The organism is Paraburkholderia caffeinilytica (assembly GCF_051027425.1).
Lineage (GTDB): Bacteria > Pseudomonadota > Gammaproteobacteria > Burkholderiales > Burkholderiaceae > Paraburkholderia > Paraburkholderia caffeinilytica_A.
On the sequence record NZ_CP186552.1, the window covers coordinates 57,672 to 113,737 of the forward strand.

Genomic DNA, 56,066 nt, shown 5'->3' on the forward strand with positions numbered 1-56,066 from the left:
TAGTCTCGGCATCTATCTGACTTACGCGCCGAAAGTGGGCTGCAGCGATGCGCAACGTAACTGCATTTCCAACGTGCGCCCTGAAGGTCTTAACTACGAGTCAGCCGCGCACAAGTTGCACTATCTGCTGACGCACGCAAAGCGCTTGGGTCTCACGGGTGTTGGTTTGAAAGACGATAGCGACGCGTTGTTGGCTAGTACGCCCACAACACCCGCAGTCGGCGACGATTCGAATTAGACACGCGCGGCTGACAAAAGCGCGCGCCGGGTCAGCAACTGGCAGCGATTCAAATCAGCGGCGCGCTGTTGTTAACGAGCACGCCCGCAGTCAGCAACAATCCGATCCCAGGCGCCACGTAGAAGCACTACTTAAGCATCCGCCCGCTCAACCGGATGCGTTTCCAGCCACGCGTTTTCATCGTCCTCGAACAGCCGCGAGCGCGTGAGAAAACGCAGGCCGCTCGGCCGTTCCAAAGAAAACATCCCGCCATTGCCCGGCACCACGTCAATGATCAACTGCGTGTGCTGCCAGTATTCAAACTGCGATTCGCTCATGTAGAACGGCACGCCGGCAATCGTGCCGAGTTTCACATCGGACGACCCGACCATGAACTCAGCCTGAGGAAACATCATCGGCGCGCTGCCGTCGCAGCATCCACCGGATTGGTGAAACAGCACCGCCCCATGTTCCGCGCGTAACTTGTCGATCAAATCGACCGCAGCCGGCGTGGCGATCACGCGGGCCACTTCCTTCTCATCAGCCATCACATGCCCTCGATGAAAAAGAGCGAGCCGCACAATGCGGCCCGCTCGTACAGGGTCGTTCCGCTTAGAAGAAACCGAGCGGCTTGTCGCTATAGCTGACGAGCAGGTTCTTGGTCTGCTGATAGTGATCGAGCATCATCTTGTGATTTTCTCGGCCGATGCCCGATTGCTTGTAGCCGCCGAACGCAGCATGTGCCGGATACGCGTGATAGCAATTGGTCCACACGCGGCCTGCCTGGATTTGCCGGCCGAAGCGATAGGCGCGCGTACCGTCGCGCGTCCATACGCCGGCGCCCAGACCGTAAAGCGTATCGTTGGCGATTTCGAGCGCTTCGTCTTCGTCCTTGAAGGTCGTCACGGAAACAACCGGTCCGAAGATTTCTTCCTGGAAGATGCGCATCTTGTTGTTGCCGCGGAATACGGTCGGCTTCACATAGTAGCCCTTGCTCAGTTCGCCGCCGAGCGCATTGCGTTCACCGCCGATCAGACATTCGGCGCCCTCCTGTTTGCCGAGATCGACGTACGAGAGGATTTTTTCCAGCTGTTCCTGCGAGGCTTGCGCGCCGATCATCGTCTTCGTATCGAGCGGATGGCCTTGCGTGATGGCAGCCACGCGTTTCAATGCGCGCTCCATGAAGCGGTCGTAAATCTTTTCGTCGATCAGCACACGCGACGGACACGTGCACACTTCGCCCTGATTCAACGCGAACATCGTGAAGCCTTCGAGCGCCTTGTCGAAATAGCTGTCGTCCGCGTTCATCACGTCGGCGAAGAAAATGTTCGGGCTCTTGCCGCCGAGTTCGAGCGTCACCGGAATGATGTTCTGGCTCGCGTACTGCATGATCAGACGGCCGGTTGTTGTCTCACCGGTGAAAGCAATTTTCGCGATGCGCTTGCTCGACGCTAGCGGTTTGCCGGCTTCGAGGCCGAAACCGTTCACCACGTTCAGCACGCCCGGCGGCAGCAGATCGTGAATCAGTTCGACGAGTACGAGAATCGAAGCGGGCGTTTGCTCGGCCGGCTTGAGCACGACGCAATTGCCTGCCGCCAATGCAGGCGCGAGCTTCCATACCGCCATCAGGATCGGGAAATTCCACGGAATGATCTGGCCGACCACGCCGAGCGGCTCGTGAAAGTGATACGCGACGGTGTCGTGGTCGATCTCGGAGATTCCGCCTTCCTGCGCACGCACAGCGCCGGCGAAATAGCGGAAATGGTCGATGGCCAGCGGGATATCCGCTGCCATTGTTTCGCGCAGCGGCTTGCCGTTGTCGATCGTTTCAGCCACGGCAATGCGCTGCAGATTCGCTTCCATCCGGTCGGCGATACGGTTCAGGACGTTGGCGCGCTCGGCGGCGGACGTCTTGCCCCATGCTGCCTTGGCTCGATGTGCGGCGTCGAGCGCGAGTTCGATATCGGCTTCGCGTGAACGCGGGATCGACGTGAACGGCTCGCCGGTGATCGGCGACACGTTGTCGAAGTACTCACCGCCCACCGGCTTGACCCATTCGCCGCCGATGAAATTCGCATACTGCTTTTTGTACGGGAATTCAGTGGTCAGAAACTGCATCTCTGCGTGATTCATCTGTGTGCTCCTCACATGTTTGAATGGGCTATATTCGGCGCGATATTTCGCTTGGCCGCGAAACGCTAGAGCCAGAATCGTGCCAATGCACCGTGCTGGGGAACTGCGCGCGTGCAGTAGGCACTCCTGCGAAGCATGGAGCGTGGTGTTGTTCACCCTGCCGGGGGTGACCGTGTCGTTTCTGACCAAGGCGCGTAGCGCTGTTCAGGAATTGAACAGCGCTATGCACCTGCCGGTGAGATCAAGGCAAAGTAAGCGAAGAATCCGTTCGGCATGGGAATTGCCTTCTTTTCCCGCTTCGATATTCCGTTTTCACAGATCCGGTATGACGACTGAATTCCGAAACGACAGCCCGACAGCACCGACACACACGCAACAGCCGAGCTTTTGCGTGCAGACCTGCGTCGCCTACGACGCCGACGAGCAGGCGCGCAATCTCCACGGCTGGCACCAGACCTACGACCAACTAACCGCAGGCCGTTTTGTCGGTGGCCTGACGGAGTTGTGCCTCGATCACATGCAGGTGTTCGTCGAAACGACCAGCCACATGCTGCGGCAAACCTGTGAAGTGCAGAAGGACGCGTACTGGTTCGGCATTCCGACTTGCCGTGAGGGTTCGGGGCGTATCGATGCGCAAGTCATCGCGGGCGATGCGCTCGCATTTCGTCCGGGCGGGATCGAATTCGAATTGCTGACTGCGGCGGACTACGAGATTTTCGGCGTGGTGGTGAAGGGTGAAGTACTGCGCCGTTACGCAGCGGAGGTGGAACGCGTCGGTCTGGCCGATCATCTGCCGAACACGGAAGTCGTGTCGATCGGCACGGCGCGCAAGGAGCGCTTGTGCGCATCGCTGCGTCAACTTCTCAACGACGGCGCGGCGAGCAGTACCCCGCTGTCCTCGTTCGCACGCAACAATTTGCAGGCGTCGGTGCTGGCGTCGCTATTCGATGTGGGCGCGTTGCCCGCTGCGGAGCAGGTGACGATGCCGGCGCGTGGGCGCCGTCAGTCGATCGTGTCGGAAGCGCGCGAGTATGTGCTGGCCAATCGGGATCGCGCGATCAACGTGCCGGAGTTGTGCGAGCGCCTGCATGTGAGCCGGCGCACATTGCAATACTGCTTTCAGGATGTGATGGGGATGGCGCCTGCCACCTATCTGCGCACGATCCGCTTGAATGGCGCACGACGCGATCTGTGTAATGCATCGCACGAAACACGCTCGGTGCAGGATGTCGCGGCGGCGTGGGGCTTCTGGCACTTGAGCCAATTTGCGACCGATTACCGGAAACTGTTTGGCGTGCGCCCGTCGGAGACCTTGAAGGCCGTCAACGGACGCGTCGGCGAACGCACGTATTCGTTCGCGCATTGAGCGCGTCCGCCAGGACGTTATTTGCGCAACAGCCGCAAGCCATTCGCCACCACCAGCAGGCTCGCGCCCACATCGGCGAAGACGGCCATCCACATCGTGCCCAGGCCCATCAGCGCCAGCACGAGGAAAACGCTCTTGATGCCCAGCGCCAGCGTGATGTTCTGTACGAGCACCGAATGCGTTGCCTTCGACAAACGGATGAACTGCGGAATCTTGCGCAGATCGTCGTCCATCAAGGCGACGTCAGCGGTTTCGATTGCGGTGTCGGTGCCCATCGCGCCCATCGCAAAGCCGATGTCGGCGCGAGCCAGTGCGGGGGCGTCGTTGATGCCGTCGCCAACCATGCCCACCGTCGCTCCGTCCTGCGACCATTGCGCCACAGCGTTCAGCTTGTCTTCGGGCAACTGATTGCCGCGTGCTTCGTCGATGCCGACCTGTTGCGCGATCGCCGCAGCGGTGTGCGGATTGTCGCCGGTGAGCATGGCGGCACGCACGCCGAGGCGCTGCAAATCGGCGATGGCGGCGCGGCTCGTGTCCTTCACCGTATCGGCGACCGCAAACAGCGCGAGCACGCGTTCCGCATCCACCAGCATCACGACGGTTTTGCCTTGCCCCTCTAGCGTATCCAGTCGCGCTTCGAGTGAGCTTGAGCAGCGGCCGAGCTCTTCGACCAGCCGATGATTGCCGAGCCAATACGGCGAGCCGTCGATTTCTCCGCGCACGCCGCGGCCCGGCAAGGCCTCGAATGCATCGACGGTGGCGTTCGACATGCCTTCGGTCTGAGCCGCCGCCGCAATCGCCATCGAAACGGGATGATCCGAGCGGCCCGCAAGACTTGCCGCAAGCGTCCTGCACCGAATGACGTCAACGTCGGCCAGTATTTCGAACTCGGTTTGCACCGGCTTGCCGTGCGTGATCGTGCCGGTCTTGTCGAGCGCGAGCCAACTTAATTTGCGACCCTGTTCGAGATAGGCTCCGCCTTTGATCAGGATGCCCTTGCGGGCGGCAGCAGCGAGGCCGCTGACGATCGTCACCGGCGTCGAAATCACCAGCGCGCAAGGACAGGCGATCACCAGCATCACCAGCGCCTTGTAGACCCATTCGTGCCACTGTCCGCCAAAGAACAGCGGCGGCAACACGGCCACGGCGAGTGCGGCTGCGAACACGATCGGCGTATAGACGCGGGCGAACTGATCGACGAAGCGCTGTGTCGGCGCTTTGGTGCCTTGCGCTTCTTCGACTGCGTGAATGATGCGTGCGAGCGTCGTATTGCTGGCCGCGGCGGTGACGCGATAGTCGAACGATCCGGCCTGGTTGATCGTGCCGGCGAACACAGCATCGCCTACGGTCTTGTCGACCGGCAGACTTTCGCCGGTGATCGGCGCTTGATCGACGCTCGAGCGGCCCGCGACGATTTCGCCGTCGAGCGCAATCCGCTCACCCGGCTTCACGCGTACCACGGCGCCGGGCGCGATCGACTTGAGGTCCATGGAACGCCAACTGCCGTCGGCTTGCTGCACGCTTGCCTGTTCGGGCGTGAGTTGCATCAGTCCCTGGATGGCATTGCGGGCGCGGTCGAGCGACTTCGCTTCGATCAGTTCGGCGATCGTGAAGAGCACCATCACCATCGCGGCTTCCGGCCACTGCTGCAGGATCAGCGCGCCGGTCACCGCAATGCTCATCAGGGCGTTGATGTTCAGGTTGCCGTTGCGGATCGCAAGCCAGCCCTTTCTGTACGTCGTGAGGCCGCAGGAGGCAATCGCGAGGATCGCCAGACCCGCAGCCAGCCAGGCGGGGGCGCCAAGCCAGCCGGCGGCCTCTGAGCCCACTGCAGCGACGCCGGCGAGCGCCAGCGGCCACCACGGCTTGGGCGGCGCTTGAGGAGCGGCGACTGCCGCGTCCGGGTTCGCGTCGGCCAGCTCAGGCGTGAAGTCGAGTGAACGGATCGCGGCGAGGATCGTTTCCAGCGCGTCCGGTGCATGGACGACGGTCAGCACGCGCTGCATCAGATTGAAGTCCATGCTGTGCACGGACGGCAGGCGGCTGAATTTCTTGCGGATCAGCGCTTCTTCGGTCGGACAATCCATCTGCATGATGCGGATCGCGGTGCGCACGTCGCTGCCGACGGCTTCCGGTTGCGGGAGCGTGACCGGCGCGGCTGCAGCGTGCGCTGTTCCGCAGCAGGCTGCCTCGGCGTGGCTGTGGGCGTGTGCATGGCCGTGGTCGTTCGCTGCGTCGCCATGGCTGCAGCTTTCACTGTTAGCGTGTGCTTCATGGCCATGGCCGTGACCGCGCGTTTTGTCGTGGTCATGTCCGTCAGCGTGTTCGTGCTCGTGGTCGGGGCCATGCGCCTGGTGGTCGTGACCGCAGCTTTCGCCGTGCTCGTGAGCGTCTCCGCGAGCACGCGCTTCGCGGCCGTGACCGCAAGATTCGCTATGACCGTGACCCTCAGCGTTTTCGTCGACATGCTTGTGGGCATGCCCTTCGTGCCCGTGGGCACAGGCTTTGGCCTGTTCCGGACGGTCCGCTTCGGCGAGGTTTGCGTGAGGCATGGGTGGCTTCCTGGTTCGATTTGTGGTCTAGTAAACACCTTGAAGCCACTACAAGGTCAAGGCCGCAATCCGGAGGGACCATGAAAATCGGCGAACTGGCGAAAATCGCCCATTGCACGACCGAAACCATCCGTTTCTACGAAAAAGAGGGCCTGTTGCCCGAAGCGGAGCGCACCGAGGCCAATTACCGCAGCTATTCGGCAAGGCACGTCGAGCGTCTGCGCTTCATCCGCAATTGCCGTGCGCTCGATATGACCCACGACGAAATCCGTGCGTTGCTGCGTCTGACAGACGCACCGGCGGACGGTTGCGGCGGTATCAATGACCTGATCGACGAGCACATTGCGCATGTCGACACGCGTATCGACGAATTGAAGCAACTGAAAATGCAGCTCACCACGCTGCGCGAGCAATGCCACGGCGAACAGGCCGTTGAAGACTGCGGCATCGTCCAGGGCCTTACCGAAATGGACGTCGGCGCAGCGCGTGCGCGGCATACGCATCTGGGTTGAAGCGCTCTGCCCATGCGGCCGGCGCTACCGGCCGCGGCGGTGACAGCATTCCCGGCTGGGCCATTTATCCGGCCCGCCAATAAACCATCGAATCCAGTTGGAGAATCAACGTGTTTACCTGTAGAAACCAGCCCTGCGGCGAGCAGTGGGAGATGTCGGACGTCGTCATCAAGAATGAAGGGCAGGGGCTCCTGTTCCGTTGCCCGATGTGCGGCGCGCGCAATTACGTCGAACGTTTCGACGGGGAAGACGGCTCGGTGCTGTACGAGCAGATCGAAGGCCGTCCCGCCACCGGCCCCATGGCCGAATAGTCACTGGCCTTCAGTCTCTTCCGCCCCTCAGTCGATAGCGAGCCATCACCTCTATGAACAGTCCCACACCAGCCGGCGCGCCGTTTAGCCAGCTACCGCTCCCTCCCGCGACGCTCGCCAATCTGACGCAGCTCGGCTATGTCGAGATGACGCCGATTCAGGCCGCGAGTCTGCCGATCGCGCTGGCCGGCAACGATCTGATCGCCCAGGCGAAAACCGGCAGCGGCAAGACCGCGGCGTTTTCGCTGGCGCTGCTCAATCGCCTCGACGTGCGCAACTTCGCCGTGCAGGCGATGGTGCTGTGCCCGACGCGCGAGCTCGCCGACCAGGTCACGCAGGAAATCCGCCGTCTGGCGCGTGCCGAAGAAAACATCAAGGTGCTGACGCTGTGCGGCGGCACGCCGATGCGTCCGCAAACGGCCAGCCTCGAACACGGTGCGCATATCGTGGTTGGCACGCCGGGCCGGATCATGGATCACCTCGAGCGCGGCAGCCTGCCGCTGCAGTCGCTCAATACGCTGGTACTCGACGAAGCCGACCGCATGCTCGACATGGGTTTCTTCGACGATATCGCGACCGTCGTGAAGCAATGCCCGAAAGAGCGGCAAACGCTGCTGTTCTCGGCGACGTACCCCGAAGGCATCGTCAAACTCAGCCAGCAATTCCTGCGTAATCCGAAGGAAGTGAAGCTCGCCGAGCGCCACGACAACACCAAGATTCGTCAGCGCTTCTATGAAGTGACCGAAGATCAGCGTCTGCATGCTGTCGGTCTGTTGCTGAACCACTATCGTCCGGTGAGCACGCTGGCGTTCTGCAACACCAAGCAGCAATGCCGCGATCTGCTCGACGTGCTGCGCGCGCAGGGTTTTCATGCGCTCGCGTTGCACGGCGAACTCGATCAGCGTGAACGCGATCAGGTGCTGATCCAGTTCGCGAACCGCAGTTGCTCGGTGCTGGTTGCCACCGATGTCGCCTCGCGCGGTCTGGACATCGCGGAGCTGGAAGCGGTGATCAACGTCGACGTGACGCCGGACCCGGAAGTGCACGTGCACCGTATCGGCCGCACGGGTCGCGCCGATCAGGAAGGCTGGGCGCTGAGTCTGGCCAGCATGAACGAGATGGGCCGCGTGGGCAGTCTCGAACAGGCGCAGAAGCGTGAAGTCGAGTGGCACAAGCTGGCCGATCTCAAGCCGGCGAGCAACGAGCGTCTGCTGCCGCCGATGGAAACGCTGCAGATTCTCGGCGGCCGCAAGGAAAAGATCCGTCCGGGCGACGTGCTCGGCGCGCTGACTGGTGAGGCGGGTTTCGCCGGTTCGCAGATCGGCAAGATCAACGTGACCGAAATGTCGACCTATGTGGCCGTGGAGCGCAGCGTCGCGCGTGAGGCATTGCGCAAGCTCAGCGCCGGCAAGGTGAAGGGTAAGAAGGTCAAAGTCCGCATGATGGACGACGCCTGATCACTGACTGGTTTGCTTTGATGGCTGCGACCGCCTGGTCGCAGCCTGGTTGTTTTGCAGCACTGCTGCACGCCATCACCGAAAATTGCAGCGCTACCCCGCCACCCGCCACCCGCCACCCGCCACCGCATCACATTCCGTCATACCTCGGCTGTCTTACGCGCTCCTCACGCGCCCGCTTTTCTCCCGCTAACCCCCCGATTTCATTGCCTTAGCCTGCCCCAGTACGGCATTGCGCGAGCCATGACGTAAACGCATGCCGCGCATGACAAAGTTTCGATTGTGACGGTTCTTTGGCTGATGCCTAATCATCGAACCGGATGGGACCGCCGCGCAGTGGGCAGTCCGCGAATCCGCTGCCGGATGGAGAAAGGGAGAAAGCCTTATGCAGAGCGCCATGCAAGCCCGCTCGAAACTGCCTGACGTAGGCACGACGATTTTTACCGTGATCGGTCAACTGGCCGCGCAACACGATGCGCTGAACCTCTCGCAAGGTGCGCCGAATTTTGCGCCCGACGCGAAACTGATCGACGGTGTCGCGCAAGCCATGCGCGCCGGTCATAACCAGTACGCGCCGATGGCCGGCATCGCCGCCCTGCGCGAAGCGCTCGCCGACAAGGTTGAGACGCTGTACGGCGTGCGCTACGATCCGTCGAGCGAAGTCACGGTGATCGCCAGCGCCAGCGAAGGCCTGTATTCGACGATCAGCGCATTGGTACACCCGGGCGACGAGGTCATCTACTTCGAGCCGTCATTCGACAGCTACGGCCCGATCGTTCGCCTGCAAGGCGCAACGCCGATCGCGATCAAACTGTCGCTGACCGATTTCCGCGTGGACTGGGATGAGGTCGCCGCCGCGATCACGCCGAAGACGCGCATGATCATCATCAACACGCCGCACAACCCGACCGCGACCGTGTTCAGCGAGGCCGATGTCGCGCGTCTGAAGGCCGTGACGCGTAACACCGACATCGTGATTCTCGCCGACGAAGTCTACGAACACGTGGTATTCGACGGCGCCAAACATCAGAGCATGGCCTGCGATTCCGAACTCGCGGAGCGCAGCGTGATCGTGTCGTCGTTCGGCAAGTCGTATCACGTGACCGGTTGGCGCGTCGGCTATTGCCTCGCGCCTGCCGCGCTGATGGACGAGATTCGCAAAGTCCATCAGTTCATGGTGTTTTCCGCCGATACGCCGATGCAGTATGCGTTTGTCGATGCACTCGCCAATCGCGAGAGCTATCTCGGGCTGTCCGCGTTCTATCAGAAGAAGCGCGATCTGCTCACGCATGCGCTGCGCGAGTCGCGCTTCGAGTTGTTGCCGAGCGAAGGCAGTTTCTTCATGCTCGCGCGTTTCCGCGGCTTCTCCGAGGAAAGCGATAGCGATTTCGTGCTGCGTTTGATTCGCGATGCGCGCGTCGCGACGATTCCGTTGTCGGCGTTTTATACCGACGGCACGGATTCCGGTTTGATCCGTCTGAGCTTCTCGAAGGACGACGCAACCTTGATCGAAGGTGCGCGGCGTTTGTGCGAAATCTGATTCGCCGCGTGCGCGAGTTTTTGCTGGTGAGCGCATGAAAACCGGCCTGATCGCGGAGAGACGTGATCAGATCGACGGCAGCGCGAACCGGCAGCCAATTTTGATCGCAGTATGATCGTCGCGTCGTTATGCATCGGTGTACGGCATGCGGCGTTACAACAATATCGAAGGAAAAGGGACCTGTTATGAAGTTGCTCAAGCCTCTATTGGCGCTGGCCTGCGCATTCGCATCGATTGCCGCATCGTCTGCCGCGATCGCCGCCGAACCGGCGACGCTGCGTTTTGGACTCGAGGCGCAGTATCCGCCGTTCGAATCGAAAGGGCCGAACGGTGAACTGCAAGGTCTCGACATCGACGTCGGCAATGCCGTCTGCGTTGCTGCGCATATGACGTGCAAATGGGTCGAAACCTCGTTCGACGGTTTGATTCCCGCGCTGCAGGGCCGCAAGTTCGACGCGATCAATTCGGCGATGAACGCCACCGAACAGCGTCGTCAGGCGATCGATTTCACGACCGTCGTGTACCGCGTGCCGACGCAACTGATCGCGAAGCGCGACAGCGGTTTGCTGCCGACACCGGCATCGTTGAAGGGCAAACGCGTCGGCGTGTTGCAGGCGTCGATTCAGGAAACCTTTGCCAAGGCGCATTGGGAACCGGCAGGCGTCACCGTCGTGCCGTATCAGGACCAGAACCAGGTTTATACGGATCTCCTGGCGGGCCGGCTCGATGCCACGCTCGTTCTCGCGCCGGCCGGACAGACGGGTTTTCTGTCGAAGCCTACCGGCAAGGACTACGCATTCGTCGGTCAGCCGGTGCGCGACGACAAGATCCTTGGCAGCGGCATCGCGTACGGGATTCGCAAGGGCGACACCGCGCTGCGTGATCAGTTGAACGCGGCGATTGCGAAGGTTCAGGCCGACGGCACGGTGAAGACGCTGGCCACGAAGTATCTCGGCAATATCGATGTGACGGCGAAGTAACTTATTGGCAGTGTTACTGGCAATGTTCCTCGGGTGCGGCGTGGCGGTAAGATAAGGCGCATGACCGAGGAGCACACGATGAGCGGGACGAATGACCGGAGTGATTCGGCGGTGACGGTGGCGGCGCCGAAGTTCTGGCGCGATGAAGCGTTGCCGTTTATCGAGGCGCGCTCTATCGAAGACGGCCGCGAGATCTGCTATGCGAAGCACTCGCACGAGACGTTCTCGATCGGCGCCGTCACGGGCGGGCATAGCGTGTATGTGAATCGTCACGCGAGTGAATGGATCGGCGCCGGTGCGGTCGTGATGATGAATCCGGACGACGTGCACGCGTGTAACCCGGTCGCCGACGAGCGCTGGTCGTATCGGATGCTGCATGTGGATGTCGATTGGCTCACGGATCTGCAACACGAGCTGGGTTTCAGCGATAACCACGCGTTTCGCGCTTTCTCGCAGACCATGACGGTGGACCCGGACTTGTTCGACGGTTTGAACCGTCTTTACACGATCCTCGTCGACGACGATAACGAGCCCATGCGCAAGGAAAGCGCCGCGCTCATTTTCTTCTCGGAAGTGCAGCAGAAGCTGAATCCGGCGCCCTTGCCGGATGACGACGCGAGCGGCCAACTCGCGCGGGCCGCGGAATTCATCGCTGAAAACTGCACGCGTCCGCTGAAGCTGGAGGATGTCTGCAAAGCGGCCGAGCTGTCCGCCTCGCACCTGATCCGCGCGTTCAAGCAGCGTTACGGCATGACGCCGCACGCGTATCTGATCAATCGACGCATCCAGTACAGCCGCGCGCAACTTCGACGCGGTCACCCGATTGCGGATGTCGCGCTCGATGCGGGCTTTGCCGACCAGGCGCATTTGCAGCGGACCTTCAAGCGGCTGGTCGCGGCGACGCCGGGGCAGTATCGCAGTTGAGGCGTGTCACGCTATCAGCAGATACAGCGCACTGGCCGCCAGCAAAGCCGCCATCACACGATTGAAAAACCTCACGCGCCGCGGTTCCTGCAAGTACCGGCGCAGGAATGTGCCGGCGTACGCCCAACTGGCAATCGACAGATAGCAAACCACGAAGTACACGATGGTGAATTGCCAGACGAGCCGGCCGTCGCCATCGGCCGCGTAGGCGCCCATCCCGGCTAACGATGCGAGCCATGCTTTCGGATTGAGCCACTGCATCGCCGCGCCGTAGGCGAACGATGGCCCTCGGGTGGGTTTGTCCGCGCCGAGCTTGCCGTCATCGACGGCGAGTTTGTAGGCCATGTAAAGCAGAAACCCGACGCCGGCCCATTTGACGATGTCGATCAGATTGGGGAAATGCGCGAGCAACTCATGCAGGCCCAGACCGATGAGCAACAGCAACAACGTGAATCCGACGGTCGCGCCGGTCACATGCCGCATGCTCGCGGTGAATCCATGCTGCGCGCCGGCGCTAAGCGCGACGACGTTGACGGGACCGGGAGAAATCGACGAGGCCAGCGCGAAGGCGGCCATGGAGAGTAAGACGGTCATCTGATGCCTCGATACGTGAGTGCGCAGGATTGGCGACGCTCAACGGTATCGGGCGGTGGGGCGGGGTGTATTGAAGGAAATTGCTGTCAGTGAAGCTCTGCCGCAGCGCCGCAGCACTTCTTGAATTTTTTGCCGCTGCCACATGGACACGGGTCGTTGCGGCCGACTTTGGGTTCGGTGCGCTGCGTAGAGCTGGCGAGCTTCTGCTCATGGACAGCCTGGCGGTGTGGAAGCCAGAAACGATAGATCGCGGCGACGCTGGCGGGAATCTGTTTGGTGAGGGCTTCATCCTGTTGCGGCGTGCCGACCAATTCCTCTTCTTCACGCGTGAGATCCCGTGCGCCCATCAGGCGGATCGGACTCAGCCATTCCTGGCCTTGCTCGCTGTCGAATAGCGTTTGCCAATCCGTCCGAATAAGCGCGAGACCTTGCATGAAGCCCACTGCCCACGCTTCGCCGTCGATGTATTCGTGGTCGCTGTCATCAATGCGGGAGAAACCGAAAACGGGTTCGAATCCATCCGGATCGTTCTCCAGGTTCGCAATGATGCCGTTCATATGCCGCAAGATCAGCCCGAGAATGTGCTGCGCCTGATCCATCGTTTTGAATGCCGGAGCGTCGTTCTCGCTGGGGCCCCACACGCCCGGCAGCCAGTAACTCGGCGGCACCGTATCAGGCCCGATGACCATTGCGGTCAGATAACCGTCGAGCCCCTCGATCGTCAGCGTCTCTTCCGACGTTACGTCGGAAATCAGAAACTCATCGAGTTCGTCGAACTCTTCTTCCGAGAGAGGCGTATCCAAATCGGCAGGCTTGAGTTTTGACCTGGACATAGCGAGGCTCCGGTGCTTCGAGTCATAGATCCCGATGGCATCTCGGGGAGTGCGGAGCCGGCTTGCTCACACGGTACCGGTGCCGCAAAGCAAAAAGCCCAGTCGCAAGGACCGGGCTTTTTTACTGAATCTTTGGTGGGGCGTGAGTGACTCGAACACTCGACCTACGGATTAAGAGTCCGGACAAGTTCGTATTCCGCAATATTGATTGCAATTCATCGTATCTGAAAAATCCTTTGTTATCAGTGGGTCGGGCCGTTGTTCTGGCTACTTTTTCATTGACGCTCATTGATTCGATATCCTATAGTGGGGTTACACGGCGGTTACATGAGCCGCACACGACCTAATCAGGGAGCTTGGCGAGCGTGGCAAAGGTGAACTTCACGGCGCAGCGGGTTGCGGAGTATTCCTGTCCCGAGGGAACGCTGCAGTCGTTCCTGTGGGACCAGAAGGCATCCGGGCTTGGGCTTCGCGTCACGCGTAACGGCGCTCGCGCGTACATCTATCAAGGGAAGCTCGACGGCCGGACGATTCGGTTGACTATCGGCGACCCCAAAGATTGGTCAATCGAGAAGGCTCGCGGTGAAGCGCGTCGGCTGCAGATACTGATAGACGCCGGCACCGACCCGCGCGAGCACGCGGCCGAACAGAGGGCGACTCGTGAGGCCAAGAGGACTGAGGCCGAACGGCAGACGGTCACCTTTAGCGATGCGTGGGACGCTTATCTAGCGGAGCGCCAGCCGAAGTGGAGCGAGCGCCACTATCAGGACCATGTTCAGCACGCCAGCGTCGGCGGCAAGCCCCGCAAGCGCGGCAAGGGATTGACGGTCGCCGGTCCGTTGGCGCAGCTACGCCCGCTCAAGCTGTCGGAGCTTACCGGCGCCGCCATCGCTAGCATCATTGAGGCTGAAGCCGCGGAGCGCCCGACCATGACTGCTCTCTCCTTCCGCCTCTACCGCGGCTTCGTGCGATGGGCCAATGACACGCCGGCCTACCGCGGTGTCATTCCCGACGACACCTATCAGACGCGCAAGGTCCGCGACGCCGTGCCGAAAGTCGAGGCGAAGGCGGGAGACGTGCTCCAGCGCGAGCAACTTGCCTCGTGGTTTGGCAGTGTCCGTGCGATCGCGAATCCGGTGATCAGCGCTTATCTGCAGGCGTTACTCATCACCGGTGCACGAAGAGAAGAAATGGCCGCGCTCCGCTGGGATGACGTCGATTTTCGCTGGAACAGTCTGATCATCCGCGACAAGGTCGAAGGCACCCGCACGATTCCGCTGACACCGTATCTGCGCTCGCTTTTGCTAAACCTCAAGCGGATCAATGAGACGCCGCCGCCTCGCTCTGTGAAAAGCGATGAGCAGCCCAAATGGCAGCCCTCTCCATGGGTGTTCTGGAGCAAGACAGCCGCAGACGGAAAGATTGCTGAGCCGCGGCTTGCGCACAATCAGGCGCTCGACGCCGCAGGGCTGCCGCATGTGAGCCTGCACGGTCTGCGCCGGTCGTTCGGCACGTTAGCTGAATGGGTCGAGTGCCCGGTGGGTGTTGTCGCGCAGATCCAGGGGCACAAGCCGTCGGCAATCGCAGAGAAGCACTACCGGCGCCGCCCGCTTGATCTGCTGCGCGTTTGGCATTCAAAGGTCGAGGTCTGGATGCTGGAGCAGGCTGACTTGGAGTTTATGCCAGAGAAGAAGGGCGAGTTGAAAGCTATTACCGCTGCCTGACGGGAATCAGGCAAAGCGGTGTCGGAAAGTGCAGCAACACGATCCGACACCTGACCACAAAACCTGTAATGGAGGTTGAGATGGCTGATGTCAATACTACAGGAGATATCGGTGCTGTTCCGAAGGCATGGACGCCGGAAGAATGGGCCCAGATCGAGTCGAACGCGATGGACGGGGATGTATTCGCAACTCGGATCTTTGAGCAACTTGAGGCGGCTCCGCCACTTATCACGCGAGAACAGATCGACGAAATCGAGGAAGGGATTTCGAAAGACGCATTTCGGCGCGCAGCGCTTATTTTTTCCACGTCTTCCGGAGCAGATCTGTGTCGAAAGGTTGAGGGCGATCGCGAGTTTGCTATTGCAGTTGCGGCCGTTCACAAAGAACTCGGCAACGTGAAAGCGCGGTACCTGCAACTTGCTGATCTTATAGGCACAGTTGACGGCCGTTTGATGCTCGCGCTGTGTGGTCGAGAGGATATGGAAGCAGTAGTGAAAGCCGCAAGTTAAGGCGTCTGTCGAAAGCGGCGATCAAGGTGCGCTAACACCGAGATCGCCTAACCGCAACACGGCCTATATAGGAGGTCCGTACCATGGCTGCTTTCAATTTTAGCCCGACAGAAGATGATGCCGGTGAATGTGGGTGTCTAAATGCTCATCATCTGGAGGCGCACCATGTCTAGGCTTACCTGGCTTGGCGACAACATCGGCCTTGACCCCGATGAGGATGCAGAGATCCAATTCCGCGATGCTGCAATGCCGAATGGGGCATGGCATCTACCGCTGTCTGGCGCTTTGCCAATAGCGGACCGCATCGATTCATACGGCTTGAAGCGTATTGCGTTGAGTATAGCCTTCGCTGCCCAAAATGGTCTGCTGAGTTCGTCAGACGCTGCCACGTGGCAAGCCCATAAGCAGCGCATAGCGCACTTGCTGGAGGTGCCTCATGCATAGCAATGTCCTCACTCTTCCGGTTTCGCCGCGGGCACTGCGGCACCGTCGTCGGGCGACGCGCGACACGCTGCCGGCGAAGCATGCCGAAATCCTTCAGTTCGACCGACCGACCGACGATGCCGGAGTCTTGGCGGACATAGCGCCATGGATGCAGGAAAGGCCAAATCACGCGCAGCGGTGGCTTTCGAGCCTGTTCGCATCACGTCTTGGGCGATGCATAGAGGAAACCGACGGAAAAGCTTGCCTTGCGAACTGCGTCTGGAAGACCCTCGGCCACAATATCAGAGGGACGATAGTCACACTATCCGGCAGATTGCGCGTGGACGTGTGGTGCTGGGAGGATGCAGGACACGTGACGTTCTATGGTCATCGCAGCACTCTCTTGCGCGCCGGCATCGCGTCACCTGGATGGTTGCATACGGAGTTGCGCAAAGGGAGAAAAAACGACTTCCAGTCGGTAGCCTTCGACGCACAGCGGACCGTAAATGTCACTAGAAGCGGTGAACACTACTTCGTGCGCATCCAGTTTACCGAGGAAGAAGCCTGGAGCATGGGGAGTCCAGAGTGCGTAGCGAAAGCCCAATCGGACGTTCAGCGCGAAATTGACGGACTACCCAAGACGGCCGCTCAATACATGGAGTTTTTCACGGGCATGGCGGATCTACAGACCCGTGCGATGCAGATGATGGCCTGTGAAAGCAGGGGTGGCTTCGCACTTGACGACTCTAGCCGCGCCGCCATTCTCACTCAGCTCGATAGTTTGCGACAGGCGATATACCGAGCTAAGGCGAAATTCGACCGCGGAGAACGCAGAAGCGAGATTGCGTGCATCGCGCAAAAGTACACCCCCTCGAACAGGACTATTTCGGGTGCTAGAACGTAGGTCAATCCTTCGCGGACGGCTATGCGCCGATTCCGCGTCTTTATCTCTGGAGCCGCTCATGAGAACCGAGCGCTATGAAACCCGCGACCGCGCTTACGGCGCCTGGCATCGCGCACCTTCGATTCGCCGATATTTGCAGGCGACTCAAGCCGAGTCCTTGACCATGGCAGACCTCGATTCGGTGCTGTTTACCGAATACGACCACGGCGGCAAGCTGCCGCTGGCGCTCGTAGAGGTAGCCCGTGATATTGGTCAGGAGAAGCCCGCTGGAGTGCTACAGCAGCTTGCGAGGCTTGCCGACGTGCCCGCCTACGTGGCCCTGTACACGCCCGCGCTGACGGCCAATCCGGCCAATCCAAACTGGTCGGACATCGAGCGGTTCAGAGTTAAGCGAATGTGGCCGCGTCCGGAGCCGGGATGGCGTGTGCTCACGCCGACACAATGGGCTCAGGCTCTGGTGCAGATTAGAGGGTGGCAATTGCGCAGATTCGAAGTGCAGCAAGCAGCGAATGATGAACAATACTAAGACGGGGGCGTCATGGAGGGGATTCGGCGAATCGGCATCGTCATAAAGGCGCTTGCAATGATATGGCTGCTTGGCTTCGCGTGGCTGGCAGTCGATGCCGCAATTGGCGCCGATGTGCCACTTACCGACCAGCAGAAGGCAGACGTGTATGAGAGGCAGACCGGAAAGCATCTCGACGTGGAAAGTCTGAAGCATCCCCCAGTACAGCCGCGGGAATACGATGCCTTCGACAAGTTCCTCGCAGGTGATCTTCGTCAGGGCGGCAACGACCAGGTCTCTACAGGAGAGTTGCTCGCGCGTGCTGATGAGCGTCAGCATATTCTCGACGGGTATTTCTCGAATCACCCCGCCACCATGCGCGTGCGTCAGTGGGGAGACTTTCAGGCGTATGCGATCGCTGGCGTGGTCGGCGCTGTCATCATTGGCGCTATCGGTTGGATTGTCGCCGGCTTTGCGGTCAAACGCCAAGCCCTGTGAGATTCGAGTTCTATTTGCGATAGCGCATTGCGCGTCGTCGCCGGTCAGCCGCGCCTAGCCCGACGGGGCGAAAACGGAGCACCCTACTCCGCTGGCGCGGCTCCTGTTTTAGGGTTGCGTTAGGAACGCAATGGGCAAAACAACCAAAGCTCTTCCTGAGGAACTCAGGACACCACTCAGAGTGACTCGTGAAGATCGCGATCGTGCCTATGCTCGACTCTTGGGCCTGCATCTGTCGAACATGCACGATTCGCCAGAGGCAAGCGAAGCGCTTGCTGTCTTGCGAGATTACGAAGTATCGATCAGCGAAAAGATCGACGCGCTGGCCCTTCACTACGGGCTTCCGTCGCCGATCTCCGCAGACTCCGTCGAAGTGATAGAGGCATACCGCGGACTGCTCGTCGCGGTGGCGTCAGAGGTTGCCCCTGCATTCGGAAAGAAGGGTACTTGTGGACGTCCCGCTGAGAAGTGGGACGATAAGATGCGGCGGCTGCTTGTCTTGGACATGGAACGGCGTTTTGCGCAGTCCGGTACAACGCGTGGGATCAGCTTCGCTGCCTCGCAGCTTGCTAAGAAGTGGTATTGGGCTGCCTTTGTGAGCAAGAAAGAAGACGTGCTGGAGTCTTCCACAGAAGCAGCTTTACGCGCGGCCTACTACGCTGCCCGCGACAAAATTTCAGACGCGCAAAAGGTGTTCGATGATCTGTGGCGTGAAAAGCCGATCGAGGAATGGGACCAGTACGTTATGGAGCAGGTTATCGAGAAACTGTGCAAATTGCGGTTTGAAGATAATTGGCAGCAGTATTACTTCAACATTCTTAACCGGGTGATGTGAAGTAATCCCAGTTGGAATAACTACAAATCATCCTTGTCTCGCCAACCCAATCAATGCCCCGCATGTTCGGGGAAAGGTGAGACAAGTGAACCAGACGACTGTTGCTCCCCTCCCGGCTGTCCTTACGACCAAGGAAGCTGCACAACTGATCAATCGCAGGCCGCAAACTCTTTTCAAATGGTCGTGTTTGGAGAACGGCCCGATCCGCCCCATCCGGATCAATGGCCGTTTGGCATGGCGTGTCGACGATCTGAGAGCGCTCCTTGAGGGCAACGAACCGCGTTCGATTGCTGCGTAAGGGGGCTCGACGTGACCCAAAACAAAAAAGCCGCAGCTCAGACGAGCGCGGCAAAAGAAATCTTCAATGCACAGTATAGCAATGACGCCGCGGCCCAGCGCAACCGCATTTTCGAATTTCTACGGCAACACGGCTCGCTCTCGACGCTCGACGCCCGGCACCTGATCGACGTTATGCACCCGGCGGCGCGCGTAATGGAGTTGCGCAGCGCTGGCCATCAGATCGCCACCATCTGGTCGCACGAAACGACGTCGGAAGGCGGCGCGCATCGCGTGGCGCGGTATTACCTGATTCGCGAGGCGGTAGTATGAGCGCGATCTACGTTCATCTCACGCCGGCCGACGATCCCGAGTTCGTCTTGCTTCGCACGAGCGCTAGCCCGAATCCCGAACGCAAGCCGCCTACGCGAGTCTCGCGTGGCGAGCTCGACGCGGTGCTGTTGATGCTGCTCGATGCAGCAAACTCGCAGCAGGCAGAAGGGACTATCACATGCTGAGCGAAATCGACCGTGCCCGCTCAGCGCTTTTCCACCTCGACGCAGGCTGTGAGCGGGCGGAGTGGGTACGTCTTGGTATGGCTGCGAAAGCGGCAGGTCTAGACCTCGACGACTGGGTCGACTGGTGCGCGTCCGGGTCGAATTACGGCGGCGAGCGTGAGGCACGCGCTGTTTGGCGCTCGTTCGCGCCGGCCGGTAGTATCGGCTCAGCAACGCTGTTCCGCGCCGCAATTGACGCAGGCTGGTCTGATTCATCGATGGTGCGCCGGCCGATGCCTTCATCTGCGAGACAGCCCGAACCCGAGCGCGAAATTCGCGAAACGCTCGATCCGCGGTGGTTGCAATACTGGCAATCGCTTGGCTGCATACGCGATGCCGGCCGGGCGTATCTCGAAGCACGTCAATGTGCATTGCCGCCCCTCGACGGCGATCTGCGCTTCGATCCGGCGGCGCGGCATTCGGGCGGCTACAGCGGTCCATGCCTCATCGCTCTGGTGACAGACGCGGCCACCGGCACGCCCATCAGCCTGCATCGGACATGGATCAATGCCGACGGCACCAAGGCCGACGTCGCTCCGCCGCGGATGTTGCTCGGCGGTCACCGCAAGGCGGGCGGCGTTATCCGTCTATGGCCAGACGACTCAGCTACCCACGGTCTGGCGATCGCAGAAGGCATCGAGACAGCGTTGAGCCTCGCACGGGTCTTCCGGCCTGCCTGGGCGCTGATCGACGCGGGCAATCTCGCGAAATTCCGTCCGCTGCCCGGAGTCGACGCGCTCACTGTGGCCGTGGATGACGACGCGGCAGGCACTCAGGCGGCAAAAACCTGCGCGGAGCGCTGGGCGTTGTTGGATCGGGAAGTCACGCTTGTGGAGGCCAACCATGGGACGTGACCTCAACGACGTGGCGATCGAAGGTGGCGCGGAAGCGGTTCGTCTTGCGGTGGCCAATGGGAGTCGCGTCCCGAAGCGTTCAGAGCGCGGAGCACTTAAGCCCCGGCCCGGGCACGCGGAAGTCCTTTCGGAGGATTTCCCGCTCAGTGTCGCCTTTGCGGATGAGTTGCCGGAGGAGTTTACGCCGCCCGACGAACTGGTGCAGGGGCTGCTTACTATTGGTGGCGGCAGTGTCCTGTATGGCGACTCCAACTCCGGCAAGACATTCCTCGTGATCGATCTGGCCGCAGCAGTTGCGCGCGGGGTGGACTGGATGGGGAAGCGAACCGAGCCCGGCATGGTCGTGTATCTGGCGGCCGAATCGCCAGCGTCGGTACGCAGTCGCCTGCAGGCCTACCAGCGGCATCACGGCGTGCGTGTCCCAAATTTCGCGATTGTTCAAAATCCGGTAAACCTCTTCGAGAATGATGCCGATACGTCCGCGATCATTGCAACCATTCAGCGTCTCGAAGCTCAGCGTGGTCAGACGGTCCGGCTAATCGTCGGTGACACGCTGGCGCGTCTGAGTGCTGGCGCGAATGAGAATGCCGGGCAGGACATGTCGCGCGTCATTGAGCGCTTTGACCGCATCCGTGCCGAATGCGGCGCACACTTCATGCTTATCCACCATTCCGGCAAAAACGCTGCGGCAGGCTCGCGCGGATGGTCGGGCGTACGCGCTGCGGTTGACGCCGAAATCGAAATCACCGATTCACCGACCGGTCATTGCGCGGAAATTACGAAGGTTCGCGATCTGGGCACAAAAGGCGAGCGCATCGGTTTCCGGCTCGATGTCATTGAACTTGGCGTCACGAAGTGGGGCGCCCCGGCAACTACCTGTGTCGTTGCGGCCGAGAGCGCGCCGGCCAGACCAGTGAAGTCCAGGAAACTCGGGCCGGTAGAAGGCGCCGTGCAGGAGTTCCTGCGAGCGCGCAAGGTCGGCGCGAAGGCGGCAGAGATATCGAAGCATTTCGACGGCGAGTACGCGCGGACGTCGGTTTATCGCGCCTGCAAAACGCTTGCCGAAGCTGGGATATTCCATCACACCGCAGGCATTTACGCGTTTGCAGGGGGCACCCAATGACCGTGCCAATTTTGTCTCGCGAAGGGCTGAAAACGCGAAATTTGCGCACGTTCGGGTTTTGTCTCGTCTGGATCGCGAGACACGCGAGACAAACCAGCATTCGCGCCCTGGCGAGACCCCTCGGAATGACCACCAGCATTGGGTTTGGGCGGATATCTGTGTGTCTCCTTCTGTCTCGTTTGCTCCACGAGACATGCGAGACAAGTGCCCCTCGTGATTTGTCTCGTTGTCTCTTCTTCCCTTTAGGGAAGAGACACGCGAGACACGAGCACCGCTTTGGCTCATTTCGATCGGAGATTACGAATGATTGACGCACTGGTAGGCGGGAAGCTTTTCAAGATACCGGAGGAACGACGGTCGAACTCCGGCAAGACGTACGTCACCGCGAACGTGCGTGCAGCCGATGGTGACGGCGAAGGCCTGTTCGTCAGCGTGGTCGCGTTTAGCGATTCGGCGAAGGCCGTGTTGTTGGCGCTGGAGGAAGGCGACAGCGTTTCGCTTGCTGGCACCCTCAAGATCGGCACGTACGAGGCTCGCGACGGTTCAGTGAAGCCGAGCGTCAGCATGGTGGCATCGAAGGTCTTGACGCCTTATCACGTTGCTCGCAAGCGCAAAGCGGTGGCTGATGCATCGGCGCCAGCGGGGGATGGCGGTACGTCACGAGAGCCGACGCTGGCCGAAGACGATCTGGCCTTTTGAGCGTGAAATTTACAGGGAGATTGCAGACGTCATGCGGTTCAAAAAAGGGGAGAGCGGTAATCCCGCCGGCAAGCCGCGGGGAGCAAAGGACAAGCGCACGGAGCTGCGTGAATTGCTGCAGCCGCACGCCGCCAAGCTCGTGGAGAAGGCCGTGGAATTGGCGCTGAGCGGCGATACGACCGCGCTGCGCATCTGCCTGGAACGGTGCATGCCTGCGATAAAGACAAAGGACGCGCCGATCAGCATCAGCGGCCTCACGGGCTCGCTGGCGGAGCAGGGACAGGCGGTGTTGAGTGCGATGGCAGGCGGAGAGATCACGCCGGACGAAGCGAACTCGGTGCTGGCAGCCATTGCTGCGCAGGTACGGATTGTTGAAGTGGACGAACTGGAGAAGCGCATTGCGGCGCTTGAAGGGAGGGACGATGGCAGCAAACCTTAAATCGCGCCTCGTGCGCCTGGAGCAACAGAACGGCGGCGGCGGTGAGCCTCTAATCGTGAAGCTAAGCCGGTTCGACGCGCCCCACGATGTTTTTTCAGGCGTCAAGGTCGGGACTGAATTCTTCGGGCGGGAGCCTGGCGAATCAATCGACGAGACCGAGCGGCGCGTGGCCGACATTCTTCGCACCCGTCGCGGCGCCTCGATATTTGTCATGAAGCCTGTCGCGTTGCGTGCGTGCGCGTATGTGGCGGAACTGCCGGAATGACTCCCCTCGACCTGCTGCATTTCCTGTCATTCGATGCGCCGTCGTTTGGCGGACAGGAATTGGACGACATCAGTGGCTTGGCCTATGTGCCATGGCGTGTCCCGCCGTCCGAGCAACAGATTCTTGCGTGGCAGGTTGAGCTCACTGTTGCGATCGAGGCATTGGCGGTGCTTGAGCGCTGGTCGCCGGAATGGCGGCGCGAGATGCTTGAGCGCGTGCTGCTTGATCCAGCGCTGACGATTCCGTATTCGATTCGAATCATTCGCGAGCTAGTGGCGGAAATCGGGGCACACGTGGGCTTCCCGAACTAGCTGTACGGAAGATTGACGTGGCGATATCAGTCGCCCGAGGCTGTTTCTGCTGCTAGAATTTGCACAACGCTTCACCATCTTCATGCCCGGCCGGACCGTGGGTAAAAGGTGCACTAAACGCGAGACGTCAGTGTTTCGTGTGCCCTTTCATCCAATCAGAGGTTCGACATGGCTGGCCAATTCCCTAGCGCTCAAGGTTTTCTCGGCAACCCGCTGCTCGCGGCGCTTCCGCCCGATCAGCAGCAAAATCTCCTCCAACTGCAACAGCGTCAGGCAATCGGGCAGGCGTTGCTTCAGCAAGGTCTGCAACCGCTCGATACCAGCAACCGACAGGTCGGCGGCATGGGTTATCGGATCAGCCCATTGGAAGGCCTGTCGAAGCTCGTCAATACCTACGTCGGCAACAAGATGTCGATGGATGCGATGGGGCAGGAAGGTCAGTTGATGAGTCAGATGGCCGCCGGCGCATACGGCACTGACAGCACCGCTCCCGCTGTCCAGCAGCAGCCTCCTGTGACGAGTGCGGCAGATTCGAGCGCCTTGACAGGTTTGAGCGCCGGCATGGGCTCTTATTCACCGCAGCCGAATCCGCAGGCTATCGGACAGGCATTGCTGCAGAACAACCCGAACACGCCGATGGCGACGAGCACGACGCCGGGGCCGCTGACGTTGCCGGGACGCACTGCCGCGCAATCGCGCACGCTCGCTATGTTTGCGCCGCAAGCATACGGGGCTGCCCTTGGCGCCGCGCTGACGCCAACCGACACGATGAAGAGTCTTGTGGCCGCAGGGGTTCAACCCGGCAGTCCGCAGTGGAATCAAGCGCTTTCCAACGTTGCGTTCAAGGAGGGTTACCTTCCGCCGGTGCAGATCGGTGCGAATACAACTGTCCAAGACCCATACAGCGGAGCGACTTCGACAACGCCAGCAGCTGCGCCCCCGGGCTACCAGAATATCAAGGGCACCGATGGCAAGTGGTATGCGGTCGCGATCGGAGGCGGTCCACAAGCGGTGCAGGGCAGTCGGGCAGCAGAAGCCGCTGGCGCCTCGCAATACCAGTTCAAAGATACTTTCGATCCGACCTCGAACACGCCGAGAACGGACACAGTATTCAATCTCGCGACGCGGGCAAATAGTGGCGCTGCCGGACCTGCCGGCATCCAGACTGGCCCGGCTCTCGGTGCAACCCCGGCGGCGAACACGCTTGCCGAGGGCGCTGCAAAGCAAGGCCTTGCACTGCAAACGCAGGCGGAAGGTGCCCCGATGCGCAAGGCCTATCTTGAGCAGATGGACAACGCGCTCGGGCAGTTTTCGGGCGGCGCGGGTTCGGACTGGTCGCTCTATGCGAAGTCGATGATCAATCGCTCCTTGCCAGACGGCATGCAGCCGTTCGATCCGAAAAGCATCGCGAGCCAGGAGGACTTCAATAAGCAGGCGACGCAGTACGCGCTCCAACAGTTCCAGACGCTCGGCTCCGCCGGCTCGGACAACTCGATGCAGACGACATTGCACGCGAATCCGAATCAGCTGCTCTCGAACATGGGTAATCACCAGATCGTCCAACTGCTCAAGGGCAACGAGGATGCGGTCGACGTCAAGAACCGCGCGTATCAGCAGTGGCTGTCGCAGGGCAACTCTCCGAAAGACTATGGGCAGTTCCAGACGCTGTTTAACCAACGATTCGACCCGCGCGTCTTCCAGTCGGTCTATATGGCGCCAAACGAGCGCTCAACGCTGATCCAGGGGATGACGCCTGCCGAGCAACAGGCATTCCGGACGAAATACAACTACGCCGTCCAGAACGGCTGGATTCCCGACCCGCGGGGAGGTCAGTGATGCCGGCTCCTGTCCAGTCGTTCATTTCGCAATACGCACCGCTCGCCGCGCAGGTCGGCCAGCAAATCGGCGTGGCACCTGAAGTCGTGCTCGGCCATTGGGGCGAGGAAACGGGTTGGGGAAAATCGGTCATTCCCGGCACGAACAACCTCGGCAACATGAAGGGTCCGGGTGTCACGGCGACCGACAACATGACCGGAAGCACCGACCAGTATCAGGCTTTCGGGACGCCTGATGCGTTTGGCTCCGGCTTCGCCAATCTCATCGCGAACCGCTATCCTGGCGCTATGGGTTCAGGCGATAACGCTCAGGCGTATGCCACCGCGCTGCAGAAGGGCGGTTACGCACAGGACCCGAATTACGCGACCAAATTGACCGGTGCTGTTGCGACCGTGCGCAAATTCGGCGACCTCCTCGCCTCGACTATTTCTGGCACGGCGCGCGCGGATGAACTCACGCCCGCGCAACGTGGCCAACAACCGGCCGGCAATGATCCATTTTCTGCGGCGTTCATGGGGACTCAGCCAGCACGGACACCTCCGGTCGCTGCACAGGCACCGGCGCCCTCGCAGCAGGGCGCCAGCGGTCCTTCAAACGATGCGTTCTCTGCTGCCTTCAGTGCCCCAGTGCCTGCGAATCCAACAGGCAAAGTGGCCGGTGTCGCGTCCGCACCGCAACCCCCAGCCGGCCAGCCGGTGGCCGCCACGCCAGTTACCGCGGCGCAACGTCTCGGGCAAGGGCTCATCGACCCCATGAACGCCGGCGCGCAACTGCTAACGCATGCGCTGCCCGGCGGTCTCGTTGATGCCGTGAACAGAGGAACGCAGTGGGTCAATGATCAGCCTGTCATTGGGCCGATCACGAAAGCCCTTGGCATGGTGCCCGCAAGCGCGCCACAGGTCGACTCGTCGATCGCGAATCAGGAGCAGCGATATCAGGCGGCGCGAACTGCCGCCGGCCAAAGCGGAACGGACTGGCTTCGGCTTGGCGGCAATATTGTGAGCCCGGTAACGATCGGCGCAGCGATGATTGCGCCCGCAGCGGGCGCGGGTATCGGAGGACTTGCTGCGGCCGGCGTTGGATCTGGTGCGTTGGGCGGCGCATTGCAGCCTGTCACGCAAGACGCCGATACGCGCTTTGGCGGTCAGAAGCTCGGTCAAATGCTGCTGGGTGCCGGGACAGGCGGCATCGCCACTCCGGTCATGTCCAAGGTGGTTTTGCCGATCGCGTCGAAGGTCGCCGCGCCGATCATGTCGACAATCGGAAGCTATCTCTCCAAGACCTTCGGCGGCGCTGCAGATGCACAGGTAGCAGGGCAGGCCGCATCACCGGTCGACCAGGCTATCGAACAGGGAGCGCAGGCGACCGGCCGCACCGCTGCGGACATTCCGGCCGATCAGCTCGCATCGCTGCGCGGCACCGTCTCGAACGCATTGCAGAACGGGCAACAGGTCGACCCGGCCGCGCTCCTGCGTAAGGCCGATTTCGATGACATCGAGATGCCCTATACGCTCGGGCAGATCACGCGCGATCCCGCACAGTTCGCCGCAGAGCGCAATCTGCGCGGTGTGGCTGGCGTAGGCGAATCGCTGCTCAACCGCTTCAACACGCAGAATCAGTTGCTGCAAAGCCGCGTGGCTAGCCTCGGAGCCAATCAGGCGCTGGAACCATATCAGGCCGGCCAGATGCTCACCGGTTCGCTGGCGAATGTCGATAACGGGATGCGGCAGGCGGTAACCGACGCCTATGCCGCAGCGCGCGCATCGACCGGGAAGAATCTTGACGTGCCGCTGACCGGGCTTGCCCAGGATTACGCGCAGGTGCTGAACGATTTCGGCGACAAGGTGCCCAGCGGCGTTCGCAATAACTTCAACCAACTCGGGCTAATGGGCGCCACTCAGCAGAAGGTTTTCTCGATCGAGAATGCGGAAAACCTGCTGAAGGTCATCAACGCGAATCAGAGCAACGATCCGGCGACGAATGCCGCGCTCGGCACGCTTCGCAACAGCGTCAAGAGCGCAATCCTGTCTGCTGACGATCAGGGCGGCGTGTTTGCGGCGCCGCGCGCACTTGCCGCTCAACATTTCGCCCTGCAGGACGCAGTTCCTGCGCTGCAAGCCGCTTCGAATAGCAGCGTAGCGCCCGACAATTTCGTTCAGCGCTTCATCATTAATGGAAACACGGATGAAGTGAAGGGACTCGCAAATCTGCTCGATCCAGAATCGTTCCAGCAGGCGCGGGCGCAGATCGGCTCGAAGCTTCAGGATGCGGCGTTCGGACAAAATGCGGCCGGCGACAAGATTTTCTCGCCGGAACGCTACGCAAAGGCGCTGAACGATCTCGGCACTGACAAGCTTGGAGCCTTCTTCTCACCGCCTGAAATCGCACAGATGCATACGTTGGGACGAGTCGGGGCATACATCAACTCGACGCCGTCAGCGGCTGCCGTCAATACCTCCAATACCAGCGGCGCGATTCTTTCTGCGGTCGGCAATGGTGCCCTTGGGCTCCTCCACGTACTCCCAGGCGGCGGGCTGGCTGCCGGCGCGATCAGCAAGGGGGTGCAGGGCGTTGCGAACGCGCGCGCGGTGGGAGAAGCAATGTCGGCAAAAGTGCCCCAGACGATGCCCCCGGGCAATCCAGCGCAAGCGGCGTTGCTGGGCCGCCTGCTCACGGGCGGCGGCCTTGCGGCGGGCGTAGCGGCTGCGCCTCGCTAGATCGAACACGATACCCCAGAACGATATGCCAGCGGCCATTGCAACCGCACCCAGATACTCCATAGAGCCTCCAGCGATTCAAAAAATCCGGATCGTGCGGCGCTCCTGATATCTGACAGGCGATGCAGATCACGACCTGAGTATCGGCCATCGAGCGTGCGAAGCCAAGTGGCAAAGCTCATCGTAGAGCCGTTCTGTGTCCCCAAGGTATTCGCTCAAGCGACCAGGCAAACCCGCCGCGCGAATTGATGACCAGGTATTCGAAACAGGCGTTCGCCTGACAAAGGAGTGGCAATGCGAGCCCGAAAGAACCCTCTGCCATTCACGCTCGAAAACCTGCTGCGCGAGATGAAACCGGGGCGCGGTTATTCGCCCGAGACGATAGCCCTCATGTTTGGCGTCTCTGTAGATGAGGCGCGTGGGAGGTTGCTCGGAGCAGTCATGCTGGGCAAGATTCGCGAATCGGTCGCCCGCCGCGGCATCCGGGCAGCGTTCTGGGTGCCAGCGGAGAAGCCGACGAGCGTCGCGGGTCGACGTGTCGGGCCACTGGAGGGTACCGTCAGCATCCTCACTGGCTACACTGCCGAATTGTGGCGTCTACACGATCTTTGTATGGCGAGCCGCGGACGGTGCAACTTAATGCGTTACCAGCCGGCAACGCCGATAATTAGCTAGCAACCGGTCCGGCTAACGGAGCGGAGTATTGGCGTACGACAGCTTCCAATATTGCCTTCTCATCCAGAGCTTCGGTTTCTTGAGCAACCGAGCCTTGTTCGTTGCACTGTAATGACCAAAAGAAGTCATAGCTTCCGCTAACATCTAACTTACGCTCGGATGCAATGCTCGGGAGGTTGTCGCCGAAAGCCTCGGTCTTTTCTTCCGCGTCGAGCCTTGTCCTGATGTCGGTTAGGCGAAGCAAGCAGACACGAGCGCCTTCCTCCTCCGCCTTATCTCGATTCGTATTCGATACATTGCGTTGATAATGGTGTGTCTCATGAATGTACACTTCCTTGCCGGCATGCAGTCTCTTGGCACGAAGGACAACGACATGCCCACCCCGAAACGGTAACGATTCGACGGTGAGTCCCAACTGTGCGGCGGCAGCATTCAATTCGAATAGATTGCTCATCGTGATTTTGGTCGTTAGATTAGCCGCTGGCCAGTATATTCGAGGCCAACGAATTGTGAAGCGGCGTCTGGATTTCGCCGGTTGAAGCGTACGACCGTATCTTGTTTCCCGCTAAGGTCGGCCAGCGCCCATGAAACATCGCGAATCGTTCTGCTGACTATGCATCACGTTTCCGCATTGCCCGAAGCCTGCCAGTTTGGGTAAATAGTGCTTACGTCACGGACCCCGCGAATCCATGCTTAACGCTATTGAGACACGCACCCCTCCCACTATCGACGATCTCGCTGGGGTGCCGGAGGAGGTCGCCAAAGTCGCGGCGGGCATCGTGACGGAGGTAGCGGAGATCGACAGGGCACTCACGGCGCTCGATGATCTATTGAATCTCCTCCAGCCGCCGTGCAACGGCAAGATCCGTATCGAATGGTGGGAGCGGAAAGGGCGGCGTGTTCCGACGCCGGTCATCTGGTCGCACTCAAAGGCCGGCTGGCGGGCAGTGCGCGTCCCGGGCACCGGCTTATCTCGGCGAGTGAAATCCGCGCGGGACTTCAACGACAACTACAAGCAGGTGAAAGCCGTCTGTCAGAACGTGACGACGCTGCTGAAGATGCGCGAACAGGCGCTGGCGCCGATCGCGATGTTTCAGCGGACGACGGCCGGCACGTTAAACACCAATGTGCACCGGCTCACGATGGCCTGCATCGGAATCGATTTGGCGATGGGGTTTGCTCGGCAGGCTTTCGGGATCGAGGATGGGGCCGCCCCAGACAATGAAGAGGTCCTGGGCAATGAGTGATCTGCGATGCTGAACCGCCATCAATCCGACAGCCGAAGACGGAGACTCGAAAGAACCGTGACGAACGTGAAAACGAACATACCATCACCCGATGACCTCAAATTGCTGCATATGCGGGTCGCCCTCATTCCCTATTACGTGCAAGGTGTTCACGCGGGCCTGAAGGCGTTAGATCTCAGCGGCAAGTACCACGCGCTCGAGCGTATCGAGATTCGGGTAGACGGCATGGACGAACCTGTTCACAGTACGATCCTGATCGCATATACGCAGACAGCTTCTTCCATGGCGGCGATCTACTCGAGATTGCTGCTGGAATTCCTGGGTCTACGGGTGAGTGGTACGCCTTCCCAACTGCAGTCAATCTCGAAACGCACCCGACGTGGCGACATTGGGATCGAGAACTTTCGGAGCTCGGACGGCTTTCCACTGGAAAAGCTATTGCCGTCCATCGTCGACGACTTCCCCGATCCGGAGGAGGTCGGGCGTGCATGGATCACGACGTGTGATTTCGCGGGTCAGCGCCTCGCTCATATTACCGACGACTTCAAACTGAACGGTAGTGACGTCACTCCGATGCTGGTGAGAACATTCGAAACGATTCCTCAGGTCGTCGATCATGCCTTTTCTAACAAATTCGACTAGCGCCTACTACGCCGCGTAGCGGCCGAGAAGGCCGAACTTGTTCGTATTGCACCCATCCGACGCGTGATTGGACGCGACGCGCAACCCTGCGCGGGGGCATCGTTCATCATTGACGTTATTCTTCAGGTAGCGTCAAGGCGCGGCCATTCGGAATGGCACTCCCAAACATCAAATCTTCGATGTTGCTTATGCCGGAGATAGTGCGCGTAGTCGGCAAGGTATTCTTGCCGTTCTGGGGTGAGGAAGTTGTGATGCGCTAGCCAGTCTGTCAGCTCGTCGACAGACGGGCGATTATCACCAAACGCTCTCCCTCGCATTTCCTTCCATTGATTTTGTGCGTCTTGGTCTATATGCCCCGGTAGCATGCTGTTTCCCAAAATTCCGAACACATAGTCAGTCAATACCCATCGGTGCCACTCATCTAGAACTTCATCGAAGTCCGCCTCCGGCACATGTGTCCGGCGAAGAAGATCAATGGTTTTCTCGCGAATTTGTTCCTCTTGTGCGGCTGGAAATCCGCCAATACGTGCGCTCCTTTTTACAAGCGATAGGCTGATCTCAGCGAGATGTTTCGCGAGCAGCTGCATTTCCACGACTGTCGTCCGTGCTTCTTCAACAACCTTCTTGGCTTCAAATTCGAATCCGCTCGAGCTCGCTTTCAGTCTCTCGAAACGATCGATGTTCGCAGCAACGAGTGTCGCAACGAACAGCCACAGTCCCGGCCACAGCATCGCGTCGTTATGAAATATCGCTGCGAGGAAGCCTATTCCGGCGCAGGTCGCGCCGAACGGGACCATCCATGCAGGTGCTTTCCAGTTCATTTGCGGGATTCCTTTTGTCTTCTCGAAGTCATACGCCAGATATCTTGATACCCGCCTGCAGCCGTCACCCCCGAAGCAGATGCTCCGCGCATACGTCGAGCGTGCCTCGCACCGTTGGCGACCTGTAGTCTAACTGCCAGCCGTCCGCCAGTAGCTTGACAAGTTCCTTGCCCGGAAGGCGGCCTTCGTCCGGTACCGGGATTTTCACCTTGGTGAGTTTAGCAATTACAGGCGGCGGCCAACGACGGTCGTATGGGCCGGCGGGTGCGCAATAGAAGAGGCTTGACTGCGATTGTGGTCCTGAGTACGATCTGCCTTAGCTTCGCGTCGCTATCAACTCTTCTTGGGTCTGCGTGCGCCGAGCTAACTAGAAATGTTCGCGGCCTACAGCCGCATTGACTTAACGTTGTGCGCTACACGCACCTATAGGATTACCCATGCCCACCTCCGGACCTCGTTCCGCGTCGATCGTTGCGCTTCTCATCATCATCAATCTGGGTGAGTACGCTGCCGAAAAGGGTCGACCCATATTATCGTATCGTTTTAATCGCGCCACCCTCCGCACGTTAGCGCTGGTCCCGAACCTTCGCCACGACTTCCTGGAAAGGCTGTCGGTCGAATTGCAGAACCGCGGATGGCACCTCCTAGATCTGGACGACCACTTTGCCGTCATACACGTGTCTCGCGTAAACGACTGGGCACGTTTGACGTCGAAGCGCGTGCGCGACTATGTCGAGTACACACGGGAAGAGCTTGAAGAGCGAGTTTCGGAGCTCTTTCCAGCGGAAGCGCCCGCGTCGGACGAATAAACACGTGTGAGTTCGCGCGTTGCGCGAGCAGCAATTCGACGCACTAATACCTGTTCGTGCGTCCGTTCGAAGTATCTTGGGAGTCGAACTTGGCTGTTGTCAATCTCTACTGCGACGAGTCGTGCCACCTGCAAAACGACCGGCAAGTTGCCATGGTGCTCGGCGCCTTGATCTGCCCAGAGGCTCGTCATAAATCGATCGCGCGGAAGATCAAGGACCTCAAACAGAAGCATGCGATCGGTGCTGCGGTTGAGGTCAAATGGGGGAAGGTCTCACCGGCGAAGCTTCCGTTTTATTTGGAGCTTGTCGACCTTTTCTTCGCGACGCCTGAGCTCCGTTTTCGCGCGCTGGTGGTTCCGGACAAATCGAAGCTGAACCACGCGGCATTCAACCAGACGCACGACGAGTTCTATTACAAGCTGTGGTACCAGACGCTGGTGACCTTGCTGTCCCGCAGTGAGCGCTTTCACGTCTATCTCGACAAAAAAGATACGCGCAGCGAAGTGCGGGCGCGCAAGCTCTGTGAGGTGCTGGGTAACAGTCGACTCGATTTCAAGGGGGAGATTGTTGCGCGCGTGCAGCACGTCCATTCGCACGAGGTGCCGCTGTTTCAAATCGCCGATCTACTGATCGGGGCAATCTCCTACGCGAACCGAGGCATCGCGACGAGCGCCGCAAAAACCGCTGTCGTCGAAAGGATCAAGTCGAATAGCCGGCTGCAGCTGACCCATACGACCTTGCTCAGGGAGGAAAAGTTGAATCTCCTGGTCTGGCGAGCGGGGGTGGCGCCATGAGCGCTCCTGACCTATTGGGCTTCAGCGGCGACTGGGCGACATATGTCGAAGTGATCTATGAACGCTATTGCGACGACCTCGTTCGGAACGAGCGCGAGCTCTGGGGGCGCCCCGTGTCAACGCGCTATAACCCTGCCACGAATGATAAACACTTCAGCTTCTGGCATGTCATATCGGAAGGAAAGGTCGAAGTTGATCGCTTGCCCGACCTCCAGCGTTGTAGCCGGATCGGATGGATCGCTTGGGTCATTGAATCTTGTCACCAGAGCGCTGCCGGATTCTCATGGTGGATATCGGAACGCACAACATCGAGGGGCCGGAAAAAGAACTTGGTACTTTGGGCGGAGGCCGACGATTTCGTGGTTATTGTCGAACCTCGACAGGAGTACGTGCTGCTAGTTTCGGCCTATCCCGTTCAGGGGCGCCGCGCAGCGCGGTTGGCCATCGAGCGCGACGAATACTGGAATGGGCAGCCGATGGCACCATTGTGGTAGCGCCTGAAAAGGCAGAGGCCCCGCATCACGGATGATGAAGGGCCTCAGGTACTCCTTCTACGCTTGGTAGATGAGCTTGGCCCGAAGGATATTGCAAAACCCCGGGGTTTTCAAGCAATTCCTTGGGCTATGTATGGGTTATCGGCCACAAGCACAAGCACTTTAGAATCCGCTCCCATGCAAGCAATATGACAGGTTCGGCGAGCTAATGTTCCCCACGAATCGAGAGGAACATTCCGTTTTTTGGGGGAAAGTGAGGTTCGAGTGCTGACCCGAGTACACGGGGCCAATTCGCTTTTCGGTGGATCATTCCCGCCACTCTGCCAAGAAGCGCTCTCACGTCATTTCTCCGGGCATTGCTTAAAATCAGTTACACAGCGGTTACATGAGCCTGAAAAAGCAAAAAGCCCAGTCCGGAAACTGGGCTAAGTGCTTGAATTTATTGGTGGGGCGTGAGTGACTCGAACACTCGACCTACGGATTAAGAGTCCGCTGCTCTACCAACTGAGCTAACGCCCCCAACAGAAGCGAAATTATGCCGAAACTTTCCGAGATTGCCAAGCCCCTTTAGCAGATTTCTTATAAAAATCTTGACTGGGCGGCCTGGTGCGTGCGCGGCGCGGCTCCAGGCACCGGAAAGGCGCACGGTTCTCCGTCCCGGTATCATGTCGCGATACCTGCCGCGCGAAGCGTCGCGCGGCATTCGACCGGGGACCGCCATGGATGACAAAGAAATTATCGAGTTGCTTGACCGCATCCTCGCGCCTTGGGTCCGTGCGCTCACACTGACCCCGGTTAAGGTCGACGAAGAGAGTGCCACCTTGCGTCTGCCGTTCTCCGGCGGGCTGCGCCACTCGGGCGGCGTGATTTGCGGCCAGGTCTTCATGGCGGCCGCCGACACGGCGATGATCGTCGCGATTTCGGCCGCGCTCGGCGGCTTCAAGCCGATGAGCACGGTTTCGCTCAACATCAGTTTTATGCGCGCGGTCCGCAACGGCGACGTGCTGATCACCGCGCGCGTGCTGCGCATGGGCCGCAATCTCGTGTTCGGCGAAGTCGAATTATTCGACGAAGCCGGCAACATGGCGGTCCACGCCACCACCACTTACGCGCTGCTCGACTGAAACCTGAAACCTGAAACTTGAAGCCGGTCCACAAGCCGCAATAGAGGAAAAAGCCAAGATGTTCGATCAGGTCGTATTCGCCGGCGGCGGCAATCGCTGCTGGTGGCAGGCGGGATTCTGGGACGTGACGCAACCGGCGCTGAATATCCGGCCGCGCGTCATCACCAGCATTTCGGCCGGCGCCGCGACTGCGTGCATGCTCTACACGCGCGACTCCGACTGGGTCATGCGTTATTACGAAGAAGCACTGCGTCACAACACCCGCAACGCTTACTGGGGCAATCTGCTGCGTGGCGAATCGGTGTTTCCGCATTACCGGATCTACCGCAAGGCGTTACTCGACATCTACGGCGACAAGTTCTCCACGCTCGCCGACGCGCCAGAAATCCGCATCGGCGTATCGCACCTGCCGCGCTGGCTTGGCGCGCGAAGCGCCGTCGCCGCGGGCCTGATTGCGTACAACATCGAGAAATACGTGCGTAAGACGTTGCATCCAACGCTCGGTCAGACGCTCGGTTTTCATCCGGAATTCGTGCGCGCGCAGGATTGCGCGACGGTCGAGGATCTCGCCGATCTGATTCTGCAATCGTCGAGCACGCCGCCGTTCACGCCGGTTTTGCGGCGCAATGGCCGGCCGGTGCTGGATGGCGGAATGGTCGATAACGTGCCGGTCGGCGCGCTCGACGCCGATGCACCCGGCAACGTGCTGGTGATGGTCACGCGTCTTTATCCGCGGCCGCAGATGTTCGTCGTGCCGCACGGTGTGCAGCAACGGCTTTATGTGCAGCCGTCACGCAAGGTGCCGATTTCAAGTTGGGATTACACGAGCCCGTCGCAGATGGTGCACGCGTACAACCTCGGCCGTGCCGACGGCGAGGTTTTTCTTGAACGTATGCCCGCTCTGCTGGAAGCCGGCGCGCACGAAGCGCGCTGAGGTGGGCAGTAGCGGCGCCGTGGACCCTCAAGGCGTTGCGTGGTGCGCAGCCCACGCGCCAACGAGATTGGCGCGTGGATTGAGGCAGGAACGTACCGCGAGGGATTGGCGCGCAGAGATTAGCGCCGGCGCCCACCCTGCAACGCTTCCGGATTCGCCACACTGGACGTATCGCCGGCGTCGAAAGCCAGGATGTTCTGGAAGGCCGCGGTGAAATACAACTCGTAGCTCTCGCGTTCCACATAGCCGATGTGCGGCGTGCAGATCACATTCTCCATGCGCAGCAGGCTGTAGCCCTGCAGAATCGGCTCGCTCTCGTAGACATCGATCGCGACCATGCCTGGCCGGTTGCGCGACAGCGCGTTCACCAGGGCGTTTTCATCGAGCAGTTCGGCCCGGCTCGTGTTCACGAGCAATGCGGTCGGTTTCATCCGCATCAGGTCTTCCTGCTTGACGATGCCGCGCGTGTCGTCATGCAGACGCAGGTGCAACGACAGCACGTCGCTCTGCTCGAACAGCGCCTCGCGGCTCTCGGCCACGCCATATCCGTCCGCGCGCGCCGCTTCGCGCGAATGCTCGCGACCCCAGATCAGCACGTTCATGCCGAATGCCTTGCCGTATCCGGCAAGCAGCCGTCCGATCTTGCCGTAACCCCAAATCCCCAGCGTCTGACCGCGCAATACCTGGCCCAGACCGAAATTCGGCGGCAGTGCCGATGTCTTCAAACCGGATTGCTGCCAGGCCCCTTGCTTAAGGTTTGCTACGTATTGCGGAATCCGTCGCTGAGCCGCCATGATGAGGGCCCACGTCAGTTCGGCCGGTGCGGTCGGCGAGCCGGTGCCTTCCAGCACGGCGATGCCGCGCTCGGTACAGGCGGCCAGGTCGATATGGCTGGAGACTTTGCCGGTCTGACTGATCATGCGCAAATGCGGCAACTTGTCGAGCAGTTGCGAGCTGATGCGGGTGCGTTCGCGAATCAGGACGAGAGCGTCGACTTCGGAAAGACGGCTCGCCAGTTGCCCGAGCCCGCGAACCGTGTTGTTGAAAACCTTGACCTCATGGTCGGCCAGCAGTTGAAAGCAATCGAGCTTGCGGACGGCGTCCTGGTAATCGTCGAGGATGGCAATCTTCATGGTATGTGTCTTGCGACGCACCATAGCGGTGCGGAACGGAGTGTTATGCTGACTGTCCCATCATGTGACCCAGGTCACATGCCGGTATGACTGAATGCCTTAACGTAGAAGCACGTAGAAGCTGCCGCATAGAACGGCAGCGCCACTGTAAGGCCGATTGACATCGTTTTTAACAGTTTGTTGCGTGTTGAGGCAAGCCGCTTTACAGACGGTTGCAGACAACCGCCCGCGGATGCCTTCGCGCAACACGCTGTGTGGCCCGTGATGACCTGCACAATTGTGCGTCGGCTGGCAGGAATGTCGTCGCGATGAATTGAACGCCTCTCGCATGCAGCGTCACTGGGCTTGTACCGTTTTTCTATTACTTTCAAAACGGAGACAGGTCGATGAATCATCCCTCGTTCGAAGGACAGTCCACTACTGAGGCGTCTGCAGGAGCGCCCGCGTGGGTCAAAAACCGGAAACTGGTCGACTGGGTCCAGCGCGTTGCCGCCATGACCAAGCCCGATCGGGTCGTCTGGTGCGACGGTTCGCAGGAGGAGTACGACCGCCTGTGCGCGCAGATGGTCGAAGCCGGCACCCTCAGGAAACTCAATTCTGCCAAACGTCCCAATTCCTATCTGGCATGGTCCGATCCGTCGGACGTGGCGCGTGTCGAAGACCGTACGTTCATCTGCTCGAAGCGTCGGGAAGATGCCGGGCCGACCAACAACTGGATCGAACCGGGTGAGATGCGCTCGAAGCTCGACAGCCTGTTCGACGGCGCCATGCGTGGCCGCACCATGTACGTGGTGCCGTTCTCGATGGGGCCGCTCGGTTCGCCGATCGCGCACATCGGCGTCGAGTTGAGCGACAGCCCGTACGTGGTGACCAACATGCGCATCATGACGCGCATGGGTCGCAAGGTGTATGACGTGCTGGGCGAAGACGGCGAATTCGTGCCGTGCGTGCATTCGGTCGGCGCGCCGCTTGCGGCGGGCGCGAAAGACGTGCCGTGGCCGTGCAATGACACCAAATACATCGTCCATTTTCCCGAGTCGCGCGAAATCTGGAGCTACGGCTCGGGATACGGCGGCAATGCGTTGCTCGGCAAGAAGTGCTTCGCGTTGCGCATCGCCTCCACCATGGGGCGCGACGAAGGCTGGCTCGCCGAACACATGCTGGTTCTCGGCGTGACGTCGCCGCAAGGGCACAAGCATCACGTTGCAGCGGCGTTTCCGTCGGCTTGCGGCAAGACCAACTTCGCCATGCTGATTCCGCCGGAAGGCCTGAACGGCTGGAAAATCTCCACGATCGGCGACGATATTGCCTGGATCAAGCCGGGTAAGGATGGCCGTCTGTACGCGATCAACCCGGAAGCGGGCTATTTCGGCGTCGCGCCAGGCACGAGCGAAAAGACCAACTTCAACGCGATGGCTACGTTGAATGAAAACGTCATCTTCACGAACGTCGCGCTGACGGATGACGGCGACGTCTGGTGGGAAGGCATGACCGATACGCCGCCCGCGCATCTGATCGACTGGCAGGGCAAGGACTGGACGCCGGCGATCGCGAAGGAGAGCGGGCGCAAGGCCGCGCACCCGAACGCGCGTTTCACGGCGCCGGCTTCGCAATGTCCGTCAATCGATGCCGACTGGGAGAACCCGGCCGGCGTCGCGATCGACGCGTTCATTTTCGGCGGCCGCCGTTCGACCACCGTGCCGCTCGTCACCGAAGCGCGCAACTGGGTCGAAGGCGTCTACATGGCCGCGACCATGGGCTCGGAAACGACGGCCGCCGCCGCGGGGCAGCAGGGCGTGGTGCGCCGCGACCCGTTCGCGATGCTGCCGTTCTGCGGCTACAACATGAGCGACTACTTCGGGCACTGGCTGAAAACCGGCGAACACCTCGAGAAACTGAACGCGAAGCTGCCGAAAATCTTCTGCGTCAACTGGTTCCGCAAGGGTGCGGACGGCAAGTTCGTCTGGCCGGGCTTCGGCGAAAACATGCGCGTGCTGAGCTGGATGGTCGGGCGCATTGAAGGCGAGGCGCAGGGTGAAGAACACGCGTTCGGCGTGTCGCCGCACTATGACGACATCGACTGGAGTGGCCTGAATTTCAGCCGCGAGCAATTCCAGCAGGTGATTTCCGTCGACGACGCAGCATGGCGCGACGAACTCGCGCTGCATGCCGAGTTCTTTGACACGTTGCAACAAGGTCTGCCGTCGGCGCTGAAACAGACCAAACTCGCGCTCGAAGGAAAACTCGCTGCCTGATTAGGTGAGTGTTCACTTCGCATAAAAGCCGCCTTCGGGCGGTTTTTTCTTTCTCGCCCGAACCTTGCACTGCGATTCTCTCCGGTTTCGCAATGCCGGGACGACCATTGCATCTGTTCGAACAAAAAAGACAGTGCAAGCTGCGATGCAGCAGATTGTTGCTCTTGCCGGAACAATCGAAGGTCTTGCCCCGCACTGGGGAACACAGTCGCACAAATATCGACAATATTTCGGCTTTCGTGGGCAACTTCTGCACGATTTCGCGAGTCGTAGGAGAATTCCAAGTTCGCTTCACTGGTTTTCACTAATTGTCAGGAAGCAGTAACACGGCAGGAGTTGTCCTATGGATCATTTGCAGTCGATGCGAGTTTTCGTCAAAGTGGCGGATCTCGGCAGTTTTGCCCGCGCTGCGAGCGCGATGGATATTTCCAACGCAGTTGCCACCCGTCACGTTGCCGATCTCGAAGGCCGTCTTGGTACGCGGCTGCTCAATCGCACAACCCGCAGCTTGTCCCTGACCGAATCCGGTCAGGTTTATCTCGAGCGCGCGCGCCAGATTCTCGACGAACTCGAAGACGTCGAGCAGATGGTGGTCGCGCGCAATCACGAACCCGTCGGCACGTTGCGAATCGTCGCACCGGTCGTGTTTGGGTTGCATAACCTTGCGCCCGTTCTGCAGACGTACGCGGAGCGCTATCCGAAAGTCATTCCCGACGTCACGCTGGTCGACCGTCAAGTCGATCTGGTCGAAGAAGGCTTCGACGTGGGCGTGGTGATCGCGCGGCAAATGCGTAGCGCGAGCATTGTCACGCGCCGTTTGACCACCGGTTGCATGACGGTGTGCGCAACGCCGGCCTATCTGGAAAAGCACGGTACGCCGACGCGTCCTGAGCATCTGCTGGAGCATCCGTGCCTGAGCTTGCCGTCTGAGTATTGGGGCGACGAGCGTGTGTTCACGGGCCCGGAAGGCGAAGTGCGCGTGCGTCCGTCCAACGTGATCGTGGCGAACAATACGGAAATGCTGCGGCAGTTCGCGTTGCTCGGCATGGGCATTGCGATACTGCCGAGCTATCTGATCGGCCGCGACATGACGCGTGGCAGGCTTGTGCGTTTGCTCGGCGATTACCGTTTGCCGCAGGTCGAGATCAACATTGCGTATCCGAGCCGCCGTCACTTGCCGGCGAAGGTGCGCACGTTCATCGATCATCTGGTCGAGCATTTCAGCCAGACGCCGAACAGTCTGCTCGGTGAGCAGTGGATCAAGGACGGCCTTGGCAGGCCCGCCACGTCCGCCGCGCTCGATTCTGCGGATCACATGCCGCCGGAAGCGTTCGATGGCGCTGAGCCGCTGTCGCGGCTGCTGGATAGCGAGCTATCGCCGATGCCGAAGACGTTGGCAAAGACGACGAATCGTCCACGGCCCACCGCTCTGTCGCCGCTTTAAGCATTCGGGCGGTAACGCCGGCGGCGCTGAGGCAAGCGCAGGTCGGTGCCCCAAAACAAAAGGCGCAGTCACTTCATGTGACTGCGCCTTTTTTCTGGGCGGGAATGAGGCAACCGGGAACTGAATATTTCCCGGTTGCCTGCCCGATTTACTTACGAACCCGTCTTGCGCGCGACCGCTTTCTTGGCCGGCGCCTTTTTGGTGGCAGCGGTCTTTGCAGCAGCAGTCTTCGTAGCAGGCGCTTTCTTTGCCGCGACCTTTTTGGCGGGTGCCGCTTTCACCGCGACCGTTGCGTCTTCGTCGTCCGACTCCGGCGATGCCTTGGCTGCGGTCTTTGCCGCGGCGGTCTTCGCTGCTGTCTTGGCCGACGGCTCTTTCTTCTCGAACTCGAAACCGATCTTGCCGTCGTTCTGCTTGACGAGGAACGCCTTGAAGTTGCGGCCGGTGCGCGACGACTTGAAGTTCGTCAGCAGGTCGGTGCGTCCTTCTTCGAGCAACTTCGCCATCTGCTCACGCGCAATTTCCTGCTGCAGGATCACCTTGCCCGAGCGGAAGTCGCAAGTTTTCGGATTCGCAACCGAGTTCTCGCAGACATAGCTCATGCCGTGTTCGAACACGCGACCCTTGCACTTCGGACACGCGCCGACCGCTTGCTGGTCGGAGAAGTCAGGCGGTTCACCATCTTCACCGCCGGAGTCCTGACCGAAGTCGAACTCGAGCTTGTAGTTCTTGATCTCGTCGTCGAGCGAGAGCTTCAGGATTGCGGAGAACGGGCGGCCCATCTTGCTGCGGAAACCCGACAGCGGTCCGATCGTCTTGTTCTGCAACAGCTCTTCAACTTCTGGAATTTCGAACTGACGTCCGCCCGGAATCTTCGAGATCGAGAACTCGCACTTCGAGCAGGCAAAGCGCCGGTAGTTTTCCTTCACCTGGCCGCCGCAATTCGGACACGGCGTTTGCAACGTCGCGTAATCACCCGGGATCGTGTCGGAATCGTACTCTTTTGCACGCTTGACGATGGTCTGCGTCATGCGGGCGATTTCCTGCATGAACGCGTCGCGTGGCAAGTTGCCACGCTCCATCTGCGAGAGCTTGTATTCCCATTCGCCGGTCAATTCCGGTGCGGTCAATTCCTTCACGCCGAGGCCGCGTAGCAGCGTCATCAGCTGGAATGCCTTGGCGGTTGGAATCAGATCGCGGCCTTCGCGGATCAGATACTTTTCACCCAGCAGCCCTTCGATGATGGCGGCGCGCGTGGCCGGCGTGCCGAGCCCCTTGGCGGCCATGGCTTCGCGCAATTCGTCGTCTTCGACCAGCTTGCCCGCGCCTTCCATGGCCGACAGCAAGGTCGCTTCGTTGTAGCGTGCAGGCGGCTTCGTCACCAGTTGCTGGGCGGCGATCTTGTCCGTCTTGACCTTCTCGTCTTTCTGCACCGGCACGAGGTTCGCGTCTTCACCGCTGATTTCGCGGCCATAGACTTGCAACCAGCCCGGTTCGACCAGCACCTTGCCTTCAGTCTTGAAGTGATGGCCGACCACTTCCGTGATCCGCGTCGTCACCTTGTATTCGGCGGCCGGGAAGAACACCGACAGGAAGCGTTTCACGACGAGGTCGTAGAGCTTCTGTTCCGGTTCGGACAGATTCTTCGGCGCCTGCAGCGTGGGGATAATTGCGAAGTGGTCGCTGATCTTCGAGTTGTCGAAGATGCGCTTGTTCGGCTTCACCCAGCCCTTGTCGAGCACCTGCTTGGCATACGGGAGATAGTTGTTGCTCTCCTTGAGCATGCCGAGCGTTTCCTTGACCGTATCCATATAGTCTTCCGGCAACGCACGCGCGTCGGTCCGGGGATAGGTCAACACCTTGTGCTTTTCGTACAGCGCCTGGGCGAGGCCAAGCGTGTTCTTCGCCGAAAAGCCGAAGCGGCCGTTGGCTTCACGCTGCAAGCTGGTCAGGTCGAACAGCGCCGGCGACAGTTGCGTGGACGGCTTCGATTCTTCCGTCACCGTACCGATCTGGCCACGGCAGGCCGCGACAATCGTTTCGGCCGCGGGCAATGCCCACAAGCGCGAATCGCGCTTTTCAGGATCGAATTCGTCGCGCTTGAATTTCGGATCGAACCAGCGGCCTTCGTAGAAGCCGGCCGCGCAGACGAAATCGGCCTTCACTTCCCAGTAATCGCGTGGCACGAAGCGGCGAATCTTCTCTTCGCGTTCGACGACGATCGACAGCGTCGGCGTCTGCACTCGCCCGACCGTGGTCAGGAAGAAGCCGCCGCCCTTGCTGTTGAACGCGGTCATGGCCCGCGTGCCGTTGATGCCGACGAGCCAGTCCGCTTCAGAACGGCAACGCGCCGCATCGGCGAGCGGCTGCATTTCCTCGTCGCTACGCAGACGGGCAAAGCCGTCGCGGATCGAACCGGCTGTCATCGACTGAAGCCACAGGCGTTGAACCGGTTGCTTGGCTTTCGCGTGCTGCGCGATCAGGCGGAAAATCAGCTCGCCCTCGCGCCCCGCGTCACATGCGTTGATCAGACGGTCGATGTCTTTACGCTTGAGCAGCTTGGTCAGCACCTTCAGGCGCGACTCGCTCTTGGCGATCGGATTCAGATCGAAATGCGGCGGAATGACGGGCAAGTTGGCGAAACTCCACTTGCCGCGTTTGACTTCATAGTCTTCGGGCGCGGCGATTTCCAGCAAGTGGCCGACTGCCGAGGAAAGGACGTAGTCGTCGCTTTCGTAGTATTCGTCATGCTTGGTAAAGCCGCCCAAAGCGCGCGCGATGTCGTTCGCGACGGAAGGCTTTTCGGCGATGATCAGTGCTTTGGACATGACTCGATGTGAGGTTGGTAGATCAGGGTTGATGGCCTTGAGTGCGCTTTAACTAGCGCGACCCTCGTTTGCGACCTTTGCGACCCAATAACGACCGCTTTATAGCACACGGCGCGAGAGCGGCGTGTCAAGTGCCATAAAAAGCGCGCCATGATAATTGCGCGCTCAGTAACTGGGCAAGCTGCGGAAAACGCGCGGTGTGTCGCTCGCAACGCCCGTGCCGCAAGGTTCAGCGGCGGGTGACCCCATTCACGCGACGGTCAGCGCGGGCCGCAGTTTGGGCGCGCCGCTGACGCCGGGCACGGCCGTCAGATCGGACAACATCCGCTCGACAATCGCCGCCTGTGGCAAAACCGTGCCAAAAAAACGTGTCGTTACCGAGTCTTCGATCAGGATGGTCGGGAAATTTTCGACATCCAGATCGTCGAAGCGGTCCGCATGGGTTTCGATGTCGATCCATGCGAAACAGATATCCGGATGCTTATCCGCCAACCGGTCGAAGGCGTCCCGATATTCGCGGCAGGTCCCACACCACTCCGCGCACAGGCAGGCAACGAACAGCGTGTCGGGTTGGTTGACGCGCTCGGCGATCCGGTCTTGGTCGGTGTCGAGATTCAGCGCGGGCATGGTGGTTCCTTGCGTACTTTTGTCAGGTGCTTTGGCGCGAATGTAGCATGGCCGATCCCGAATCGTGGTCAACCCTGGTCAATGCGGGGTCAGCGGTGGGTCGCCCGCGTGAAGCGGCCACCGGGCAGCGCGGTTACCTGGCCGGCGAGTTCGAGTTGCAACAGCGTGTTTTGCAACGCCGCGTCCCCCATCTCGGTGCGGGTGGCAAGAATTTCAAGCGTAGCGGGGGCATGGCCGAGTGCATCGAGGAGTTGCAGCGCTTCGACGCTCATGGCCGACGGAGCTGCAGATGACGCAGGCGCCGCCGCCAATTCGGGCTGAACCGCAGTCGTGGCATGAGCCGCCAGCAATTCAGCCTGCACCTGGGCCGATGCATGCGCTGAGCGCGCGCCCTCCCGACGCACCGCCTGTTTGCCGGTGCCGGCAGCCTTCGCTGCCACGGGCCGGGCGAAGCCCAACTCCTCCAGCACGTCATCGGGCGTTTCCACCAGTTTGGCGCCCTGCTTGATGATCCGATGACACCCGCGCGAGAGGGGCGCATGAATCGAACCGGGCAAGGCAAAGATATCGCGCCCCATTTCGTTGGCAAGCCGAGCCGTGATCAGCGAGCCCGAGCGCATTGCGGCCTCGACGATCACAACCCCGCTGACGAGGCCGGCGATCAGGCGGTTACGTTGCGGAAAATTGGCGGCGCGCGCCGGCGTGCCCAGCGGCCATTCCGAAAGGATCGCTCCTTGCGCCGCAATCTGCCGCGCCAGCGCATGATGTGCGGCCGGATACACGAGATCCGCGCCGGTGCCGATCACGGCGACCGTGCCGCCGACGCCTTCCAGCCCGCCCCGATGCGCCGCACCGTCGATACCTAGCGCCAGCCCCGACACGATGGTGACGCCGGCTTGCGAAAGCTCACGCGCGAAGCGCCCTGCGTCTTCCGCACCTTGCGGCGTCGCACTGCGGCTACCCACCAGCGCGACCGCCCTCGTGTGCAACAGATCCAGCCGGCCCTTTATATATAGTAGTGGCGGCGGATCGGGCATGGTGAGTAGCGCGGGTGGGTAGGCAGGATCGTCGAGTGTCACCACGTGGTTGCCGGGCAGCTCGCTCCAGGCGATCACCGCGTCGAGTTGCGCCTCGAAGTCTGGGCCAGGCGGCGCGAGTACAGCGCGCGCCGTAGCCTCGCCCGCGATTTCGGCAAGTGCCTCGGGCGACTGATTGAAAATCGCTTCCGGCAGTCCAAATGCGCTTAGCAATAGACGCAGAGCGGCGGGTTTTAACCCCGGTGCGAGCGAAAGCCGCAGCCAGGCGGCGAGTTCAATATCGGTTGCGGGCAAGGTGCGCATTGAAGGTCGATCCTCTTACAGAGCCAGCGGGCAGGCGGGCGCCATGCTAAAATTTTCATCATCCGAAATAACTGCAGCGCCGCGCCCACCCGCGCGGGCTCGTCGTCTAGCGCACGTGGCGCGTTGAATCGAACCGGTTCGACACCATCTATCCTCTGCGTAACGCGATGCGCCCACAACCTGGCCAAACGGCTAACGCCAGCCTTCCACCGGTCAGCGGCGCCTAAAAACACACTCAAGATCATGGCTTTACTGAACATCCTCAATTACCCGGACAAACGGCTGCACAAGATTGCGAAGCCGGTCGAAGTGGTCAACGACCGCATCCGCCGGCTCGTCGCCGACATGGCCGAAACCATGTACGCCGCTCCCGGCGTCGGCCTTGCGGCGACCCAGGTGGACGTGCATGAACGCGTGATCGTGATCGACGTGTCGGAAACGCACGACGAACTGCTCGCCTTCATCAATCCGGAAATCATCTGGTCGAGCGACGAGAAGAAGCTGTCGGAAGAAGGTTGCCTCTCGGTGCCGGGCATTTACGACAACGTTGAGCGTGCCGAGCAGGTGCGGGTTCGGGCGTTGAACGAGAAAGGCGAAACCTTCGAGATGGACTGCGAAGGGCTGCTGGCGGTTTGCGTCCAGCACGAAATGGATCACCTGATGGGCCGCGTGTTCGTCGAGTATCTTTCGTCGCTCAAGCAGACGCGCATCAAGAGCAAGATGAAGAAGCTCGCCCACGCGATGTAATGCGCGTCCACTTCGCCTACCGCCCCCGTTCATGAGTCATTCGTTGCGCGTCATTTTTGCCGGTACGCCGGAGTTCGCCGCGGCCGCGCTGGCCGCGATCCATAGCGCCGGTTTTCCGGTGCCGCTCGTGCTGACCCAGCCCGACCGGCCCGCGGGGCGCGGGATGAAATTGCAGGCGAGTCCGGTCAAGCGCTACGCGCAGGAACACGGGCTTGCCGTGGCGCAGCCGCCTTCGCTGCGCCGCACGGGCAAGTATCCGGCCGAAGCTGCAGCCGCGATCGATCAACTGCGGGCCACACCGCACGACGTGATGGTCGTGGCCGCGTATGGTCTGATCCTGCCGCAGGAAGTGCTCGATATTCCGCCGCTGGGTTGCATCAACATTCACGCTTCGTTGTTGCCACGCTGGCGCGGCGCCGCGCCGATCCATCGCGCGATCGAGGCGGGCGACACGGAAACCGGCATCACGCTGATGCAAATGGACGTCGGCCTCGATACCGGCGCGATGATCTCCGAAGCGCGCACGCCGATTTCCGATAGCGACACCACGGCCGTCCTGCACGACCGTCTTGCACAAGACGGCGCCAGACTGATCGTCGAAGCGCTGATCGAACTCGAGCGCAGCGGCAAGCTGGCGGCAACGCCGCAGCCCGCGGATGGCGTGACTTACGCGGAAAAGATCGGCAAGCACGAGGCTGCGCTCGACTGGCGCAAGCCGGCCGCAGTCCTCGCGCGTCAGGTGCGCGCGTTCGACCCGTTCCCCGGCGGCGTGGGCACGCTGGAAGACGGCACGTCGATCAAAATCTGGGCGGCGGCTCCAGTTGAGGCGCAAAGCAATGCAGTCGCCGGCGCTATCACCGAGGTCTCGCCCGAAGGCGTCGTGGTTGCTTGCGGCCAAGGCGCACTGCGTCTCACGCAATTGCAAAAACCCGGCGGTAAGCGCTTGCCGGTGCGCGAATTCCTGGCCGGCGCAACGCTGGCTGCGGGTCAGCGCTTCCAGCTTCCCGAAGCAGAATAACTGCCTTGCCCATGCCTTGAACATCCGTCGTTCGGCCGATGTTCAAGGCGCCCGCCGCAGACTCGCGGCGCGTTAGAATCCTCTATGCAAGTGCTCGCGTTTTGAGGATCTCCATGTTTGGCATCACCCATTTCGAATTTTTCGTCGTCGCGGTCTTTCTGCTGAACGTGACGCCAGGTCCCGATACGGCCTACATCGTTGGGCGCAGTGTCGCGCAGGGCCGTGGCGCAGGCCTGATGTCCGCGCTCGGCATCTCCGCCGGTTGCTGCGTTCATTCGCTGGCTTGCGCGTTCGGCTTGACGGCGCTGCTGGCCGCTTCGGCTACCGCGTTCACCGTCATCAAGTTCGTCGGCGCTATTTATCTGATGTATCTCGGTGTGCGCCTGATTTTCGCGAAGCCGGCGGCAGACCAGGCGGTCGGCGAAGCGCGTGCTGCCGGCGCGCCGAAATCGCTGCGTCAGCTTTTCCTGCAAGGCTTCTGGACCAATGTGCTGAATCCCAAGGTCGTGCTGTTTTTCGTGTCGTTCTTTCCGCAATTCGTCACGACGGGCAGCGATCATAAAGCGCTGGCGTTCCTCACGCTCGGTGGGGTGTTCGTCGTGATGAGCATGATCTGGAACAGTTTTGTCGCCTGGATTGCCGGCAGCGTGACCCGGCGCTTCTCCAGCAAGCCGTCGATGAAGAAGTGGCTGGATCGCGGCGTCGGCAGCGCATTCGTCAGCTTGGGCATCAAGCTCGCCACCGCATCAAGATGATTGAATTTTCCTTGCGCGCCCATATCTAACGTTTAGCTTACAATCAGTCGCCGCGATCATGCGGCGCAGATATGAACCCGCGTTAGGGCAAGGAGTTGCAGACATGTTCAATTGGGTCAAAACCGCGATGTTGATGGCCGCGATCACGGCCCTTTTCATCGTGATCGGCGGGATGATCGGCGGGTCGCGCGGCATGACGATCGCGCTCGTGATCGCCCTTGGGATGAATTTCTTTTCGTACTGGTTCTCGGACAAGATGGTCCTGCGCATGTACAACGCGCAGGAAGTCGACGAAAACAGTGCGCCGCAGTTCTACCGCATGGTGCGCGAACTCTCCACGCGCGCCGGCCTGCCAATGCCGCGCGTCTACCTGATCAATGAAGACGCGCCGAACGCATTTGCCACCGGCCGCAATCCGGAGCATGCGGCCGTTGCCGCCACCACCGGCATCTTGCGCGTGCTGTCCGAGCGTGAAATGCGCGGCGTGATGGCGCACGAACTGGCGCACGTGAAGCACCGCGACATCCTGATCTCCACGGTTTCGGCGACGATGGCCGGCGCTATTTCCGCCTTGGCGAACTTCGCGATGTTTTTCGGCAGCCGCGACGAAAACGGCCGGCCGACGAACCCGATCGCGGGTATTGCTGTCGCGTTGCTCGCACCGATCGCCGGTGCGTTGATCCAGATGGCGATTTCGCGTGCGCGTGAATTCGAAGCCGACCGCGGCGGCGCGCAGATTTCCGGCGACCCGCAGGCGCTCGCTTCGGCACTCGACAAGATCCATCGTTACGCGAGCGGGATTCCGTTTCCCGCGGCCGAGCAGCATCCGGCCACTGCGCAGATGATGATCATGAATCCGCTGTCGGGTGGCGGCATTGCGAATCTGTTCTCCACGCACCCGGCCACCGAAGAACGCGTCGCGCGTTTGATGGAAATGGCGCGCACGGGGCGCTTCGAGTAAAACGCGGCGCTGCGTGACGTGAAGAAGGGCGAGTCTGTGGGCTCGCCTTTTTTGTTCGAGCACCGCCATCGATCTACCGTCGGCGGCCTCTGTCCCGCGCCACGCTACAATGTGTGCTGTTTGCGTCGCGCGCACCGTGTGGCCTGCTTTTGCCTCTTTCATGACTCCAAAGCCTTCTTCGCGTTCTGCTTCCTCATCGGCGCATCCGCGCGAATCCCGTCTGTCGATGCTGCACCTGGCGCCTGAATCGCTCGGTTTCGCGCTCGATTGCGCGGGCCAGGCCGTCGGCGCCGTGCGCTTCGGGGCGGCCTTGCCGGCCGCGCTGCAATCCGTATTCGTTTCCGCGCCCGAGGGCAGTGCCGCCGCGGCGCGCGGCGCAGTGCAGGACATCGCCTATCGCACCATGCGGCGCCTCGCGACCGCCGAATGGCTGATTGCGAAGCTGGTGAAGAAGGCGCCGCCGCCGCACGTCGGCCATGTGCTCGCCTGCGCGCTCGCCTTGCTCGTCGATGATGAAGCGAACGCCGCCTATGCGCCATTCACCGTCGTCGACCAGGCGGTGAGCGCCATTGCGGCGCGTCGTGAGTTCGCGTTCGCCAAGGGTCTCGTCAACGCCGTGCTGCGCAATTTCCTGCGCGAGCGCGAGGCGCTGCTGGGCGCCGCGCAAGCCGACGAAGTCGCGCGCTGGAACTACCCGGCGTGGTGGATCGATGCGGTCAAAACCGCATGGCCCGACGCATGGCAAGCGGTGCTCGCTTCCGGCAACACGCAAGGTCCGCTGACGCTGCGCGTGAACGCGCGCCGCTCGACGGTCGATGCCTATCTGCAAGTGCTGCAGGACCATCACATCCCTGCGAGCAAAGCCGGCGAGTATGCCGTCAAGCTCGCTACGCCGACGCCGGTCGACCGCATTCCCGGCTTCAACGACGGTGTCGTTTCGGTGCAGGACGCCGGCGCGCAACTGGCCGCGCAACTGCTCGACGTGCGTGACGGTATGCGCGTGCTCGACGCGTGCGCGGCGCCTGGCGGCAAAACCGGCCACCTGCTCGAGCTCGCCAATCTGCAACTTGTAGCGCTCGAAAGCGACGCGTCGCGCGCGCGCCGCATCGGTGAAAACTTGCAGCGGCTCAAGCTCGAAGCGGAAGTGCGTATCGGCGACGCGGGCGCGCCGGCAAAATGGCACGACGATATCGACCAGCCGTTCGATCGCATTCTGGCCGACGTGCCGTGTTCGGCCTCGGGCATCGTGCGGCGCCATCCGGATATTCGCTGGCTGCGGCGCGCATCGGATATTCCCGCGCTGGTCGCCGAGCAGCGCCGCATTCTCGAAGCGCTATGGCCGCTCGTGAAGCCGGGCGGCGAGTTGCTCTACGTTACGTGTTCGATCTTTCCCGAAGAAGGCGAGTTGCAGGCGCAGTGGTTTGGAAACAAGTATCAGGATGCGGTACGATTGGACGCGCCGGGGCAACTTTTACCCTCAGTTGCCTGCGCGCCCGCCGACACATCGGCCGATTCCCATGCCGGACACGCCGCTGAAGATAGCGCCGGCTCGAACTCAGACCACGACGGATTTTTCTACGCGCGCTTCCAGAAACGGTGACCATCAAACGCTTCTTCCCGCTTCGGCTCGCTGCCGTGTTCTGGATCGTGCTGGCCATATGGCTCGCCGCACCGGGCGCGGCGTATGCCGATTCGATCGCGGTGCAGCGCGCGTCGCTGCAATCGGACAACACTGGCTGGAGCCTTGACGCGCGTTTCGACTTCGACCTGAACAGCAATCTCGAAGACGCCGTCAACAAAGGCATTCCGCTGTACTTCACAACGGATTTCGAACTGAGCCGGCCGCGCTGGTACTGGTTCGACGAGCAGCCGGTGAGCGTGTCGCAGAGTATTCGCCTGTCGTTCCAGCCGCTCACACGTGAATACCGGGTGTCGAGCGTGTCGTCGGGCGGCTTGCAGCTCGGCTTCACGACGCTGAAAGACGCGCTCGCGGTGATCAAGCACATCACGTCGTGGCATGTGATCGACCGCAATCAGGTGCATACCGGGGAGACGTACACTGCCTCGGTGCGTACGCAACTCGATATCGCGCTGATGCCCAAGCCGTTCCAGATCGACGCGGTGAACAACCGCGACTGGAACCTTGCGTCCGAGTGGAAGCGCTTTACCTTCACGGTGACCGAACGTGCTAAATAGAGTGCGCCGAGCCACCAGTGTCAGCAGCATCGTCGTGCGCGTGCTGGTGTCCACGGTCGCCGTGACGGCCGTGTTGCTGCTCGTGCTGCTCGCAGCGGCGAGCGCGAATACCGAATTCTTCGACCGCTATTACCAATGGCTGTACGCGGCCAACCTCGTGGTCGCGATGATCTTTTTGCTGGTGGTGGCGACGCTCGTCATCATCATTATTGCCCGGCTTCGAAAAGGTAAGTTCGGCACACGGCTGTTAGCGAAACTCGCGTTCTTCATGGCGTTGGTCGGGGTGGTGCCGGGCGGCATCATTTACGTCGTGTCGTATCAGTTCGTGTCGCGCAGCATCGAATCGTGGTTCGACGTGAACGTCGAAACCGCTTTGACCTCGGGCCTGAATCTGGGGCGCGGCATGCTCGACGCGTCGCTGTCCGATCTGCAGACCAAGGGCCGCCTGATGTCCGAGCAATTGGCGAGCGCGGACGCCGCCGGCACCACGCTCACGCTCCTGCGTTTGCGCGATCAGTTCGGCGTGCAGGACGCGACGATCGTCGAGCCCACGCGCAGCATGTCGGGCGCGACGCCGGATATGCACGTGGTCGCGCAGGCATCCGGCAATTACGCGACGCTCGTGCCGAACGACTTGCCCACGCCGCTGATGATCGACCAGGCACGCGGCCGCGGCTATGCGGCGATCGAAGGAGAAGTCGACGGCGATCCGCACGCGCATGGCAGCAAAGGCGTGCTGCGGTTGCGCATCGTGCAGCGCATTCCCGATTCGAACGCGTCGCTGTTGCAGCCCACCGAACGCTTTCTGCAACTCACGCAGCCGGTGTCGCCGTCGCTCGCGCGGAATGCCGACGCGGTGCAGCGGGCCTATCGCGAGTATCAGGAGAAGGCGCTGGGCCGCACGGGTTTGCGCAAGATGTACATCGGCACGCTGACGCTTGCGCTGTTCCTCGCCACCTTTATCGCGATGATGCTGGCGCTTGCGCTCGGCAATCAGCTTGCGCGGCCGTTGTTCCTGCTCGCGCAAGGCACCAAGGAAGTGACCGAGGGCGACTACACGCCAAAGCGCGAAATCAAGTCGCGTGACGAACTGGGCTTTCTCACGCAGTCGTTCAACGCGATGACGCGGCAGTTGTCGGAAGCGCGCGCGGCGGTGGAGAACAACCGCATCGCGCTCGAGCATTCGAAGGCCTATCTGGAAAGCATTCTCGCGAACCTGACCGCGGGCGTGTTCGTATTCGACCGGCAGTTCCGTCTCACCACTGCGAACCGTGGCGCTGAGCGCATCTTCCGTCAGCAGTTCCAGGAAGTGCTGGGTTCGGCGCTTGAGCAGATCGGCGTGTTGATCGAATTCGGCGGGATGGTGCGCAAGGCGTTTGCCGATCGTGAAGCCGCGAGCGGCGACGGTCACGACGACCGCGGCCACTGGCAGCAGCAATTCTCGGTGCAGGTGCCGGGCGAAACCGAGCCGCTCACCCTGCTCGTACGCGGCGCGCGTCTTGTGTCCGCCACTGATCGCGACGCGGAAGATATGCAGACCTCCGGCTACGTCGTCGTGTTCGACGATATTTCGGATGTGATCTCCGCACAGCGTTCGATCGCCTGGGGCGAAGTGGCGCGGCGTCTCGCGCACGAGATCAAGAACCCGCTCACGCCGATCCAGCTCTCCGCCGAGCGTTTGCAGATGAAGCTTGCGGACAAGCTGTCGCCATCGGATGCCGATGTGCTGAAGCGCGGCGCGACCACGATCGTCAACCAGGTCGCGGCGATGAAGCAGATGGTCGACAATTTCCGCGACTATGCGCGCACGCCGCCGGCGGTGCTCGCGCATCTGCAACTGAACGAACTGGTCAGCGAGGTGCTGACGTTGTACGGTATCGAGGAAGGCATGGGCGCGATCCAGGTGGAACTCGCGGACTTGCCGGCAATTCGCGGCGACGCGACACAATTGCGACAGGTGATTCACAACCTGCTGCAGAATGCGCAGGATGCCGTGGCCGACGTCGAACAACCGCGTGTGTTGCTCGAGACGAGGACAGTAGAATACGGAGACCCCGACGCTGAAGGCAAAGTACGCGTCGCGGTGCGTCTGACGGTGTCGGATAACGGACCGGGCTTTCCCGCGCGTATCCTCACACGTGCATTCGAACCTTACGTAACGACCAAGGCCAAAGGTACAGGTCTCGGTCTTGCGATGGTCAAGAAGATCGTCGACGAACACGGCGCGCGGATCGACATTCGCAACCGCATGAAAGCGGGCGATGTCATTGAAGGCGCGCAGATCTCGATCCTCTTCCTTCAACTGGCAGACGATGCCGCGGAACCTGGAGCAGGGCCGCGGGCGGCGCATGGCAATGCGTCGCAGGGAACGACAAAAGCAACAGTGCAGACAAAGGCAGCGTAAATGGCAACCATCCTGGTGGTAGATGATGAAATGGGCATCCGGGAATTGCTCTCGGAGATCCTGAGCGACGAGGGACATGTCGTGGAAGCGGCGGAAAACGCGCAGGAAGCGCGCGAATTCCGCTTGCGCCAGGCGCCGGACCTGGTGCTGCTCGACATCTGGATGCCCGATACCGACGGCGTGACCTTGCTGAAAGAGTGGGCGGCGCAAGGGCAACTGACCATGCCGGTGATCATGATGTCCGGTCACGCAACCATCGATACGGCGGTCGAAGCGACCAAGATCGGTGCCCTCAATTTCCTCGAGAAGCCGATTGCGTTGCAGAAACTGCTGAAGGCGGTCGAGCAAGGCCTCGCTCGCGGTAACGCGGTGGGCGGCGCGCCGGGCGGCGCGGCAGCGAAGCCGGTGTTGCCGGTGAGCGCTTCCGCCGTGGCATCGGCGGCTGCGTTGCCGATGCTGTCGTCGGATGGCATGGGCAGCGGCGCATTGGCTGCGCAAACGGCGTCGATTTCGTTCGACATTCCGTTGCGCGACGCGCGCGATGCGTTCGAACGCGCTTACTTCGAATATCACCTCGCGCGTGAGAATGGCAGCATGACGCGCGTTGCAGAGAAGACCGGGCTGGAGCGTACGCACTTGTATCGCAAGCTCAAGCAGCTCGGCGTCGATCTTGGCAAGAACAAAGGGGAGTGAGCGGCCGCGCAATGCGTGCGGGTCCGGCGGCAGATTTTTTCGAGAAGGGGCTTGCCGGGCTGCTGACCCTTTGATATTATTTCGTTCTTCGTTGGCCCGGTAGCTCAGTTGGTAGAGCAGCGGATTGAAAATCCGCGTGTCGATGGTTCGATTCCGTCCCAGGCCACCAGGATTCAGCCCCAGGAAATCGCAAGATTCCTGGGGCTTTTCCTTTTTTGCCCGTTGATTGACGGACATTCGCGGCAGGCGGGCGTGCTCGGCGGTATTGGGCGCCGCGTGATAAAATCGCGCCAGTTCAAGGACTTGCATACGAACGCGTGGTCGACGTTCGGCGGGTATGCCACTGTTACGTCACCGCGCCAAACACGTCTTTTCGTATCCTGAAGTTGGGCCTTCTGCGCACTTTGCCGCAATCTGGCAAGGCCGCAACAGGCGCCGAACCCTTCGCCCGACGATTAACGGTATAAGCGCCCAGCGACTCTGCATGTGGAAGGCGCGGCCTATACTGCTTTGGGCCGGCAGCAGTGCCGGCACGCGTCGCGCCGCGTTGCTTGCATGGCGCACCTCGCGCAGCGCGACGTGGCACTCATCATTCACGGAGTTTCACGGTGATCCGCAAAGACGCTAAACGTAGCGCTCTGGTGCTGTTTTCCGGCGGCCAGGATTCCGCCACGTGCCTCGCCTGGGCGCTCGAACGTTATGAAACGGTTGAGACGCTGGGCTTCGATTACGGTCAGCGGCACCGCGTCGAACTCGAATGCCGCGAAGGGTTTCGCAACGCAGTCGTACATGCATTTCCGGCATGGGCCGACCGACTCGGCGAAGATCACATGATCGATCTGTCGGTCCTCGGCTCGATCAGCGATACCGCGATGACGCGTGAAATCGAGATTCACGCTACCGCTAACGGTTTGCCGAATACGTTCGTGCCGGGTCGTAATCTGATGTTCATGACGATCGCGGCGGCCATTGCGTATCGGCGTGGTTTGCAGGTGCTGGTCGGCGGGATGTGCGAGACGGACTTCTCGGGCTACCCCGATTGCCGCGACGACACGATGAAGGCGTTGCAGGTCGCGCTGAACCTCGGCATGGACACGCGCTTCCTGCTCGAAACGCCGTTGATGTGGCTCGACAAGGCCGACACGTGGCGTCTCGCGCATGAGCTTGGCGGCGACGAACTGGTTGAACTGGTGCGCGTCGAAACGCACACCTGCTATGTTGGTGAGCGCGCCGAATTGCACGCATGGGGTTTCGGTTGTGGCGAATGCCCGGCGTGCCGCTTGCGCAAGCGGGGCTATGAAGCGTATCTGGCGGGCGAAAAGGTCACCGAGCCAGTTTGACGGGTTGACGCTGGCGCATCGTGCGAACGCTGCGTTAGCGGGCAATCATTTTCAGGAACACAAGGCAGAAAGCAGCATGACTTACGCGGTCAAGGAAATCTTCTACACATTGCAGGGCGAGGGCGCGAATGCCGGGCGTCCGGCCGTGTTCTGCCGGTTCGCCGGCTGCAATCTGTGGTCAGGCCGCGAAGAAGATCGTGCGGAGGCAGTGTGCCGTTTCTGCGATACGGATTTCGTCGGTACTGACGGCGAGAACGGCGGCAAGTACCGCACCGCCGAAGAACTGGTGCAGATGATCGCGTCGCAATGGCCGGAAGGCGAGGGCGAGCGCTTCGTGGTGTGCACGGGCGGCGAACCGATGCTGCAGATCGATCAGCCGTTTGTCGATGCGCTGCATGCTGCCGGCTTCGAAATCGCCATCGAAACCAATGGCTCGCTGCCGGTCCTCGAGACGATCGACTGGATCTGCGTGAGCCCGAAGGCCGACGCGCCGCTCGTCGTCACCAAGGGCAACGAATTGAAGGTCGTGATTCCGCAGGACAACCAGCGCTTGTCCGAGTATGCGAAGCTCGACTTCGAGTATTTCCTCGTCCAGCCAATGGACGGCCCGTCGCGCGACCTCAACACGAAGCTCGCGATCGACTGGTGCAAACGCCATCCGCAATGGCGCCTGTCGATGCAGACCCACAAGTATCTGAACATTCCCTGATTTGCCGTGCTGACGATTACACGAAAACTCGAATTCGACGCGGGTCACCGCATCCCCGATCACCGCAGCCAGTGCCGTAATCTGCACGGCCATCGCTATGTGCTCGAAATCACGTTGCAAGGCGATCTGGTCGACACCGAAGGCGCGCCGGATCGCGGCATGGTGATGGACTTCGCCGACGT

Annotated in this window: 55 protein-coding genes and 2 tRNA genes (2 of these 57 cut by a window edge); 45 read left to right on the forward strand and 12 right to left on the reverse strand. The window is 60.8% G+C overall.

Annotation, left to right across the window (positions count from 1 at the left end):
* Positions 1-238: the final stretch of an ethanolamine ammonia-lyase subunit EutC gene (eutC, locus tag ACOSV0_RS00205; RefSeq protein WP_434107988.1), read on the forward strand. 548 nt of this gene lie to the left of the window's left edge; 238 of the gene's 786 nt are visible here — the last part of the coding sequence; the start codon falls outside the window, past its left edge; its stop codon occupies positions 236-238.
* Positions 239-369: 131 nt separating this feature from the next.
* On the opposite strand, the gene ACOSV0_RS00210 is transcribed toward eutC, so the two are convergent.
* Together ACOSV0_RS00210 and adh are read right to left on the reverse strand one after the other, a co-directional pair.
* Positions 370-765, reverse strand: coding sequence for a DUF779 domain-containing protein (locus ACOSV0_RS00210; protein WP_434107989.1), 396 nt, complete (start codon positions 763-765; stop codon positions 370-372).
* A gap of 64 nt (positions 766-829) precedes the next feature.
* Positions 830-2,350, reverse strand: a complete 1,521-nt coding sequence (adh, locus tag ACOSV0_RS00215) for an aldehyde dehydrogenase (protein ID WP_434107990.1) — start codon at positions 2,348-2,350, stop codon at positions 830-832.
* 325 nt (positions 2,351-2,675) lie between these two features.
* Between adh and ACOSV0_RS00220 the strand changes: the two genes are divergently transcribed.
* Complete coding sequence (locus tag ACOSV0_RS00220) at positions 2,676-3,716, forward strand: helix-turn-helix domain-containing protein (RefSeq protein ID WP_434107991.1); 1,041 nt, start codon at positions 2,676-2,678, stop codon at positions 3,714-3,716.
* Positions 3,717-3,733: 17 nt separating this feature from the next.
* On the opposite strand, the gene ACOSV0_RS00225 is transcribed toward ACOSV0_RS00220, so the two are convergent.
* Complete coding sequence (locus ACOSV0_RS00225) at positions 3,734-6,268, reverse strand: heavy metal translocating P-type ATPase (protein WP_434107993.1); 2,535 nt, start codon at positions 6,266-6,268, stop codon at positions 3,734-3,736.
* Positions 6,269-6,348: 80 nt separating this feature from the next.
* Between ACOSV0_RS00225 and cadR the strand changes: the two genes are divergently transcribed.
* The 6 genes from cadR to ACOSV0_RS00255 all read left to right on the forward strand — a co-directional run bounded on the left by cadR (position 6,349) and on the right by ACOSV0_RS00255 (position 11,992).
* Positions 6,349-6,780, forward strand: coding sequence for a Cd(II)/Pb(II)-responsive transcriptional regulator (gene cadR, locus ACOSV0_RS00230; RefSeq protein WP_434107994.1), 432 nt, complete (start codon positions 6,349-6,351; stop codon positions 6,778-6,780).
* Between the two features lie 110 nt (positions 6,781-6,890).
* On the forward strand, positions 6,891-7,091 hold the full coding sequence (locus ACOSV0_RS00235; protein WP_028197690.1) for a hypothetical protein: 201 nt from the start codon (positions 6,891-6,893) through the stop codon (positions 7,089-7,091).
* A gap of 53 nt (positions 7,092-7,144) precedes the next feature.
* Complete coding sequence (gene dbpA, locus ACOSV0_RS00240; RefSeq protein WP_434107995.1) at positions 7,145-8,548, forward strand: ATP-dependent RNA helicase DbpA; 1,404 nt, start codon at positions 7,145-7,147, stop codon at positions 8,546-8,548.
* A 385-nt stretch (positions 8,549-8,933) separates the two neighbouring features.
* Positions 8,934-10,088: a pyridoxal phosphate-dependent aminotransferase gene (locus ACOSV0_RS00245; RefSeq protein ID WP_434107996.1), complete on the forward strand. Its 1,155-nt coding sequence runs from the start codon at positions 8,934-8,936 to the stop codon at positions 10,086-10,088.
* A 185-nt stretch (positions 10,089-10,273) separates the two neighbouring features.
* Positions 10,274-11,068, forward strand: coding sequence for an ABC transporter substrate-binding protein (locus tag ACOSV0_RS00250; RefSeq protein ID WP_434107998.1), 795 nt, complete (start codon positions 10,274-10,276; stop codon positions 11,066-11,068).
* A gap of 78 nt (positions 11,069-11,146) precedes the next feature.
* Complete coding sequence (locus ACOSV0_RS00255; RefSeq protein WP_434107999.1) at positions 11,147-11,992, forward strand: AraC family transcriptional regulator; 846 nt, start codon at positions 11,147-11,149, stop codon at positions 11,990-11,992.
* Between the two features lie 6 nt (positions 11,993-11,998).
* Here the strand turns inward: ACOSV0_RS00255 and ACOSV0_RS00260 are convergent, their stop codons facing one another.
* Positions 11,999-12,586 (reverse strand): LysE family translocator, encoded by a 588-nt coding sequence (locus tag ACOSV0_RS00260; protein WP_434108000.1) that lies wholly within the window; start codon positions 12,584-12,586, stop codon positions 11,999-12,001.
* A gap of 86 nt (positions 12,587-12,672) precedes the next feature.
* Positions 12,673-13,419: a UPF0149 family protein gene (locus ACOSV0_RS00265; protein ID WP_434108001.1), complete on the reverse strand. Its 747-nt coding sequence runs from the start codon at positions 13,417-13,419 to the stop codon at positions 12,673-12,675.
* A gap of 365 nt (positions 13,420-13,784) precedes the next feature.
* Here ACOSV0_RS00265 and ACOSV0_RS00270 point away from each other — a divergent pair, with 365 nt between their 5' ends.
* The 16 genes from ACOSV0_RS00270 to ACOSV0_RS00345 all read left to right on the forward strand — a co-directional run bounded on the left by ACOSV0_RS00270 (position 13,785) and on the right by ACOSV0_RS00345 (position 27,894).
* Positions 13,785-15,143 (forward strand): tyrosine-type recombinase/integrase, encoded by a 1,359-nt coding sequence (locus tag ACOSV0_RS00270; RefSeq protein ID WP_434108002.1) that lies wholly within the window; start codon positions 13,785-13,787, stop codon positions 15,141-15,143.
* A gap of 80 nt (positions 15,144-15,223) precedes the next feature.
* Positions 15,224-15,652, forward strand: coding sequence for a hypothetical protein (locus ACOSV0_RS00275; protein WP_434108003.1), 429 nt, complete (start codon positions 15,224-15,226; stop codon positions 15,650-15,652).
* A gap of 436 nt (positions 15,653-16,088) precedes the next feature.
* Positions 16,089-16,979, forward strand: coding sequence for a hypothetical protein (locus ACOSV0_RS00280; RefSeq protein ID WP_434108004.1), 891 nt, complete (start codon positions 16,089-16,091; stop codon positions 16,977-16,979).
* Positions 16,980-17,037: 58 nt separating this feature from the next.
* Complete coding sequence (locus ACOSV0_RS00285; RefSeq protein ID WP_434108005.1) at positions 17,038-17,505, forward strand: hypothetical protein; 468 nt, start codon at positions 17,038-17,040, stop codon at positions 17,503-17,505.
* Positions 17,506-17,517: 12 nt separating this feature from the next.
* Complete coding sequence (locus tag ACOSV0_RS00290) at positions 17,518-17,982, forward strand: hypothetical protein (protein ID WP_434108006.1); 465 nt, start codon at positions 17,518-17,520, stop codon at positions 17,980-17,982.
* Positions 17,983-18,112: 130 nt separating this feature from the next.
* Positions 18,113-18,817: a hypothetical protein gene (locus ACOSV0_RS00295; protein WP_434108007.1), complete on the forward strand. Its 705-nt coding sequence runs from the start codon at positions 18,113-18,115 to the stop codon at positions 18,815-18,817.
* A 309-nt stretch (positions 18,818-19,126) separates the two neighbouring features.
* The gene (locus ACOSV0_RS00300; protein ID WP_434108009.1) at positions 19,127-19,426 is read left to right on the forward strand and encodes a helix-turn-helix domain-containing protein; all 300 of its coding nucleotides are present in this window, start codon (positions 19,127-19,129) and stop codon (positions 19,424-19,426) included.
* Positions 19,423-19,611, forward strand: a complete 189-nt coding sequence (locus tag ACOSV0_RS00305) for a hypothetical protein (protein ID WP_434108010.1) — start codon at positions 19,423-19,425, stop codon at positions 19,609-19,611. The genes ACOSV0_RS00300 and ACOSV0_RS00305 overlap by 4 nt, the downstream gene beginning before the upstream one ends.
* Complete coding sequence (locus ACOSV0_RS00310) at positions 19,605-20,504, forward strand: DUF7146 domain-containing protein (RefSeq protein ID WP_434108011.1); 900 nt, start codon at positions 19,605-19,607, stop codon at positions 20,502-20,504. Before ACOSV0_RS00305 ends, ACOSV0_RS00310 begins: the two co-directional genes overlap by 7 nt.
* Positions 20,494-21,627, forward strand: coding sequence for a helicase RepA family protein (locus tag ACOSV0_RS00315; RefSeq protein WP_434108012.1), 1,134 nt, complete (start codon positions 20,494-20,496; stop codon positions 21,625-21,627). The genes ACOSV0_RS00310 and ACOSV0_RS00315 overlap by 11 nt, the downstream gene beginning before the upstream one ends.
* Positions 21,628-21,930: 303 nt before the next feature.
* Positions 21,931-22,326: a single-stranded DNA-binding protein gene (locus ACOSV0_RS00320; RefSeq protein WP_434108013.1), complete on the forward strand. Its 396-nt coding sequence runs from the start codon at positions 21,931-21,933 to the stop codon at positions 22,324-22,326.
* Positions 22,327-22,357: 31 nt separating this feature from the next.
* On the forward strand, positions 22,358-22,765 hold the full coding sequence (locus ACOSV0_RS00325) for a DUF5681 domain-containing protein (RefSeq protein ID WP_434108015.1): 408 nt from the start codon (positions 22,358-22,360) through the stop codon (positions 22,763-22,765).
* A complete protein-coding gene (locus ACOSV0_RS00330; protein WP_434108016.1) occupies positions 22,749-23,030 on the forward strand; it encodes a hypothetical protein in 282 nt (93 codons plus the stop codon). Before ACOSV0_RS00325 ends, ACOSV0_RS00330 begins: the two co-directional genes overlap by 17 nt.
* Positions 23,027-23,341: a hypothetical protein gene (locus tag ACOSV0_RS00335; protein WP_434108017.1), complete on the forward strand. Its 315-nt coding sequence runs from the start codon at positions 23,027-23,029 to the stop codon at positions 23,339-23,341. The genes ACOSV0_RS00330 and ACOSV0_RS00335 overlap by 4 nt, the downstream gene beginning before the upstream one ends.
* Positions 23,342-23,509: 168 nt before the next feature.
* On the forward strand, positions 23,510-25,177 hold the full coding sequence (locus tag ACOSV0_RS00340) for a hypothetical protein (RefSeq protein ID WP_434108019.1): 1,668 nt from the start codon (positions 23,510-23,512) through the stop codon (positions 25,175-25,177).
* The gene (locus ACOSV0_RS00345) at positions 25,177-27,894 is read left to right on the forward strand and encodes a glucosaminidase domain-containing protein (RefSeq protein WP_434108020.1); all 2,718 of its coding nucleotides are present in this window, start codon (positions 25,177-25,179) and stop codon (positions 27,892-27,894) included. Before ACOSV0_RS00340 ends, ACOSV0_RS00345 begins: the two co-directional genes overlap by 1 nt.
* 667 nt (positions 27,895-28,561) lie before the next feature.
* Here the strand turns inward: ACOSV0_RS00345 and ACOSV0_RS00350 are convergent.
* Positions 28,562-29,023, reverse strand: a complete 462-nt coding sequence (locus tag ACOSV0_RS00350; RefSeq protein ID WP_434108022.1) for a hypothetical protein — start codon at positions 29,021-29,023, stop codon at positions 28,562-28,564.
* Positions 29,024-29,258: 235 nt separating this feature from the next.
* Here ACOSV0_RS00350 and ACOSV0_RS00355 point away from each other — a divergent pair, with 235 nt between their 5' ends.
* Positions 29,259-29,816, forward strand: coding sequence for a hypothetical protein (locus ACOSV0_RS00355; RefSeq protein ID WP_434108023.1), 558 nt, complete (start codon positions 29,259-29,261; stop codon positions 29,814-29,816).
* Positions 29,817-29,873: 57 nt separating this feature from the next.
* Positions 29,874-30,458 (forward strand): hypothetical protein, encoded by a 585-nt coding sequence (locus ACOSV0_RS00360; RefSeq protein WP_434108024.1) that lies wholly within the window; start codon positions 29,874-29,876, stop codon positions 30,456-30,458.
* A gap of 122 nt (positions 30,459-30,580) precedes the next feature.
* Here the strand turns inward: ACOSV0_RS00360 and ACOSV0_RS00365 are convergent, their stop codons facing one another.
* Positions 30,581-31,279, reverse strand: a complete 699-nt coding sequence (locus tag ACOSV0_RS00365) for a hypothetical protein (RefSeq protein ID WP_434108025.1) — start codon at positions 31,277-31,279, stop codon at positions 30,581-30,583.
* Positions 31,280-31,716: 437 nt separating this feature from the next.
* Between ACOSV0_RS00365 and ACOSV0_RS00370 the strand changes: the two genes are divergently transcribed.
* From ACOSV0_RS00370 to ACOSV0_RS00380, 3 genes are all read left to right on the forward strand, one after another.
* Positions 31,717-32,088: a hypothetical protein gene (locus tag ACOSV0_RS00370; protein ID WP_434108026.1), complete on the forward strand. Its 372-nt coding sequence runs from the start codon at positions 31,717-31,719 to the stop codon at positions 32,086-32,088.
* A gap of 89 nt (positions 32,089-32,177) precedes the next feature.
* A complete protein-coding gene (locus ACOSV0_RS00375; protein ID WP_434108027.1) occupies positions 32,178-32,882 on the forward strand; it encodes a DUF3800 domain-containing protein in 705 nt (234 codons plus the stop codon).
* Positions 32,879-33,376, forward strand: coding sequence for a hypothetical protein (locus ACOSV0_RS00380; protein WP_434108028.1), 498 nt, complete (start codon positions 32,879-32,881; stop codon positions 33,374-33,376). Before ACOSV0_RS00375 ends, ACOSV0_RS00380 begins: the two co-directional genes overlap by 4 nt.
* Before the next feature lie 443 nt (positions 33,377-33,819).
* On the opposite strand, the gene ACOSV0_RS00385 is transcribed toward ACOSV0_RS00380, so the two are convergent.
* A tRNA-Lys gene (locus ACOSV0_RS00385) sits at positions 33,820-33,895 on the reverse strand.
* Positions 33,896-34,095: 200 nt separating this feature from the next.
* Between ACOSV0_RS00385 and ACOSV0_RS00390 the strand changes: the two genes are divergently transcribed.
* Positions 34,096-34,500, forward strand: a complete 405-nt coding sequence (locus ACOSV0_RS00390) for a PaaI family thioesterase (RefSeq protein ID WP_097390878.1) — start codon at positions 34,096-34,098, stop codon at positions 34,498-34,500.
* Between the two features lie 58 nt (positions 34,501-34,558).
* Complete coding sequence (locus tag ACOSV0_RS00395) at positions 34,559-35,434, forward strand: patatin-like phospholipase family protein (RefSeq protein ID WP_434108029.1); 876 nt, start codon at positions 34,559-34,561, stop codon at positions 35,432-35,434.
* 119 nt (positions 35,435-35,553) lie between these two features.
* Here the strand turns inward: ACOSV0_RS00395 and ACOSV0_RS00400 are convergent, their stop codons facing one another.
* Positions 35,554-36,567 (reverse strand): D-2-hydroxyacid dehydrogenase family protein, encoded by a 1,014-nt coding sequence (locus ACOSV0_RS00400; protein WP_434108031.1) that lies wholly within the window; start codon positions 36,565-36,567, stop codon positions 35,554-35,556.
* 386 nt (positions 36,568-36,953) lie between these two features.
* Here ACOSV0_RS00400 and ACOSV0_RS00405 point away from each other — a divergent pair, with 386 nt between their 5' ends.
* Positions 36,954-38,822 (forward strand): phosphoenolpyruvate carboxykinase (GTP), encoded by a 1,869-nt coding sequence (locus ACOSV0_RS00405; protein WP_434108032.1) that lies wholly within the window; start codon positions 36,954-36,956, stop codon positions 38,820-38,822.
* A gap of 343 nt (positions 38,823-39,165) precedes the next feature.
* Positions 39,166-40,266 (forward strand): LysR family transcriptional regulator, encoded by a 1,101-nt coding sequence (locus ACOSV0_RS00410; protein ID WP_434108034.1) that lies wholly within the window; start codon positions 39,166-39,168, stop codon positions 40,264-40,266.
* Positions 40,267-40,418: 152 nt separating this feature from the next.
* Here the strand turns inward: ACOSV0_RS00410 and ACOSV0_RS00415 are convergent, their stop codons facing one another.
* From ACOSV0_RS00415 to dprA, 3 genes are all read right to left on the reverse strand, one after another.
* Positions 40,419-43,094: a DNA topoisomerase III gene (locus tag ACOSV0_RS00415; protein ID WP_434108036.1), complete on the reverse strand. Its 2,676-nt coding sequence runs from the start codon at positions 43,092-43,094 to the stop codon at positions 40,419-40,421.
* 249 nt (positions 43,095-43,343) lie between these two features.
* Positions 43,344-43,721: a thioredoxin family protein gene (locus tag ACOSV0_RS00420; RefSeq protein WP_434108038.1), complete on the reverse strand. Its 378-nt coding sequence runs from the start codon at positions 43,719-43,721 to the stop codon at positions 43,344-43,346.
* Positions 43,722-43,810: 89 nt separating this feature from the next.
* A complete protein-coding gene (gene dprA / locus ACOSV0_RS00425) occupies positions 43,811-45,061 on the reverse strand; it encodes a DNA-processing protein DprA (protein WP_434108039.1) in 1,251 nt (416 codons plus the stop codon).
* Positions 45,062-45,304: 243 nt separating this feature from the next.
* On the opposite strand from dprA, the gene def reads away from it, so the two are divergent.
* From def to queD, 12 genes are all read left to right on the forward strand, one after another.
* Positions 45,305-45,808 (forward strand): peptide deformylase, encoded by a 504-nt coding sequence (gene def, locus ACOSV0_RS00430; RefSeq protein WP_434108040.1) that lies wholly within the window; start codon positions 45,305-45,307, stop codon positions 45,806-45,808.
* A 31-nt stretch (positions 45,809-45,839) separates the two neighbouring features.
* Positions 45,840-46,826: a methionyl-tRNA formyltransferase gene (fmt, locus tag ACOSV0_RS00435; RefSeq protein ID WP_434108041.1), complete on the forward strand. Its 987-nt coding sequence runs from the start codon at positions 45,840-45,842 to the stop codon at positions 46,824-46,826.
* 113 nt (positions 46,827-46,939) lie between these two features.
* On the forward strand, positions 46,940-47,581 hold the full coding sequence (locus ACOSV0_RS00440; RefSeq protein WP_434108043.1) for a LysE family translocator: 642 nt from the start codon (positions 46,940-46,942) through the stop codon (positions 47,579-47,581).
* Positions 47,582-47,684: 103 nt separating this feature from the next.
* Complete coding sequence (gene htpX / locus ACOSV0_RS00445; RefSeq protein WP_434108044.1) at positions 47,685-48,542, forward strand: zinc metalloprotease HtpX; 858 nt, start codon at positions 47,685-47,687, stop codon at positions 48,540-48,542.
* Positions 48,543-48,702: 160 nt separating this feature from the next.
* Positions 48,703-50,142, forward strand: a complete 1,440-nt coding sequence (gene rsmB, locus ACOSV0_RS00450) for a 16S rRNA (cytosine(967)-C(5))-methyltransferase RsmB (protein WP_434108045.1) — start codon at positions 48,703-48,705, stop codon at positions 50,140-50,142.
* Positions 50,139-50,738 (forward strand): DUF4390 domain-containing protein, encoded by a 600-nt coding sequence (locus tag ACOSV0_RS00455; protein WP_434108046.1) that lies wholly within the window; start codon positions 50,139-50,141, stop codon positions 50,736-50,738. The genes rsmB and ACOSV0_RS00455 overlap by 4 nt, the downstream gene beginning before the upstream one ends.
* Entirely contained in the window at positions 50,728-53,142 is a 2,415-nt protein-coding gene (locus ACOSV0_RS00460; RefSeq protein ID WP_434108047.1) for an ATP-binding protein, read from the forward strand. The genes ACOSV0_RS00455 and ACOSV0_RS00460 overlap by 11 nt, the downstream gene beginning before the upstream one ends.
* On the forward strand, positions 53,143-53,835 hold the full coding sequence (esaR, locus tag ACOSV0_RS00465; RefSeq protein ID WP_434108049.1) for a response regulator transcription factor EsaR: 693 nt from the start codon (positions 53,143-53,145) through the stop codon (positions 53,833-53,835).
* A 93-nt stretch (positions 53,836-53,928) separates the two neighbouring features.
* A tRNA-Phe gene (locus ACOSV0_RS00470) sits at positions 53,929-54,004 on the forward strand.
* Positions 54,005-54,443: 439 nt separating this feature from the next.
* Positions 54,444-55,175, forward strand: coding sequence for a 7-cyano-7-deazaguanine synthase QueC (gene queC, locus ACOSV0_RS00475; protein WP_434108050.1), 732 nt, complete (start codon positions 54,444-54,446; stop codon positions 55,173-55,175).
* Positions 55,176-55,251: 76 nt separating this feature from the next.
* Entirely contained in the window at positions 55,252-55,884 is a 633-nt protein-coding gene (gene queE / locus ACOSV0_RS00480) for a 7-carboxy-7-deazaguanine synthase (RefSeq protein WP_074285747.1), read from the forward strand.
* Positions 55,885-55,893: 9 nt separating this feature from the next.
* A protein-coding gene (queD, locus tag ACOSV0_RS00485) for a 6-carboxytetrahydropterin synthase QueD (RefSeq protein ID WP_093634683.1) crosses the window boundary here: on the forward strand, positions 55,894-56,066 show its 5' end (the start). The gene runs 271 nt beyond the window's last position; only the first 173 of its 444 coding nucleotides appear in the window; the start codon lies at positions 55,894-55,896; its stop codon lies beyond the right edge, outside the window.

What these genes read in the sequence shown, in the direction of transcription:
- ACOSV0_RS00210 (WP_434107989.1), bottom strand. Translation starts at nt 765, where the DNA reads ATGGCTGATGAGAAGGAAGTGGCCCGCGTGATCGCCACGCCGGCTGCG.
- adh (WP_434107990.1), bottom strand. Translation starts at nt 2,350, where the DNA reads ATGAATCACGCAGAGATGCAGTTTCTGACCACTGAATTCCCGTACAAA.
- ACOSV0_RS00220 (WP_434107991.1), top strand. Translation starts at nt 2,676, where the DNA reads ATGACGACTGAATTCCGAAACGACAGCCCGACAGCACCGACACACACG.
- ACOSV0_RS00225 (WP_434107993.1), bottom strand. Translation starts at nt 6,268, where the DNA reads ATGCCTCACGCAAACCTCGCCGAAGCGGACCGTCCGGAACAGGCCAAA.
- cadR (WP_434107994.1), top strand. Translation starts at nt 6,349, where the DNA reads ATGAAAATCGGCGAACTGGCGAAAATCGCCCATTGCACGACCGAAACC.
- dbpA (WP_434107995.1), top strand. Translation starts at nt 7,145, where the DNA reads ATGAACAGTCCCACACCAGCCGGCGCGCCGTTTAGCCAGCTACCGCTC.
- ACOSV0_RS00245 (WP_434107996.1), top strand. Translation starts at nt 8,934, where the DNA reads ATGCAGAGCGCCATGCAAGCCCGCTCGAAACTGCCTGACGTAGGCACG.
- ACOSV0_RS00250 (WP_434107998.1), top strand. Translation starts at nt 10,274, where the DNA reads ATGAAGTTGCTCAAGCCTCTATTGGCGCTGGCCTGCGCATTCGCATCG.
- ACOSV0_RS00255 (WP_434107999.1), top strand. Translation starts at nt 11,147, where the DNA reads ATGAGCGGGACGAATGACCGGAGTGATTCGGCGGTGACGGTGGCGGCG.
- ACOSV0_RS00260 (WP_434108000.1), bottom strand. Translation starts at nt 12,586, where the DNA reads ATGACCGTCTTACTCTCCATGGCCGCCTTCGCGCTGGCCTCGTCGATT.
- ACOSV0_RS00265 (WP_434108001.1), bottom strand. Translation starts at nt 13,419, where the DNA reads ATGTCCAGGTCAAAACTCAAGCCTGCCGATTTGGATACGCCTCTCTCG.
- ACOSV0_RS00275 (WP_434108003.1), top strand. Translation starts at nt 15,224, where the DNA reads ATGGCTGATGTCAATACTACAGGAGATATCGGTGCTGTTCCGAAGGCA.
- ACOSV0_RS00280 (WP_434108004.1), top strand. Translation starts at nt 16,089, where the DNA reads ATGCATAGCAATGTCCTCACTCTTCCGGTTTCGCCGCGGGCACTGCGG.
- ACOSV0_RS00285 (WP_434108005.1), top strand. Translation starts at nt 17,038, where the DNA reads ATGAGAACCGAGCGCTATGAAACCCGCGACCGCGCTTACGGCGCCTGG.
- ACOSV0_RS00290 (WP_434108006.1), top strand. Translation starts at nt 17,518, where the DNA reads ATGGAGGGGATTCGGCGAATCGGCATCGTCATAAAGGCGCTTGCAATG.
- ACOSV0_RS00295 (WP_434108007.1), top strand. Translation starts at nt 18,113, where the DNA reads ATGGGCAAAACAACCAAAGCTCTTCCTGAGGAACTCAGGACACCACTC.
- ACOSV0_RS00305 (WP_434108010.1), top strand. Translation starts at nt 19,423, where the DNA reads ATGAGCGCGATCTACGTTCATCTCACGCCGGCCGACGATCCCGAGTTC.
- ACOSV0_RS00310 (WP_434108011.1), top strand. Translation starts at nt 19,605, where the DNA reads ATGCTGAGCGAAATCGACCGTGCCCGCTCAGCGCTTTTCCACCTCGAC.
- ACOSV0_RS00315 (WP_434108012.1), top strand. Translation starts at nt 20,494, where the DNA reads ATGGGACGTGACCTCAACGACGTGGCGATCGAAGGTGGCGCGGAAGCG.
- ACOSV0_RS00320 (WP_434108013.1), top strand. Translation starts at nt 21,931, where the DNA reads ATGATTGACGCACTGGTAGGCGGGAAGCTTTTCAAGATACCGGAGGAA.
- ACOSV0_RS00325 (WP_434108015.1), top strand. Translation starts at nt 22,358, where the DNA reads ATGCGGTTCAAAAAAGGGGAGAGCGGTAATCCCGCCGGCAAGCCGCGG.
- ACOSV0_RS00330 (WP_434108016.1), top strand. Translation starts at nt 22,749, where the DNA reads ATGGCAGCAAACCTTAAATCGCGCCTCGTGCGCCTGGAGCAACAGAAC.
- ACOSV0_RS00335 (WP_434108017.1), top strand. Translation starts at nt 23,027, where the DNA reads ATGACTCCCCTCGACCTGCTGCATTTCCTGTCATTCGATGCGCCGTCG.
- ACOSV0_RS00340 (WP_434108019.1), top strand. Translation starts at nt 23,510, where the DNA reads ATGGCTGGCCAATTCCCTAGCGCTCAAGGTTTTCTCGGCAACCCGCTG.
- ACOSV0_RS00345 (WP_434108020.1), top strand. Translation starts at nt 25,177, where the DNA reads ATGCCGGCTCCTGTCCAGTCGTTCATTTCGCAATACGCACCGCTCGCC.
- ACOSV0_RS00350 (WP_434108022.1), bottom strand. Translation starts at nt 29,023, where the DNA reads ATGAGCAATCTATTCGAATTGAATGCTGCCGCCGCACAGTTGGGACTC.
- ACOSV0_RS00355 (WP_434108023.1), top strand. Translation starts at nt 29,259, where the DNA reads ATGCTTAACGCTATTGAGACACGCACCCCTCCCACTATCGACGATCTC.
- ACOSV0_RS00365 (WP_434108025.1), bottom strand. Translation starts at nt 31,279, where the DNA reads ATGAACTGGAAAGCACCTGCATGGATGGTCCCGTTCGGCGCGACCTGC.
- ACOSV0_RS00370 (WP_434108026.1), top strand. Translation starts at nt 31,717, where the DNA reads ATGCCCACCTCCGGACCTCGTTCCGCGTCGATCGTTGCGCTTCTCATC.
- ACOSV0_RS00380 (WP_434108028.1), top strand. Translation starts at nt 32,879, where the DNA reads ATGAGCGCTCCTGACCTATTGGGCTTCAGCGGCGACTGGGCGACATAT.
- ACOSV0_RS00390 (WP_097390878.1), top strand. Translation starts at nt 34,096, where the DNA reads ATGGATGACAAAGAAATTATCGAGTTGCTTGACCGCATCCTCGCGCCT.
- ACOSV0_RS00395 (WP_434108029.1), top strand. Translation starts at nt 34,559, where the DNA reads ATGTTCGATCAGGTCGTATTCGCCGGCGGCGGCAATCGCTGCTGGTGG.
- ACOSV0_RS00400 (WP_434108031.1), bottom strand. Translation starts at nt 36,567, where the DNA reads ATGAAGATTGCCATCCTCGACGATTACCAGGACGCCGTCCGCAAGCTC.
- ACOSV0_RS00405 (WP_434108032.1), top strand. Translation starts at nt 36,954, where the DNA reads ATGAATCATCCCTCGTTCGAAGGACAGTCCACTACTGAGGCGTCTGCA.
- ACOSV0_RS00410 (WP_434108034.1), top strand. Translation starts at nt 39,166, where the DNA reads ATGGATCATTTGCAGTCGATGCGAGTTTTCGTCAAAGTGGCGGATCTC.
- ACOSV0_RS00415 (WP_434108036.1), bottom strand. Translation starts at nt 43,094, where the DNA reads ATGTCCAAAGCACTGATCATCGCCGAAAAGCCTTCCGTCGCGAACGAC.
- ACOSV0_RS00420 (WP_434108038.1), bottom strand. Translation starts at nt 43,721, where the DNA reads ATGCCCGCGCTGAATCTCGACACCGACCAAGACCGGATCGCCGAGCGC.
- dprA (WP_434108039.1), bottom strand. Translation starts at nt 45,061, where the DNA reads ATGCGCACCTTGCCCGCAACCGATATTGAACTCGCCGCCTGGCTGCGG.
- def (WP_434108040.1), top strand. Translation starts at nt 45,305, where the DNA reads ATGGCTTTACTGAACATCCTCAATTACCCGGACAAACGGCTGCACAAG.
- fmt (WP_434108041.1), top strand. Translation starts at nt 45,840, where the DNA reads ATGAGTCATTCGTTGCGCGTCATTTTTGCCGGTACGCCGGAGTTCGCC.
- ACOSV0_RS00440 (WP_434108043.1), top strand. Translation starts at nt 46,940, where the DNA reads ATGTTTGGCATCACCCATTTCGAATTTTTCGTCGTCGCGGTCTTTCTG.
- htpX (WP_434108044.1), top strand. Translation starts at nt 47,685, where the DNA reads ATGTTCAATTGGGTCAAAACCGCGATGTTGATGGCCGCGATCACGGCC.
- rsmB (WP_434108045.1), top strand. Translation starts at nt 48,703, where the DNA reads ATGACTCCAAAGCCTTCTTCGCGTTCTGCTTCCTCATCGGCGCATCCG.
- esaR (WP_434108049.1), top strand. Translation starts at nt 53,143, where the DNA reads ATGGCAACCATCCTGGTGGTAGATGATGAAATGGGCATCCGGGAATTG.
- queE (WP_074285747.1), top strand. Translation starts at nt 55,252, where the DNA reads ATGACTTACGCGGTCAAGGAAATCTTCTACACATTGCAGGGCGAGGGC.